Genomic DNA, 57,671 nt, shown 5'->3' with positions numbered 1-57,671 from the left:
ACCGAAAGGTGAAAAAGACCTTTCTGCCGAAGAACGTCTCCTTCACGCTATCTTTGGGGATAAATCTCGTGAAGTGCGTGATACATCACTCCGTGTACCTCACGGTGGAGATGGAGTCGTTCGCGATGTTAAGATCTTTACCCGTGCAAACGGTGATGAATTACAATCTGGTGTCAACATGTTGGTTCGTGTTTACATTGCACAAAAACGTAAGATCCGCGTCGGAGATAAGATGGCCGGTCGTCACGGAAACAAAGGGGTTGTGTCTCGTATTGTTCCAGTTGAAGATATGCCTTACCTTCCAGACGGTACACCGGTTGATATCATGTTGAACCCTCTTGGGGTGCCATCACGTATGAATATCGGTCAGGTTATGGAACTTCACCTTGGTATGGCAGCTCGTAACTTGGGTATTCACATCGCGACACCAGTCTTTGATGGAGCAAGCTCAGAAGACCTCTGGGATACTGTGAAAGAAGCTGGTATGGATAGCGATGCTAAGACGATTCTTTACGATGGACGTACAGGTGAGCCGTTTGACAACCGTGTCTCTGTCGGTGTCATGTACATGATCAAGCTTCACCACATGGTTGATGATAAACTCCATGCCCGTTCAGTCGGACCATACTCAATGGTTACCCAACAACCACTCGGAGGGAAAGCTCAGTTTGGTGGACAACGTTTCGGGGAAATGGAAGTGTGGGCCCTTGAGGCTTATGGTGCGTCAAATGTCCTTCAAGAAATCTTGACTTACAAGTCAGACGATGTCAACGGACGTCTGAAGGCCTATGAAGCGATTACCAAAGGTAAACCAATTCCAAAACCAGGTGTACCAGAATCCTTCCGCGTTCTTGTCAAAGAATTGCAATCACTTGGTCTTGACATGCGTGTCTTGGACGAAGATGATCAAGAAGTGGAACTTCGTGACCTTGATGAAGGAGAAGACGATGATGTGATTCATGTGGATGACCTTGAAAAAGCACGTGAAAAAGCAGCAAAGGAAGCAAAAGCAGCCTTTGATGCCGAAGAATCAGAAAAATAATCAGTAAAAATGATTGTCCTGTGAGCAACCAATGCTTCTAGCAGGATGATTCGATAACAAGATACAGACACAAGGAGGTGGCAAGAAAGTTTCCTTTCTTCCCCCACCTAAGCTGTATCCAAATGAAACAAGTATGAAAACAAGGAAAGGTAAGAAATAGTGGTTGATGTAAATCGTTTTAAAAGTATGCAAATCACCCTAGCTTCTCCAAGCAAGGTCCGTTCATGGTCTTATGGAGAGGTCAAGAAACCTGAAACAATCAACTACCGTACATTGAAGCCAGAACGTGAAGGTCTCTTTGATGAAGTCATCTTTGGACCTACAAAAGACTGGGAATGTGCGTGTGGGAAATACAAACGAATCCGTTACAAAGGGATTGTTTGTGACCGCTGTGGGGTTGAAGTAACACGTGCGAAAGTTCGTCGTGAACGCATGGGGCACATCGAGTTGAAAGCACCTGTATCACACATCTGGTACTTCAAAGGAATCCCTTCTCGTATGGGATTGACCTTGGATATGAGCCCTCGTGCCCTTGAAGAAGTCATCTACTTCGCAGCTTATGTGGTGATCGATCCAAAAGATACTCCACTTGAGCACAAATCCATCATGACAGAACGTGAATACCGTGAACGCTTGCGTGAATACGGACCAGGTTCCTTTGTAGCTAAGATGGGTGCAGAAGCCATCCAAGACCTCTTGAAACAAGTGGATCTGGAAGCTGAAATTGCTCTCTTGAAAGAAGAATTGAAGACTGCAACTGGTCAAAAACGTGTGAAGGCTGTGCGTCGTTTGGATGTCTTGGACGCCTTCTACAAATCTGGCAACAAGCCAGAATGGATGGTTCTCAACATCCTTCCGGTTATTCCACCAGATCTTCGTCCGATGGTCCAATTGGATGGTGGCCGTTTTGCTGCCTCTGACTTGAACGACCTTTACCGCCGTGTGATTAACCGGAACAACCGTTTGGCACGTTTGCTTGAGTTGAATGCCCCTGGTATCATCGTGCAAAACGAAAAACGGATGCTCCAAGAAGCCGTTGATGCTTTGATCGATAACGGTCGTCGTGGTCGTCCAATCACAGGACCAGGTAGCCGTCCATTAAAATCATTGAGTCACATGCTCAAAGGGAAACAAGGACGCTTCCGTCAAAACTTGCTCGGTAAACGGGTTGACTTCTCAGGACGTTCTGTTATCGCCGTTGGTCCAACTCTTAAGATGTACCAATGTGGTGTGCCACGTGAAATGGCGATCGAGCTCTTCAAACCATTCGTGATGCGTGAAATCGTTGCGCGTGATATCGTGCAAAACGTTAAAGCTGCAAAACGCTTGGTCGAACGTGGAGATGAACGCATCTGGGATATCCTAGAAGAAGTGATCAAAGAACACCCAGTTCTCTTGAACCGCGCACCGACCCTTCACCGTTTGGGGATCCAAGCTTTTGAACCTGTCTTGATTGACGGGAAAGCTCTTCGCTTGCACCCACTTGTCTGTGAAGCCTATAATGCCGACTTTGACGGGGACCAAATGGCCATCCACGTACCGCTTTCAGAAGAAGCTCAAGCAGAAGCTCGTATCTTGATGTTGGCTGCTGAGCACATCTTGAATCCAAAAGACGGTAAACCAGTTGTTACCCCATCTCAGGATATGGTATTGGGGAACTATTACCTCACTATGGAAGAAGCTGGTCGTGAAGGCGAAGGCATGGTCTTCAAAGACCGTGATGAAGCGGTCATGGCCCTTCGCAATGGCTATGTTCACTTGCATACACGTGTCGGAATTGCGACAGATAGCTTGAACAAACCATGGACAGAAGCGCAACAACACAAGATTCTCTTGACAACTGTTGGTAAGATCCTCTTTAACGATATCATGCCTGCAGAGCTTCCATACCTTCAAGAGCCAAATAATGCCAACTTGACAGAAGGCGTTCCAGCTAAGTACTTCTTGGAGCCTGGTCAAGATGTCAAAGCAGCGATTGAGAAATTGGAATTAAACGTTCCATTCAAGAAGAAAAATCTTGGAAATATCATCGCAGAAATCTTCAAACGCTTCCGTACAACTGAAACGTCTGCTTTCTTGGACCGCTTGAAAGACTTGGGTTACCATCACTCAACCCTTGCTGGTTTGACAGTGGGGATTGCCGATATTCCGGTCGTTGAAGATAAGGCAGAAATCATTGAAGAATCTCACAAACGTGTGGAACAAATCACTAAACAATTCCGTCGTGGTTTGATCACAGATGACGAACGCTACAATGCCGTTACAGCTGAATGGCGTGCAGCCCGTGAAAAATTGGAAAAACGCTTGGTGGATAACCAAGATCCGAAGAACCCAATCGTTATGATGATGGACTCTGGAGCCCGTGGTAACATTTCAAACTTCTCGCAACTTGCCGGTATGCGTGGTTTGATGGCCGCTCCAAACGGACGGATCATGGAATTGCCAATCCTGTCAAACTTCCGCGAAGGTTTGTCAGTACTCGAAATGTTCTTCTCAACTCACGGTGCCCGTAAAGGGATGACCGATACGGCCTTGAAGACAGCCGACTCAGGTTACTTGACTCGTCGTTTGGTTGACGTGGCCCAAGACGTCATTATCCGTGAAGATGACTGTGGAACAGACCGTGGACTTGTGATCCGTGCCATTACTGATGGTAAGGAAATGATCGAGCCACTCGAAGAACGCTTGACTGGTCGTTATACCAAGAAATCTGTTAAACATCCTGAAACAGGTGAAGTCATCGTTGGTCCAGATACCTTGATTTCAGAAGACCTAGCACGTGAAATTGTCAAAGCTGGTGTTGAAGAAGTCACTATCCGCTCTGTCTTTACATGTAACACCCGCCATGGTGTCTGCCGTCACTGTTATGGTATCAACTTGGCGACTGGTGATGCGGTTGAAGTGGGTGAAGCAGTCGGAACTATCGCTGCCCAATCTATCGGGGAACCTGGTACACAGTTGACCATGCGTACCTTCCACACGGGTGGGGTTGCCTCAAATACCGATATCACTCAGGGTCTTCCTCGTGTCCAAGAAATCTTTGAAGCCCGCAATCCAAAAGGGGAAGCGGTCATCACTGAGGTCAAAGGGGAAGTCACAGCGATCGAAGAAGATGCTTCTACACGCACCAAGAAAGTCTTTGTTAGCGGAGCAACTGGTGAGGGCGAATACGTTGTCCCTTACACTGCCCGCATGAAAGTCGAAGTGGGAGATCAAGTCTCTCGTGGTGATGCTCTGACAGAAGGGTCTATCCAACCAAAACGTCTCCTTGCCGTTCGTGATGTCTTGTCTGTTGAAACTTACCTTCTTGCGGAAGTACAAAAAGTATACCGTAGCCAAGGGGTAGAAATCGGCGACAAACACATCGAGGTAATGGTGCGTCAAATGATCCGTAAAGTACGTGTCATGGATCCAGGAGATACAGACCTTCTCATGGGTACTCTGATGGACATTACAGACTTTACAGATGCTAATAAGGATGTCCTTATTTCTGGTGGAGTTCCTGCGACTGCTCGTCCAGTCCTTATGGGAATTACCAAAGCCTCACTTGAAACCAACAGTTTCTTGTCTGCGGCTTCCTTCCAGGAAACAACTCGTGTTCTTACAGACGCAGCGATCCGTGGTAAGAAAGACCATCTCCTTGGACTTAAGGAAAATGTTATCATTGGTAAGATTATTCCTGCAGGTACAGGTATGGCTCGTTACCGCAACTTGGAACCACAAGCGATTAATGAAGTTGAAATTATCGAAGAAGTGCCATTAACAGATGGAACAGTCGATGAAGTTCAAACAGCTGAAGTCATAGAAGAATAAGAAAATAAGTCGGAACTACAAGTTCCGGCTTTTTTTGAAAAAATTATAAAAATTTATTATTTGAAAAATAATTGTATAATTATTGAATTATTTTTTTACCAAAAATATTAGCCCGGTAAAAGTCGTGTTGTAAATACTTACAATTAGTGATTATATGGATATGTATTCTAAACACCAAAATAATAAAATGACTAACTATTAGTAATTTCTTTATAAAACCCAAAATCGGTTTGACATTTAAAGTCATTGGCGGTAGAATGAAAAAAGATGTACACAAATTAAAAAAATGTTGAATTACATGCATGTCAACGGGAGAAGTTTATGGGAAAATTGAAAATTATGGTTGTGTTTGGAACCCGACCGGAGGCCATCAAAATGGCCCCTTTGGTATTGGAGTTGCAAAAACAAAAGGAGGTTATTGAGACCATCACAGTGGTCACTGCCCAGCACCGTCAAATGCTGGACCAGGTCTTAGAAACCTTTAACATCGTACCTGATTACGATTTGGATATTATGGGAAAAAGCCAGACCTTATTGGACATTACCTCTAAAATTCTGAATCAATTAGATCCAGTTATCAAAAAAGAAAAGCCGGATATGGTGCTCGTCCATGGAGATACGACAACCACCTTTGCGGCGAGTCTGGTTGCCTTTTACAATCAAGTCCGCATTGGTCACGTCGAAGCTGGTTTGAGAACCTTTGATAAATATTCACCGTATCCAGAAGAGATGAACCGTCAAATGACGGATGATTTAGCGGATCTGTATTTTGCGCCGACAGGCGAAAGTAAGGCCAATCTCTTAAAAGAAAATCATCCGGAATCCTCTATTGTAGTGACGGGAAATACTGCCATTGATGCGTTGAAACTCACGGTTCAAGAGGACTATCACCACGAAGTGTTAGATCAATTGGATCCAGATAAAAAAGTCATCCTGGTCACCATGCATCGAAGAGAAAATCAAGGCCAACCCATGCGAGCGGTCTTTGGAGCTCTGAGAGAAATGGTGGATCAAGAACCGACTATTGAAGTGGTTTACCCAGTGCATCTTAGTCCAGCGGTCCAAGAGGCGGCAAACGATCTATTAGGAGAACATGATCGGATCCACCTCATTGAGCCTCTAGATGTGCTGGATTTCCACAATTTAGCTTCTAGAAGTTACTTTATCATGTCGGATTCAGGTGGGGTGCAAGAGGAGGCGCCATCATTAGGAAAACCGGTATTGGTATTGCGCGATACAACGGAACGCCCAGAAGGGGTCAAAGCAGGGACCTTGAAATTAGTTGGAACGGATCCTACCGTCGTCAAATCCACGATGACAGAGCTCTTAAGCAACGAAAGCCTGTATCTTCAAATGGCAAATGCCCGAAATCCTTATGGGGATGGAAAAGCTTCTGAGCGAATCGTACAAGCCATTAAACATTACTTTGGCCAGGGAGAGGCTGCCGAAGAATTTCATGAGGGAGAGAAAGAATAAATGAAAAAAACGGAAAAGTTAAGTAGATGGTTGCTGATTTTGATTGTTTTCGAAGTACTTCTTTTACTTTACTGCTTGTTTTTTGCAAGAGAGATTCTGATTGAAGAAGGATTGTTCTTTGTTTTAGGATTATTTTCTGCTATTGTCTTATCGGATTTATTGTTGACATGGACCATCCTGTTGTCATTTGCCCTTGGGATTGTCTTTTTGGTGGCGGGTGTTGTCTATATCCCATTTCATCAAGCCTTGCTTCTGCTCTTTAGTTTTCCGATCTTGATTGGAATATTGACCCGAATTCGCTATCACCTCTTTAAAGAGATTGCAAAAGTGAAGGATCAAGAGCCAGAAGCTTACGCAGATTACCGCAACCGCATCGCTTCTTATGGCGGACAAACCAATGATACAATTCAGGCCTTACTCATTCACTGGTCGCACGAGGAATTGTTCTTCCAATTGCAACCGAGAGAGTACAATCGGACCTTGAACCAAATCAACTATTTGTTAACGCATCATCTGAAGCCAAATGAAAGCTTGTATTATGTATCAGACGGTAATTTCTTGATCTTATCTTCTGATAGCGAGCGGGATCTGAAGAGCGATTATATGACGGTCTTAAAACCACAGTTGGAAGGACTGGTTTTCCAAGGAGAAGATGGGGTTCAGGGCATCCAATTTCAGTCAGGATTTCTTGTAGTGGATCAATCCAATCGAACCAAATACCATCGCTATAAAGAAATGATTCGTTACTTAAAACGTCAACTTGAAACAGATATTATTGTGGAATATTAGGAGGAAAACATGTCTCTTACAAATATATTTTTTAATATAGCTGTAGGCATCAGTGTATTTTTTGCCTTGTGCTTTATTGTATTATTTGTAGCTTATACGGTGATTTACCACCGTGTCAATAAAAATTTTAAGGCGGTGGACCATGATTAGTCAGATTGTGATGATTATTGCCTTGATTTCGATTTGGTTGTCCTTAGCCTGGGGCTTAGTAATCCTCTTTTCAGCCGTTCATTTTTGGTTTAAACACAGTGATTTTCGTGTTAATACGGATCCGCTTCCTTATTATCCAAAAGTGACGATCGTCGTGCCCGCCCATAATGAGGATGTGGTCATTGCACAAACAGCTAAAGCGATCCTTGATATGAACTACCCACATGATCGTGTTGAATTACTGCTCTTTGCGGATAATTGTTCTGATCGAACCTATGAAGAGTGTTTGGCGGTTAAAGCATTGCCAGAGTATGCAGGACGTGATTTGACCATTATCAATCGAAGCGGGACAGGTGGGAAAGCCGGTGTACTAAATGACGCTTTGGCGATGGCGACTGGAGACTATATCTGCGTCTATGATGCAGATGCCATGCCTGAAAAAAATGCCCTTTATTTCCTTGTGAAGGAAGTCCTCAAAGATCCAGAACGTCATGTGGCTTCTTTCGGCCGCAATAAAACGCGGAATGCCAATCAAAACTTCTTGACCCGCTGTATCAACCAAGAGATTGTTGTCACCCAACGGGTTCATCATGTGGGCATGTGGCATCTCTTTAAGATTGGACGGATTCCAGGAACTAACTTCATTATTCAAACCGAATTTGTCAAGAGTATTGGAGGATGGAAAAACGGTGCCTTGACGGAGGATACGGATATTTCCTTCAAGATTATGCAAAGTGGGAAGTTGATTGCGCTAGCCTATAATTCAGAAGCCTTTCAACAAGAGCCAGAAACTCTGAAGAGTTACTATATGCAACGGAAACGTTGGGCCAAAGGGAATTATGAAGTGGTTCTTTCCAACTTCAAGCATTTATTTGGTAAGGGAAATTGGCGCGTGAAGTTAGAAGTGACCAACTATTCCTGTGTCTTCTTCTGGTTTAACGCAGCCATCGTCTTATCGGACTTGATCTTTTTTGCCAATATTCTGGCCATGTGTATCCATACAGTGGTGCCAGGTGTGCAAATTCCATTTGCCTTTGATTCAGAAAATATCTATATTGCGCAATTGATGTTGTTCAATTGGGTCTTGATGATTGGACTTTATCTGCTTCAGATTAATGTGGCTCTTGCCTCACAATTTGGTCAAGCCACTACCAAGCAAATTTGGTTGGCCTTGGCTGCCTATTTCACCTATTCTCAACTGTTTATCATTGTGTCGATTGATGCCATCTCTTCGATTGTGATGGATAAACTATTGCACCGGAAAGAAACCAAATGGGTTAAAACAAAACGATTCGCAGGATAGGAGAGATTATGAATACGAAAAAGATGAGATATGTATGGTTTCTAGTCATCCTTTGCATTTTCTGTTTGACCTTGTTTTTAGCGAGAACGCGAAGCAAAGTGGAGATGCGAAATCGAATTTATCGTCAGTGGAATGAGCATTTTGTTGTTTCAAAAGGGAAAGAATCCTATGTTCGAACCACCAATGATAGCAATCAAACGGTAGTGTTATCTGAGGCGCAAAGTTATGGAATGCTCATTACTGTTGCGGCTGCTGAAAAAGGACAAGCCCAACAAGCAGACTTTGATCGACTCTATCACTATTATCTAAATCATCGCTTGGAAGGTACCCAATTGATGTCTTGGAAACAAACCATCAGCAATGGAAAAGCAAAGGATGAGGATCATAACGCCACAGATGGAGACCTCTACATCGCCTATGCTCTTCTAAAAGCCGCTCAGCAATGGCCAAAGCAAGCCAAAGACTACCAGGCTCAAGCCAAAGCGATTTTAGAAGATATTCTCGCACACAACTACAATGAAGAAACTGGTGTGTTAACGGTGGGGAATTGGGCCAATCAGGATTCGGAATTTTATCATTTGATGCGGACATCTGATACACTGCCAGCGCAATTCCAGATCTTTTATGAAGTGACAAAAGATTCGAAGTGGTTGGACATCAAAGAAAAGATGTTGCAACAACTCCAAACGATCAGCTCCCAAACAAAAACAGGTTTACTACCTGATTTCATCTGGGTAGATGAGCAAGGAACGCGCGTAGCGGATCCCAAGACGATTGAATCCAAGTATGATGGTGCCTACTCGTATAACGCTTGTCGACTTCCATACAACCTTGTTCAAAGTAAGGACGCAACCAGTCAAAAATTGGTGAAAAAGATGCTTAACTTTTTCAAGAGTCAAAGAAACCTGTATGCAGGTTATGACTTAAAAGGGAAGGCCTTGAATAATCATCAGGCAGCAAGCTTTTTGGCACCGATTGTCTATGCCTCTGAACATGAAAAAGGCTATTTGAAGTTGGTGCAACAGAACAAGTATATCTTTACACAAGATCTACCTCTGAACAACTATTACGATGCAACCATGACAACCATGATTGCACTTGAATTGTTCTAAATACTTGAGAAGAGAGAGTTCCCAGGATGGCTCGTCATTTTGTTGGGACTCTCTTTTTTGATTCTCGAAAAAAGGACCCAATAGCAATTAGGCAGTCTATTTTCGAAAAATAATGGTGAAAATTGCCTGGAAACTACCTGAAAAATCATGCTCTGAGCAGAAAACTTTTATTCTCAAAGGATTTTCTATATAATAGAGGATACAAAGGATGGAAGAGTTTATGTATCGAGTGATTGAAATGTACGGGGACTGTGAACCCTGGTGGTTTTTAGAAGGTTGGGAAGAAGATATCGTGAGTAGTCGGAAGTTTGAAGACTATTACCAGGCTTTGAAATACTACAAGCAGAAATGGTTGGAGTTAAATGAGCATTTTCCAAGTTATAAGAGTCGGAGTGACCTCATGACGATCTTTTGGGATACCAAGGAGAAAGAGTGGTGTGAGGACTGCAGTGAAGATGTGCAGTTTTTCCATTCGATTGTCCTCTTAGAAGACGAGCACAAGATCCCTAAAAGCAAGCTCCGCCCAGGCTACGAAAAGGAAAGAGGCAGTCGCAAACACCGTTCTTGTCAATATACACTCGATTCAAAAAAGGGGACAACCCTGTCATAAGAGACATTCGGAAGATTTTCTAGAGCGATCTAGAAAGTCTTCTTTTTTTGTCTTCTTTTTCGAATAGTATAAGTGAGAGGAGGAACTATGGTTCAAGAAATTGCAAAAAAACTGATCCGTATGGGGAAAAAGGAAGAAGCTCAGGATCTTTACTTCATTCCTCGGAAGGAGGAGTACCAAGTTTCTATGAGGGTGGGAGACGAGAGGCGCTTTGTGCAGTCCTTCCCTTTTGAGGAGATGACAGCTATGATTAGCCACTTTAAGTTCGTAGCAGGGATGAATGTGGGAGAAAAAAGGCGCAGCCAGCTAGGATCGTGTGATTACCCTTTGGAGAATGGAGTGGTCTCGATTCGCTTGTCGACGGTGGGGGATTATCGTGGTTATGAAAGCTTGGTCATTCGGCTCTTGCATGATGAGGAACGTGAATTGCGGTTTTGGTTTGATCAGTTGCCGGACTTGAAGAAGAAATTGGCTGGTCGTGGGCTTTATCTTTTTGCGGGCCCCGTTGGCTCGGGAAAGACCACTCTCATGCATGCTTTAGCGCAAGAGCGCTTTGCGGACCAGCAAGTCATGTCTATTGAAGACCCTGTCGAGATCAAGCAGGATAATATGCTTCAGCTTCAGCTGAATGACCAGATTGGCATGACCTATGACAACCTGATCAAACTCTCCTTACGCCATCGGCCGGACCTTCTCATCATTGGAGAGATCCGAGATAAGGAAACAGCTCGTGCAGTCGTACGAGCTAGTTTAACAGGAGTCACCGTCTTCTCTACGATTCATGCCAAGAGCGTTCGAGGTGTTTATGAGAGGCTCTTAGAACTTGGAGTGAGTGAGGAAGAGCTCAAGATTGTTTTACAAGGTATTTGCTACCAACGATTAATTGCAGGAGGAGGTGTGGTCGATTTTGCGACGGAAAACTACCAAGAGCACTCAGCCAGCCGCTGGAACCAACAAATGGATCTCTTGGCTCAATCGGGATATATCCAGCTGGCTCAGGCCCAAGCCGAAAAAATTATCTACCGCTAAACAAAAGCAAATTATTGAATTGTTTTTGAATCTTTATTCGAGTGGTTTTCATCTGTCTGAGATCGTCGATTTTCTGGATCGCTCCCACCTAGTGGAGAGTCGTTTGGTTTCCCAGATGCGAGATGATCTCTCGCGGGGCCGTAGTTTTTCAGAGATGATGGCGGGGATCGGTTTTTCAGATGCAGTGACGACACAGCTGTCTCTCGCTGAGCGCCATGGCAATCTTATATTGAGCTTGGAGAAAATCAGTGCTTACCTAGAAAACATGCGCAAGGTCAAGAAAAAGCTGATTGAGGTGAGCACTTATCCTCTTATCTTGCTTGGCTTTTTAGTTCTGATTATGCTAGGCTTGCGCAATTACTTGCTTCCTCAAATGGATGCTCAAAATATTGGGACGCAATTGATCAGTTCCTTCCCCCAACTCTTTTTGGTCTTAGGAGCGGGACTGGTGACCTTCTTCTTACTCGGCTTTCTCTATTATCGAAAGTCAGGCAAGATCAACGTTTTTAGAACCTTGTCTCATCTGCCTTTCGGAAAAGGCATGATTCAAGCTTATTTGACAGCCTATTATGCCAGAGAATGGGGCAATCTGATTGGGCAAGGATTGGAGTTGTCTCAGATTTTTTCCATGATGCAGGACCAAAAATCCCAGCTTTTTCAAGAAATTGGAAGGGACTTAGCTCTTTCTTTAGACCGTGGCCAGTCCTTTTCAGAGACGGTCAGGGGGTATCCTTTTTTCAAAAAAGAATTGCCCCTTATGATTGAATATGGTGAAGTCAAATCAAAGCTCGGAAGTGAACTAGAGATCTATGCTGAAAAAACATGGGAAGATTTCTTTCGTCGGGTTCACAAGGCCATGAATGTGATACAACCCTTGGTGTTTGTCTTTGTAGCTCTTGTGATTGTCTTACTCTATGCAGCCATGTTACTGCCGATTTATCAAAATATGGAGGTTCATTTATGAAAAAATTAAAAACCTATAAGGTTAAAGCCTTTACACTTATTGAAATGTTGGTGGTCTTATTGATCATCAGTGTGCTCTTATTGCTCTTTGTGCCGAATTTGACCAAGCAAAAAGACTCCGTGAAAGAGACAGGAAATGCAGCGGTTGTGAAGGTGGTCGAAAGCCAGGCTGAATTGTACGAGCTCAATCATACCAATGACCAAGCCACTCTAGCAAAGCTGATTGCGGATGGAAATATTACCAACAAACAAGCAGAATCTTATCGTGCCTATTATGCGAAAAATAGTGGAGAAACTCGTGCGGTTGCAGATTAAGGCCTTCACCTTGGTGGAGACCCTTCTGACCTTGATGATCGTCAGTTTTATCTATCTGGGCTTATCGGGATCGATCAAGACGAGCTTTCAGCAGGTGGAAGAAAAAGTATTTTTTGCAGAGTTTGAACACCTCTATCAAGAAAGCCAAAAGATAGCATTGGCAAGGCAAACGGAATTGGATGTTGAAGTGACTGCAAGGAAGATTCAAACGCCCTATCAGGCGGTGGAGATTCCTGATTCTGTTATTTTGCAAGATCCTAAAACTATTCGTTTAGACCGAGCAGGTGGCAATTCATCCCTGGCCAATGTTCACTTTCAGACACAGAGAGGAGTGGTGACCTATCAACTGTCGCTTGGAAATGGAAAAATTAAAAAAAGCATCCGTTCCCGCTAGTATTCTCATAGAATCCTTAGTAGCCTTGGGTTTATTTGCCATGATTACGACCTTATTGTTAGGGGAGATCCGGCGTTCGCGCAAGGAGCGACTAGCGGATTTCAAAGAGGTAGAGGTCTTATCTGTCGCTCAAATGGCGCTTCAGACAGGGCAAAATCATCTAGAGGCCAATGGTATTCAGGTTCAAGTCGAAAAAGATGCCGATCAACTCACGGTCTATCATCAAGGGAAGGTGGTACTGCATGTGGAATAAAGGAAAGGTCAAGGCCTTTACCCTGCTCGAAGCCTTGGTCGCTCTCTTAGTGCTTAGTGGGGGAGTGTTGGTCTTTCAAGGCTTGACCAAGCTTCTGCATGCTGAATTGGACTACCAGGCGCATCAAAAGCAGGAAGAATGGATACTTTTTCAGCAACAATTGCAGGTGGAATTGGACCGGAGTCATTTTGAAAAAGTAGCGGACAATCATATCTACTTGGTTCAGGATCAAAAACCAATTGCTATTGGCCAATCTAAAGGAGATGATATCCGAAAAACAGATGATAAGGGCAGGGGCTATCAGCCTATGATTTCAGGTGTTCACTCTAGTCAGATTTGGCAGGAGGGAGAGTTGCTTCATCTGCGTTTGAATTTTGAAGAAGGTCTAGAAAGGGAGTATGTCTACCATGTGGTACCAGCGATACAAAATGAAAAAAGTTAAGGCTGGTGTCTTGCTCTACGCCCTCTTGATGGCAGTGATTTTCAGTCTCTTGCTTCAGTTTTACCTGCACCGTCAGGTCGCGGAAAGACGGATCTTAAAGACGAGTCAAGATCGTCTACGGGCCTATGCTTTGGTGCAATTGGCTCTTGAAAAGAGAAAGAGTGATGAGAAGACATCAGAGATTCATTTAAAGTCTGGAGTTGTTCAGCTACAGCAGGACACTGGTTTTCTTCATGCTCAGGCTAAGATGAATGGCGAAAGCTATGAGTTTGTCCTTCCTGTAAGGGAAGAAAAAGGAAGCAAGAAGAGTCAAAAAGAAAAGAAGAAGACGAGGAAAGATAAAGAGAAGGCAGAGACCGAAACGCCTTCTGAAGAGACGCCAAACGAGACTAAGGAACCATCAGAAAATAGCGAAAAAGACTAATTTTTGGTATGATAGGGTGCGGAGGAAATCATGAATTTCGAAAAAATTGAACAAGCTTATACCTATCTATTAGAAAACACTCAAAGTATTCAAAATGAATTGTCGACCAACTTTTATGACGCCTTGATTGAACAAAATGCCATGTATTTGGAGGGCAAGACGGATCTAGACATTGTTAATAACAATAGCAAAAAATTAAAAGAACTAGGTTTAAGTAAGGAAGAATGGCGCAGAGCCTACCAATTCCTTTTTATGAAAGCTGCTCAGACAGAACCTTTACAAGCAAATCACCAGTTCACACCAGATGCGATTGGTTTTATCATTACATTTTTGATCGATCAGTTGGCCAAAAGCGACCAACTGGATGTCCTAGAAGTGGGAAGTGGAACCGGAAATCTCGCTGAGACTATTGTCAACAATAGTCGCCTCACGATTGATTACTTAGGATTGGAAGTAGATGATCTTTTGATTGATCTATCTGCTAGTATCGCAGACGTGATGGAGTCTAGTGTTGTCTTTGCACAAGGCGACGCGGTGCGTCCGCAAGTGTTGAAAGAAAGTGACTTGATCGTTAGTGATCTTCCTATTGGATACTATCCAGATGATGCAATTGCCCAGCGCTATCAGGTAGCGAGCTCCGAAGGCCATACCTATGCCCATCACCTCATGATGGAACAGGCTCTGAAATACCTGAAACCTCAAGGAGTAGCCATCTTTTTAGCTCCAAACAACCTCTTGACGAGCCCTCAGAGTGATCTGTTAAAAGCTTGGCTAACAGACAAGGCTCAAATCCTTGCCATGCTGACCTTGCCAGAATCTCTCTTTTCAAATCCAGCCTATGCTAAGACGATTTTCGTCCTACGAAAACAAGAAGAAGAGTCTGTTCAGCCCTTTGTCTATCCGTTTACCGATCTCCAGGATCACGACCAGGTGGTTCACTTTATGGAAAGTTTCCAAAACTGGTTAAAGGATAGTGAAATTTGATCAAAGATCTGATATAATAGAGGAAGTGAAAACGCTTAATGAGGTGAATATATGTCGAAAACAATTTCTATTAATGCAGGAAGCTCTAGTTTGAAATGGCAATTGTACCAAATGCCAGAGGAAACTGTTCTTGCAAAAGGGTTGATTGAACGGATCGGTTTGAAAGATTCTATTTCAACTGTTAAATTTGATGGACGCTCTGAAAAACAAGTATTAGATATCCAGGACCATACACAAGCTGTAAAAATTTTGTTGGATGATTTGATTCGTTTTGATATTATCAAATCCTACGATGAGATTACAGGTGTGGGCCACCGCGTCGTTGCTGGTGGAGAATACTTCAAGGATTCTGCCTTGGTAGATGACGAAGTCCTTCGAAAAGTAGAAGAATTGTCTTTGTTAGCACCTCTTCATAATCCTGCAAATGCAGCTGGAATTCGTGCCTTTAGAGAGATTTGTCCAAATATTACCAGTGTTGTGGTATTTGATACTTCTTTCCATACAACCATGCCGGAAAAAGCTTATCGTTACCCACTTCCAACTAAATATTACACAGAAAATAAGGTTCGTAAATATGGCGCTCATGGAACCAGTCATCAGTATGTGGCTGGTGAAGCTGCTAAACTTCTTGGAAAACCATTAGAAGAATTGAAATTGATCACCTGCCACGTTGGAAATGGTGTATCTGTTACAGCGGTTGACAAGGGAATCTCTGTCGATACCTCAATGGGCTTCACACCTCTAGGTGGTGTCATGATGGGAACCCGTACAGGGGATCTCGATCCAGCGATTATTCCATACTTGATGGAACATACAGAGGATTTCAATAAGCCTGAAGATATTAGCCGCATCCTCAATCGTGAATCCGGTCTTCTGGGTGTTTCTGGATCTTCTAGTGACATGCGGGATATTCATACAGCGATGCATAATGGAGACGAAAAAGCCAAATTGGCTTACGATATCTTTATCGATCGTTTGCAAAAATACATCGGTCAATACTTGGCTGTTTTGAATGGTGCAGATGCCATCATCTTTACAGCAGGAATCGGTGAAAATGCAGTAAATGTTCGTTCTTCTATTATCAATGGCATCAGCTGGTTTGGCTGCAAGGTCGACCCTGAAAAGAACGTCTTTGGAGTTGTCGGAGACATTTCCACAGATGATTCCCGTGTCAAGGTATTGGTTATTCCAACGGATGAAGAGTTGGTGATTGCGCGTGACGTTGAACGTTTCAAAAATCAGTAAACTGAAATAAAGTGAGAAGGCTGGAGGCGAAAGCCCCAGTCTTCTTATTTTATACAAGAAAGAGGTTGTCCATTGAAAAATATACAGTCTTTTATTCGAGAGCACCCATTATGTCAGAATGCCCTCTGGCTCCTTCTTTTTGTGCCCTTATTCTTTCTCTCACAATTCCCCCTCATCACTATGGTTTATTCCCTTCAAGAAGGAATGGATGAAAGGTGGATCACTATCCTCACTCTCTTGGTGACAGTGGCGGTGTTCTTTGTTTTTTATAAGGTCATCAAGATGAGCCCTCTGGAGAACTTAGATGTTCGGGTCATAACCTGGCCGGCTCTAGGGAGAAATTTTCTTTTTCTTCTCTTGTTGATGGCTAATAACCTGCTAGCCTATCCCTTGTTGAAAGAAGAGGCAGGTGGTACAACAGCAAACCAAGCGGCTCTGAATGAACTGCAATCTCATGCTCCTTTTCTTGCTATGGGCATGGTCGTGATCCTTGTCGCTCCGATTCTAGAAGAGCTGCTCTGTCGGGCCATCATCCCTCGTTTGATCTTTCGAGGGGCAGAACCGATCGGTTATCTAGCCGGTGCTCTCTTTTTTACTTACTTACATGGACCGAGTACCCTAGGGGAATGGGTAGCTTACGGAGGCATGTCCTTGATCTTAACTTGGGTGGCTTATCGCTACAAGCGGATCGAGTATAGCATTTGCCTTCATATGACCTTGAATGCGCTGGCTTATTACTATCCAGTGGTCATACTCCTTTGTTTATTGCCAGTATGGAGAGTTTTCTTCCATGATAAATTATGATAAAATGGTAGGTACCAATGAGTTTTGATGCAGAACCATCCTACAGAAGGTCAGAAATCCGTATGGAGAGTAGACTCAGAGGTTTAGAACACTTGTTCTAGCCTCTTTTGTTCGCAATCATGCTGTAGGAAGGGAATCAAAGGAGAACGAAAATGATTGATAATAAATGGCTGAGTGGCCAAGGGACCCTTCTTTGTGGGATCTTAAATGTCACTCCGGATTCATTTTCTGATGGCGGTAAGTATACGAGTGTGGATGCAGCCTTGCAGCAGGCGAGAAAACTGATCCAAGAAGGAGCTCAGATCCTCGATATCGGAGGAGAATCAACCAGACCAGGAAGTCATTATGTGGAGATCCAAGAAGAGATTGACCGCGTGGTTCCAGTGATTAAAGCCATTCGGAAAGAAAGTGATGTCTTGATCTCAGTGGATACCTGGAAGTCCCAAGTGGCGGCAACAGCGCTCGAAGCTGGAGCTGATATTGTCAACGATATTACTGGTTTTCTTGGAGATCCTAAGATGGCTGCTGTCGTCGCGGAGCATGAAGCGGGCGCAGTTCTCATGTTTAATCCAGTGATGGCAAGACCGCATCATCCAAGTTCCACTATCTTTCCAAGTTTTGGGCTTGAACCAGTTTTTTCAGAGCAAGAACTTCAACAGATGACTCAAGAACCGATTCAAGACTTGATGTGGACTTTCTTTGACCGCTCGCTTGCGGTAGCGAAGGCAGCCGGTGTCCAGATGGATCGTATTATGTTGGATCCTGGGATCGGATTTGGGTTGACCAAGCGAGAGAACTTACTCTTATTACAAGAACTTGGGACGATTCACCAAAAGGGGTATCCGATCTTTCTAGGGGTCTCCCGCAAACGCTTTGTGGTCAACATTATTGAGGAAGCTGGATTTGAGACAGATCCTGCAACGGAGACTGGTTTTTTGAATCGGGACCTGGCTTCGAGCCATTTGACGAGTATTGCAGCCAGTCAAGGAGTCGAAGTGGTGCGGGTGCATGATATTCCCCTTCACAAGATGGCAGCCAGTCTGGGGCAAGCCATTTTCCAAGCCCAAGAGGCAGCAGATACCAATTTAAAACAATACAAGTAAATGAAGACAAAAGAACATCAGTTGGATCTTCGTTGGCTAGAAGCCTATCGTTCCCAAGATCCACATTTCGGCTTGGAGCGCATGGAAGCTCTCTTGGCTTTGAGAGGAAATCCTCACCTAGACTGTCGGGTCATTCATGTTGCGGGGACCAATGGCAAAGGATCTACCATTGCTACCTTGTCCCAACTCTTGAGACAGGCAGGTTTACGCGTTGGAGTCTTTACCTCTCCTTATCTGATCCATTACAATGACCAAATCACCATTAATGGCGAAGCCATTGCGGATCAAGACCTGCAAACCTACCTGGATAGTTACCAGCAGCTCCTGCAAGCTGAACAATCAAAGGCCGTCTTTCAAGGGTTGACTGAATTTGAAGTGATGACGGCCATCGCCTATGATTATTTTGCTCACGAGGAGCTGGATTATGTGATCATGGAAGTCGGTATGGGGGGACGACTTGACAGTACTAATGTCTGCCAGCCCGTTCTAACCGCGATCACTTCGATTGGCTTGGATCATGTCGCCCTTTTGGGTCCAGATCTGGCTTCCATTGCCCGTGAAAAGGCAGGCATCATTAAGCCAGGAATTCCTCTGGTTCTAGGGAAATTAGATACAGAAGCTAGCCAAGTCATTGAAGGCATTGCGATTCAGAAGCAGGCACCGATAACAGCCTATGACAGAGATTACCAAGTTGAGCTAGAAGCCTCTTGTCTATCGGGCCAATCCTTTTCTTATCACAGTTCCAAAAGAGAAAAAGTCTCTTATCAAGTAGCGCTCTTAGGCCATCACCAGGCCAGAAATGCAGCTCTCGCGATTAGTATCTGTGATATACTTTTTGAAAGAGCAGGGCGTGAACTCTTGTCAAGAGAGTTAGTGGATGAGGCCTTGCATCAAGTCGTCTGGCCTGGCCGGATGGAAGTGGTCTCACAAAATCCCATGATCTTGCTAGATGGGGCCCATAACCCCCACGCCGTTGCGCCTTTAATCGCAAGTCTTCGGGAACTTTTCCCAAGTCAAAAAAAGACCATTCTTTTTACCTGCATCCGGACCAAAGCTTTAGAAGAGATGCTCATTCAGTGGCAGGAACTGGAAAATAGTCGCTTGATCCTCACAACCTTTGAAGATCCAAGAGCCTATTCTCAAGAAGAGATAAGAGCTGCTGCGAAAAAGCATCAGCTTGAGGAAGTCAACTGGCAAGAGTTTCTACAAAACTGGCAAGCAAAAGGCGATGAGCTCCTCATTGTAACGGGGTCGCTCTACTTCCTTAGCAAGGTACGACCTTATTTATTAAAAACAGAAAAATCCAACTAGGAGATGATATGGATACAAAGAAAATTGAAGAAGCAGTGAAAATGATCATCGAGGCAGTCGGTGAAGATGAGAACCGTGAGGGACTTCAGGAAACGCCGACCCGCATTGCCAAGATGTACCAAGAAATCTTTGCAGGACTAGGGCAGACAGCAGAAGAGCACCTGTCTAAATCATTTGAAATCATTGATAACAATATGGTGGTCGAGAAGGATATCTTCTTCCATTCCATGTGTGAGCATCACTTTTTACCATTTTATGGAAAAGTGCACATTGCCTACATTCCAAATGGCCGTGTGGCTGGGCTTTCCAAACTGGCTCGTACGGTTGAAGTTTATGCTAAAAAGCCACAGATTCAGGAACGTTTGACGGTAGAAATCGCAGATGCCTTGATGGAATATCTTGGAGCACAAGGAGCACTTGTCTGGGTAGAAGCAGAGCATATGTGTATGAACATGCGTGGTGTCCGTAAACCTGGGACCGCTACAGTGACAACTGCTGCGCGTGGACTGCTTGCGACAGATAAAGACTTAAAAAATGAAGCCTATAAACTCATGGGCCACTAATGGCTGGCTATAAGAGGTGAACAGAGTGGATCAATTACGGATCAAGGACTTAGAGGTATACGCCTATCACGGTGTTTTTCCAGCAGAAAAAGAATTAGGACAACGCTTTGTCCTAGACCTATGGATAGATTATGAGATGACTCGCGCTGCCCGCACAGGTGATTTGGAAGCTTCGATCCATTACGGGATCTTGGCGGAACAGTTGACCGAGTGGATGCAGGTAGAAAAGATCGATCTGATTGAAACGGTGGCCTTTCAGTTGGTGCAAAAGATTTTTGAAAGCTATGCCTTTGTAGAAAAAGTTCGTCTGGAGTTGAAAAAGCCCTGGGCTCCTGTTCCCTTGCCATTAGAGACTTGTTCGGTGACAATCGAACGGGAGAAAAAACGGGCCTTTATTGGGCTTGGCACCAATATGGGAGATAAACAACTGCAACTAGAGACGGCGCTAGAAAAAATCAAGGATCGAGGCATTCGTCTTCTTCAGACATCCACAAGGATTGAAACAGAACCTTGGGGAGGGGTGGAGCAGGACACCTTTTTGAATCAGGTGGCAGAGGTTGAAACCTGGATGACCCCAGAGGATTTACTAGAGACCTTACTTGCCATTGAGCAGGAAATGGGGCGTGTCCGTGAGATCAAGTGGGGGCCACGTGTGATCGATCTAGATCTGCTCTATATGGAGGACACCATTTGTTACAGTCCAAACTTGATCTTGCCGCATCCTTATGTGGCAGAACGTGCCTTTGTCCTAGAGTCTTTGAATGAAATTGCTCCTCATTTTGTGGACCCTGTTCAAAGAAAGCCCATTCGCCAATTATGGGAGGCTGTCAAATAGTCTCTCTTCTTTGCATCATAATAAAAAACAATCCCTGTTCGAGGGATTGTTGAGAGCGTAGAGAAACGAATCTTTAATAAAATTTAATCAATTCTTTAAAAATTATACTCGTTATAGTTATTCAATCATATTCTGAAACTTTCAGCCGTGAGAAAAGTGCCTGAAACGACTCAGTTTCAGGCACTCGGAATTATTGAGACCTTAGGCTCAATAATTAGTCATGGAACTTCATAGAAGTTCGCTGACGTCCGTACTCACCTAAGGAAAGTTTTTTAAGAAGACTTTGTCTTCAATCTGAACAATTCCTAGAGCAGGGATTGTTTTTGTTTGTCTGAGTTTATTTACGATATAAGCGATCGTATTGGTAGACAGGATCCATGGTGACGTTGATACCGAGCTTGCGAAGGACGTTCTTGTCTTCGTCTGTCAGCATCACGGTTGAATGGGCTTCGCTGCCTTTCAACTTGCCTAATTCTTGCATAGCAAGCTTAGCGTCTTCATTGGTCATAGCTGTAATGGCTAGGGCAATGAGGATCTCGTTTGAGTGAAGACGAGGGTTACGGCTACCCAAATGATTGATCTTCAAGCCTTGGATAGGTTGGACGTATTCTGGCTCGATTAATTTGGTTTCTTTATCAATATGCGCCAATTTCTTGATCGCATTGATCAAGAGGGCTGCGGTTGGGCCAAAGAGATCAGAGGTTTTTCCGGTTACCATCTCGCCGTTTGGCAATTCAAGGGCCAAGGCTGGCTCACCTGTTTCTTCTTCTTTTTGACGAGCAAGAACAGTCACTTTCCGGTCATTTGGAGTAATGCCCAAATCATTCATCAAGAGCTCAATCTTCTTGACAGCTCCTTCACCGACACGCTCTGCTTTAACATCCAAGATAGTTTGGTAATAGCGACGGATGATTTCTTGTTGGGAAGCTTCAATCGCAGCGTCATTGTCCACAATGGCAAAGCCAACCATGTTGACGCCCATGTCTGTTGGAGACGCGTAAGGAGAGGTTCCTAAGATGCGTTCCAACATGCGCTTCAAGACAGGGAAGATTTCGATATCGCGGTTGTAATTGACCGTTGTTTCCCCGTAGGTTTGGAGGTGGAAAGGATCGATCATATTGACATCGTCTAGATCTGCAGTCGCTGCTTCATAAGCCAAGTTAACTGGGTGGTGCAAAGGAAGATTCCATACTGGGAAGGTTTCAAACTTAGCATAACCTGATTTGATCCCATTTAATTGGTCATGGTACATATTGGACATACAAGTTGCCAGCTTACCAGAACCAGGTCCAGGAGCCGTTACAACGACCAAATTGCGGCTAGTCTTGATGTAGTCATTTTTCCCCATCCCTTCAGGAGAGATGATGTGGTCCATATCGGTCGGATAGCCCTTGATCGGATAGTGGAGATAAGAGGCGATGCCGCTCTTGTCCAGTTGTTTGCGAAAGGCGTCTGCTGCAGCTTGTCCAGCATATTGGGTGATGACAACAGAGCCTACAAAGATCCCCAATTCATTGAATTTGTCGATCAAACGTAGCACTTCTTGATCATAAGAAATTCCTAGATCCCCACGGGCTTTTGAGTGCTCAATATTGTTGGCATTGATGGCAATGACAATTTCCACTTGGTCGCGCAATTCTTGGAGCAACTTGATCTTATTGTCTGGTTCGTATCCAGGGAGGACACGAGCAGCGTGGAAGTCTTCTAACATCTTACCACCAAATTCAAGGTAGAGCTTGCCATCGAATTGGTTGATCCGCTCAATAATGTGGTCACGTTGCAAGTTCAAATACTTTTCAGAACTAAAAGCTTGTTTTTTCATGTAAAACTCCTGTATATAAGGGAAGGGCCTGCCACACAAATCCAAGGATGAGTGTTCCGTCCCTACCATTTCATTCTTTCATATTATATCAGAAAACAGATGGAAGATAAAATATTCTAAGATACTTTCCTAAGATGAGGTTAGACATCATAGAATTTGATTGTTCAGGCATATTTTTTACATAAAATAACCTAAGTGATGCTAAACAAATAAAATGAGGTAGTCTATTAAGGTCATTGCAGGGTGTACTTAAACTTTCCGCTGTGAGAAAAGTGCCTGAAACGACTCAGTTTCAGGCACTCGGAATTATTGAGACCTCAGGCTCAATAATTAGTCTTGGAACTTCGGAGAAGTTCGCAGACGTCCGTACTCACCTAAGGAAAGTTTTTAAGAGGATTTTATCCTCGATCTGAAAGCCCCTTACGGGGCTTCGTGATAGATGTTGTTTAATAGTGTTTGATCAAATCAACTGTAGAGCGATCCAATTTCTTAACCAATGCTTGTAAGAAGGCTTGCGCTTGCAAGAAATCATCCATGGCATAGAGGGTTTGGTGAGAGTGGATGTAACGTGCACAGACACCAATAGTGGTTGATGGGACTCCGCCGTTCTTCAAGTGCGCTGCACCTGCATCGGTACCACCTTTGGCACAATAGTATTGGAATTTGATACCTGCTTCTTCAGCAGTAGTGAGCAAGAAATCTTTCATATTTGGTAGCATGATGTGACCTGGATCATAGAAGCGAAGCAGTGTTCCTTCCCCAATCGCGCCTTGGTCTCCAAAGACATCGGCTGCTGGCGAACAGTCTACAGCAAGGAAGATTTCAGGATCAAATTTAGTGGTTGAAGTGTGGGCTCCACGAAGTCCCACTTCTTCTTGAACGTTGGCTCCTACATAGAGTTCGTTGTTTAAGGCTTGTCCAGAAAGACTCTTGGCCAATTCGCTGACCATCAAGACGCCGTAGCGGTTATCCCATGCTTTGGAGATGACGTTTTTACCATTAGCAGTGAGAATCGCAGAGCTATCTGGGACCAAGGTATCTCCAGGACGGACCCCATAGCTTTCAGCTTCGGCTTTAGAGCTAAAGCCTGCATCAAAGACGATGTCGCTAATGGCAGGTACGGTTGGTCCACCTGTTCCACGTGTCAAATGAGGAGGAACAGATCCTGAAATCGCAGGGTATTCACGTCCGTCACGTGTAAAGAGTTTGAAGCGTTGGCTGCTAACGACCATCGGATTCCAACCTCCGATTGGGACAACACGGAAAGTTCCGTCAGCTTTGATTTCGCTGATCATAAAACCAACTTCGTCCATGTGGGCAGCTACTAAGATACGAGGAGCATCGGCTGCTGTTGAGTGTTTCACCCCAAAGATCCCACCGAGACCATCTGTCACGATTTCGTCCACATGAGGGGTCAATTGTTGGCGCAAATAATCCCGTACAGGAGCTTCATGACCTGAGATAGCAGGGATTTCAGTTACTTCTTTGATTTTAGAAAATAAATCAGTCATAGGTTACCTTCTTTCTGATGCTATTTTATCACTTTTTATACAAGGATGGTAGCGTTATTATGGAAATCAGTCCCAAAAAGCAGAGGGAGAGATCCAGCTTAGACCGTTGTCCCTCTGCTTATTTTGTGTTACAATAGGCACTATGAAAGCTAAAAAAATTATTTTGTCTAGTCTGGCTCTAGCAAGTGCAGGAGCTCTTGCGGCCGGTGTTTATAAAATTGCCAAAGATCAAAAGCGTCTTCGTACCCAAGAAGAATTGGTAGCAGAAGTACGGGAGCAAATGGAAGCCATGGGGACGATTGCGACTCTGTATGTGGAACTCTACGAGTCTAGTGAAGAGCGCTTAGTAGGTGGTGTCATTTTTGAAGATGAGCGCCATTACCGCTTTGTCTACGAGGACGGTCTCTTGCATTACGAAGAGGAAAAACTATGATTATACCGAGTTCTATAGAAGAAATTGCTTCATATGTAGAGCAAGATGGCAAGAAAGTGTTTGTCTTTTCAGCAGATTGGTGTGGGGATTGTCGTTACCTCAAGCCTTTTTTGCCGGAGATTGAGACTGAAAATCCTGAATTTACCTTTATCTTGATTGACCGAGATGCCTATATGGATCTGGCGAAAGTCTGGGATGTTTATGGGATCCCTAGTTTGGTTGTTCTGGAAAAGGATAAGGAAATCGGTCGGTTTGTCAATCGGGATCGGAAAACCAAAGCGCAGATTACAGCATTCTTAGCAGGATTAAAATAGGAGAAAATCATGATTGTAACATACAACAAAGAACAAGTCGGCGATGTCTTGATGCTGACCTTGAAAAATAGTGGAGATGCAAAGCTCGCGGTGGAGAGAAAAGGGAAAGTGGCACGCGTTTACCGTGAGGACAAGCAAGAAACCGTTGCCTGGAATATCTTTGATGCCTCATCTTTCTTCGCCATCGAAGGCAAGGGACAAGTCTTTTTGACAGATGAGCAAGTGGATCGTTTGAACCAAGAATTGGAAAAAGAAGGCTTCGCAGAACGTTTGGTCAATGATCGGGAACCAAAATTTGTGGTGGGAGAAATCCTTGAAATGGTAGCCCATCCAGATAGTGACCACTTGAATATCTGCCAAGTAGCAGTTGGACCAGATAAGACGGTTCAGATCGTAGCAGGAGCTCCAAATGCGCGAGTGGGTCTCAAGACCATTGTCGCTCTTCCAGGTGCCATGATGCCGGATGGTAGCTTGATTTTCCCAGGGGCCCTTCGTGGAGAAAAAAGTTATGGCATGATGTGCAGTCCGCGTGAATTGCACTTGCCAAATGCTCCTCAAAAACGAGGCATTATTGAATTGGATGATGCAGAAGTAGCAGGGACACCTTTTGATCCTGCTCGTCACTGGCATGAATAAAGAGAAGAATCTAGGATGTTTTGGATCCTAGATTTTTTTGATTTTGGTTTGTCACCTCCATTTTTTAAAATTTTTTCGAATAAATAGATAGGAGGTAAATGATGTATAATAAAGTTATTTTAATCGGTCGCCTGGTGGCGGCTCCAGAATTGCATAAGACCAGCACAGACAAATCCGTTGCCCGAGTGACCGTTGCGGTCAATCGTCGCTACAAGGACCAAAACGGGGAGCGAGAGACTGATTTTGTCAATGTCGTTGTCTGGGGGAAATTGGCTGAAACCATGGCTAGTTATGCCAGTAAAGGGAGCTTGATCTCTTTGGATGGAGAGATTCGGACACGCCGCTACGAGAAAAATGGGGTCATGCAGTATGTGACAGAGGTCCTCTGCCAAAGTTTTCAGTTGCTAGAGAGCCGCGCTCAGCGAGCGATGCGTGAAAATGGTGGAACGGGAGATTTAGCCGATATCATCTTAGAAGAGGAAGATCTTCCTTTTTAGAAACAAAAAAGAAAGCTGGTTCGTTTATAGACCAGCTTTTTTGATATTTGGTAGGGATTTCATTCGGGAACGACTCATTTAAAAATAAATCAAAAATATGCATCTGTACAATAAAAGCCAGCACTTTTCTTGAAAAAGTAGTAAAATAAAGTAATATATATTCAAAATTTTCAGAAAAGGAACGGAGTTTGAAGGGGAAAGAAGAAAGAAAAGAACGGTTGAAATGGCTGATAAAACGGGTTTTACTGGTGATTCCAGTGGCCTGCATCCTCTTGTGGATCTATGCCGTTTGTCAAACCAGTAGCATCAAGGATCAGACCAAGATCGGTGTCACCTATATGACCATGAACAATGAGTTCTATAAAAGTATTCATTCGGAAATTAGTCGGATTGCCGATGAGAAAGGGGCTCTTGTATCTGTCCGAGATCCAGAATTGGACGAAAAAAGGCAGAGCCAGCAGATCGATGATTTTTGCGCTCAAAAGGTAAATGTGATTGTGATTAATCCGGTCAAAGGGGATAGTCAGCCCATTTTAAGAGCTCTTAAAAAAGCTAGAAAACAAGGAATTAAGATTATTGCAGTTGATACCCAGCTCAAGCATTTTAAGCCGGATGCCAGCATTGTCTCTGATAACTACCAAGCAGGAGTCTTGATTGCGAAAGAGTTGATGAAACGCTCTTCAAATGCTCGTATTTTGCTCTTGGAGCATAAGGGGACTGTTTCGGCAGATACGCGGATACAGGGATTTAAGGATACCATCAAAGGACATGGCTCTTATCAGATCATCTCGGAACTAGAAACCAAGGGGCAGACGGAGATCGCCATGCCTGCTGTCCGTAAGTTCTTGCAGTCAGGGGGGAATGTCGATACACTAGTTGCCCTAAATGACCGCTCGGCTATAGGAGCTTTAGCGGCCATCAAGGAACAAGGAATCACCCATCCCATTGCGATCTATGGGATTGATGGCTCACCAGATATGAAAGCCTTGCTGCACTCGACCGATGATGTTGTAGGAACCGTTGCCCAGTCTCCGTTGAAGATGGGAGACCGCGTGATGGAGGTCATCCAAGATATGACGGCTGGGAAAAGCTACCAAAAAGAGATAACCATTCCGGTTCAAATGATGACAAAGGAAAACATCGATCACTTTGATGTGAATGGGTGGCAGTAATGAGAAAATTTAGAGGTGTGAGATACAGTTTGGCCATTCTGATGGTCGTGAATTTTATCGCTGTGATGCTCAACAGTATCATCTATCTTCAAGCAACCAACTATATCATTGCCCAACGGCAAGCTTCCCTATTAGTAGAACGCTTAGAGCGTATTCCTTTTGCGCCTTCTACAACTTTTTGGTTGTCTGCACTCTTATTTGCTGGGATTGCCTTGATCTCCATGAGTCGTTACCGGTCTCAAACGAGTCGATGGTCCATTTTTGATCAGTGGAACATTCTGGAGATCCTCCTGATGTTGCTCTTGATGTGGGTCCAAAATGTAGCTTATAACGGGCTCATTCTCTTGGTTTTTGCGGATATCTTCTATGGTTCTAAAGAGTTGAATACCAAGCGAGACCGCAGGTATTGGTTTGCGTTTATCCTAGTAAGTTTCTTGATGCTTCTTGTGACCAATTCAGACGTCTTTTCGCTTTTCTTTCCGATACCTTCTCTGGATGTCTATATTCATTTTTACCCCGCCTCTATTCGGATTCTGGCCTTTTTCTTAAAGAATTCCCTCTATGCCTTGAATATGGTGCTCTTCATTATTTCGCTTTTGTTCTATATTATGAATGTTCTTGCGGAAAACCACGAAGTAGAAGAAGAGTTGGCTATGGTTTCGAAGGTCAATACGGAGTTGAACAACTATATGGCCTTGTCTGAGAAGATTGCAGAGGATCGAGAGCGCAAGCGGATTGCTCGGGAGATTCACGATACCTTGGGACACGCGCTAACAGGGATCTCGGCCGGCTTAGATGCTGTTGGGGTCTTGATTGATATCGATCCCAATCGGGCAAAAGAGCAGGTAAAAAGTGTATCAGAAGTGGTTCGTGAAGGGATCCAGGATGTGAGAGGCTCTCTCAACCGCCTCCGTCCAGGTGCCCTTGAGGGACGAACCCTCAAAGATGCATTAGAAAAGATGATCCGCGAGTACCAGACGCTTTCCAACTTGCAGGTTGATTTACACTATGAATGGGTCGATGTCGATATGGACGTCATGATTGAAGATACGATCTTTCGTGTGATCCAAGAGTCTATGACCAATGCGGTTCGCCACGGTCATGCCAGTCAGATGAGCCTTCATTTTTTTGAGGATGAAGAAGATTACCTGATCGAGTTGCAGGACAATGGGGTTGGGTTTGAAACCTTGACCTATGGTTATGGGCTCAAGCAGATGATGGAACGCATTTCCATCCTAGGAGGACAGCTTCAATTTGAAAGCCGCGATGGATTTTTCACGCGCGTCAGTTTACCGAAATATAAAGAAGGGAGATAGAGATGGTGATAAAAGTAATGGTGGCAGATGACCAGGCCTTGATTCGAGAATCTCTGAAAATTATTTTGTCAGCCCACCCCGATATCGAAGTGGTGGCCACAGTGGAAGATGGGAATCACGTCTTATCTAGCATTCCACAGACACATCCTGACCTGATCTTAATGGATATTCGGATGCCAGGCATGGATGGGGTTTTGGCGACAAAAGAAGTCAAAGAGCACTATCCGGATATCAAAATTATTATTTTAACGACCTTTGACGATGATGAATTTATCTATAGTGCACTCAAGTATGGTGCTTCAGGTTATCTTTTAAAGGGAGCTTCGACAGAGGAACTCTATGAAGCGATTAAGGTGGTGTATCAAGGCGGAGCCATGATCAACCCGAATATCGCTAGTAAAGTCTTTCAAATTTTCTCACAAATGGCCAAAACCAACTTCTCTATTGCTGTGGATGAGGACAATGTCAAGGATTTGAGCACGACGGAATGGCGCATTATCCAAGAAGTCGGCTATGGGGAGTCCAATAAAGAAATTGCGGCCAAACTTTTCTTATCAGAAGGAACCGTGCGCAATTACTTATCAACGATTTTGGCGAAATTAAACCTACGAGATCGAACGCAATTAGCGATCTGGTCAGTCCAAACAGGAGTGACGAGACGTGATTTTTCTAAAGGAAATACAGAATGAAATTGAAGCGAAAGCATCTTTGTTGGGGGATCGGTCTCCTTGTTGTGCTCTGTACGAGCGCGGGTTTCTATTGGTGGAAACAGCAACCGACCGTACTCCATATCGGCGTTTATGCAGGTTCTAGCTGGGATGTGCCGACCAGTCAACGTTCCCATGCCTTGGATCGTGCGATTGAAAAATTTGAAAAGTCCCATCCCCACGTCCGTGTAGAGTATGAAAACGGGATTCCGCAGTCAGATTATTCAGACTGGCTCTCTGAAAAGATTGTCTCAGGAAAGACACCGGATGTCTTTATGGTCTCTGAGCAAGATCTTTCCTTATTAGCAGCGCGGGGCGTATTAGAAAAGTTAAACGGCTATATGGATCGAAAAGATCAAGCTGCCTTTTATCCCGTTGCCTTTGAATCCGGTGTCTATCTGGGGCAAACCTATGCCTTACCTTATGAAAGCAATCCGATTTTGATGTGTGTCAATAAAGATCTCTTGGATAAAGAAGGTATCGCGGTTCCCAAAGAAGGCTGGACCCTTGAAGAGTTCTATACGATTTGCAAGAAACTAACCAAAGATACCAATGGAGATGGGCAATTGGACCAATTTGGAAGCACAGAATACACCTGGAAAGAAGCCTTGGCGGCAAATGGAGGTCATCTCTTCCAAGGTGGCATGCTCAAGCTGACAGCTCCAGAAGTGAAAGAGTCTTTGACTTTTCTGCAAAAATTGGAAGATCTAAATAAAAATTACAAGGTGAGCTCTAAAGATTTTGACCAGGGGAAAGTCGCCTTCTATCCCATGACCTTGGCCCAATATCGGACCTATAAACCTTATCCCTACCACGTTTCAAAATATTCAAACTTCACCTGGACCTGTATCCCGATGCCTGCTAAGTCAAAAACGACCAAGGCAACCTTAGTCACGACGACTTCTTTTGCTATGTCAGCTCGGAGTTCTCATTCCAAGTTGGCTTGGGAATTGATGCAACTCTTAACAGAGGATCCAGAAATTCAACAAACCCTCTTTGCTCAATCCCAAGGGATCTCTGTCATGCCACAGGTCGTCAAGAGTCGCTCTAGTAAAGACCTTCTGCAGGTGGATGATTTTGGAACAGATTCCTTGACCAATCAGACCTTGAACCGCATCATGGAACAAGCTGTTGAAAGTAGTCCGAAAAATGTCTCAAAAGAGGTGTTAGAAAAGCTAGACTACTTGATTGGTAATGCCTTGCGCGATCAGGATGTCGAGAACCGCTTGCCTCAAATTCAGAGGGAGATTGAGAGTAGTCTACAGGTAGGAGTTTAGAGTAAAATAAGATGGCATTTTGTCAAGTGACAGATGTCATTTTTTTATTGCTAAATGTCATATTAGGAATGTGACATTTGACAATGTAAAAACGCTTTCAAATAATCTACAATAGAGTCAAATAAAGGAGGCGTAGAAAAATGAAATACCTCGTTTTGGTCAGTCATGGCGGACTGGCAGAAGGTCTAAAAACATCACTAGCCATGTTTGCTGGTGACAAGTTGGATCAGGTCATCGCAGTTGGACTCAAAGAAGGAAAATCGGTCGATGACTTCGCAGTTGATTTCAGAGAGAGCATTTCAGGATTGACAGCTGATGATTCTGTTTTGGTCTTGGCAGATATCGTAGGTGGTAGTCCATTAACCACTGCAGCCACGGTTCTAGAAGAAGCTGGAAAGCTCGATGGAGCCTTGATCCTTGGTGGGATGAACCTTACCATGGCCTTGACGGCAGTTGTGATGAAGGATGTGTTGGATGGAGACGATTTGTCAGCCACCATCTTATCAGAAGCACGATCTGCACTACAGCCTTTTGAAGTTTCAGCCACTGGTGCTGAAGAAGATGATGACGATATTTAATAGGGAGGTACCTTATGGTAGTAACATTTGTACGGATTGATGACCGCATGATTCACGGTCAGACAGTCACACGCTGGGCAAAGGAAAAACCATGTGATGGTTTGATTGCCGTAAACGATGCAGCAGCATCAAACAAGGTTTTGATTCAAGCTTACAAAGGCGCATCCGACAAGAAAACCTTTGTATGGACAAAGGAAGCCTTTAAAGAAAAATCAGCAAAAGTAACAGAATCAGATAGTCGTTACTTCTTGATCACCAAAAATCCAATCGATATGAAGGAAATTTTGGTCGACCAAGGGTTTGTCCCAGGTGATGTCAAAGAAATCATTGTTGGCCCTGCAAATGATCGTCCTGGAGCTGTGAAATTGGGGAATAACCAATCCATCACTCAGGAAGAAGCAGAAGCCTTCCAAGCCATTCAAGCAGCAGGCTACAAGGTGAAATTCCAATTGTTGCCAGATGTTTCCATCGGTTATTGGGATGATTTCAAATCAAAATTTGGTTTTTAAAACTAACAGTCTTATCTGTTAGGTAAATAAATTTACAAACAAAAGGAGCGTTTGTTATGACAATTTCATGGATTCAAGCAATCTTGCTTGGTATTTTCGCCAGCTTGTCTTCAATGCCTGGTATGGGAGGTTCCAGTATCGGGAACTATACACTCGGTCGTCCTTTGATCGGTGGGTTGATTTCAGGTTTAATTCTTGGAGATGTGACAACCGGTATTATGGTCGGGGTTGCCCTTCAAGTCGTTTATATCGCCTTGGTAACACCTGGTGGTACCGTATCTGCCGATGTGCGTGCCATCTCTTACATCGGTGTTCCTCTTGCTATCTTGTTTGTGCATGCTAATAACATCACAGATGAAGCTGGAATCGCCGCAGCTGCAGCTCCAATCGGTGCAGCCGTTGGGACAATCGGTACAGTTCTTTTCTACGGTACCGCTACTATGAACTTGGTTTGGCAACACATTGGTTGGAAAGCCGTTGAAGAAGGAAACTTCAAAAAACTCTACGCAGTTGACTGGGTTTACCCTTGGATCTCTCACTTCCTCTTCTCTTTCCTTCCAACAATGATTATCACCAAATACGGTGAAAACATGGTTGATTTGATGAAACAATACCTTCCTATGGATGGTTACTGGATGAAAGCCCTCTTTACAGTCGGTGCTCTTCTCCCATGTGTCGGTATTGCCATCTTGTTGAAACAAATTGTTACAGAAGCAACTGACTTCATTCCATTCTTTGTTGGATTTACCTTGGCAAAATCTCTCGGATTGAACTTGGTATCCAGTGCCGTTGTTTCATTAATCTTTGCAGTAATCTACTATGAACTTGAAGTGATCAAATCGATGAAAGCTGCTCCAGCCGGAGTGGTGGACCTAGACGATGATGAGGAGGATATTTAAAATGGCTGATAGAAAGAAAATTTCAAAGAAAACATTAGCAAAAGCATTCCATCATTGGTATTATGGTCATTTGACTTGTTTCTCTCAAGAACATATGCAAACCTTCGGGTACTTGACTTCTATGCTTCCAATCGTAGAAGAAATGTATGACACCAAAGAAGAACAAAAGGATGCTATGCAAACCTATACGGCCTTCTTCAACACTGAACCACAACTTGGATCTCTTGTTGTAGGGATCACAGCTGGTTTGGAAGAAGCGCGTGCAAACGGAGATGCAGTAGATGGCGAAACCATCAACGGTATGCGTGCCGGTTTGATGGGACCAATCGCTGGTATTGGTGACTCATTGGTCGTTGGTACCTTGATTCCAGTTCTCTTGGGGATTGCCCTTGGACTTTCTAAAGGTGGTAACGTCGCTGGTGCTCTCTTCTACATCGTCGTATGGAACCTCTTAGTCTACTTTGGTATGCGCTTTGCCTTCTTCAAAGGTTACCAATTAGGGGATAAAGCCGTTGAATTCCTTGTAGGACCAAAAGGACAAGCTCTTCGTAAAGCGATCAGCGTTGTCGGTGGTATGGTTATCGGTGCCGTAGCAGCTACTTGGGTATCTGTTACAACAGCCCTTCAATTCAAGAATGCTGAAGGAAAAGTCTTCTTGAACATCCAAGAAAAGATCGATGGTGTTTATCCAGGTCTCTTGACAGCAGCCTTCATCACTCTTTGCTGGTGGTTGATGTCTAAGAAAAAAATTTCACCAAACAAAGTCATGTTACTTCTCGTTGTAGTGGCTTTGATCGGTGTTGCCCTTGGTATCTTTGATCCACATCTTAAATACTAAGGAAAAGAAAAAACAAATTTGCTAGTAGGAGTTTTTGAGAATGAAGTGAATTGACCTCCTTTACTTGCACTTCATTCTCAATTTTTATCAGGAGGAATCCCATGGTTACAAAACAAGAACTTGTCAATGGATATGAAACAGAAATCAACTACCAACGCCACATGCTTGAAAACCTTGGTCGTTGGTTCAGCTTACTCTTTATCATTGCCAGTATTGGTGTGGTATTGATCTATCTCTTTCACAAAAGTTTCCTCCCACTCTTGATCCTCGGGATTTTACTAGCCTTGGTTGGAATTTTAGGCATGATTGTTTTTGGATATGGCATCTACCGCGGGCGGATCAATCTTCAAAAAGTGATCGATGATTTCAATCAAAAATTGACAATTTTAAATTGAAATTTTAGAAACATCTCATCTATTTTTGAGGTGTTTTTTTCTTGACTATTTCTGACCAAGTGATACAATAGAAACATAAGTTAGCACTTACGTATAGAGAGTGCTAAAAAACTCGTATGGAGGAATGAATATGTTAAAACCATTAGGAGACCGTGTGGTCTTAAAAGTAGAAGAAAAAGAACAGACTGTTGGAGGTTTTGTCCTCGCCGGTGCGAGCAAGGCTGATACAAAAACAGCTGAAGTAGTGGCCGTTGGTGAAGGTGTGCGTACCCTAAGTGGCGAACTCATCGCCCCAGCTGTAAAAGCAGGAGACCACGTTTTGGTTGAAAGCCATGCAGGAATTGAAGTGAAAGATGGGGAAGAAACCTACACCATCGTTGGAACATCAAACATTCTTGCAATTGTAGAGTAAGAGAAGAAAGAGGTAAGAGAAATGGCAAAAGATATTAAATTTTCATCTGATGCACGTTCTGCAATGGTCCGTGGTGTCGATGTCTTAGCAGATACAGTGAAAGTTACGTTGGGCCCTAAAGGACGCAATGTTGTTCTTGAAAAATCATTTGGTTCACCCTTGATCACAAATGATGGGGTAACTATCGCAAAAGAAATCGAATTGGAAGATCATTTTGAAAATATGGGTGCCAAATTGGTGTCAGAAGTGGCTTCTAAGACTAATGATATCGCAGGTGACGGTACAACAACCGCAACGGTTTTGACTCAAGCCATCGTCCGTGAAGGAATCAAAAACGTCACTGCAGGAGCTAACCCAATTGGCATCCGCCGTGGGATTGAGACCGCTGTTGCAACAGCAGTAGAAGCTTTGAAAAACAATGCGATCCCAGTATCGAGCAAGGAAGCCATTGCTCAAGTAGCTGCTGTGTCTTCTCGTTCTGAAAAAGTCGGTGAGTACATCTCTGAAGCCATGGAAAAAGTTGGTAAAGATGGGGTCATCACGATTGAAGAGTCTCGTGGAATGGAAACAGAACTGGAAGTCGTTGAAGGCATGCAGTTTGACCGTGGTTACCTCTCACAATACATGGTCACTGATAATGAAAAAATGGTGGCAGACCTTGAAAATCCATACATTTTGATTACTGACAAGAAGATTTCAAATATCCAAGAAATCTTGCCATTGTTGGAAAGCATTCTTCAAAGCAACCGTCCACTCTTGATCATCGCAGATGATGTCGATGGCGAAGCTCTTCCAACACTTGTCTTGAACAAGATCCGCGGTACCTTTAATGTCGTAGCTGTCAAGGCACCAGGATTTGGTGATCGCCGCAAAGCCATGCTAGAAGACATTGCCATCTTGACAGGTGGTACAGTCATTACAGACGATCTTGGTTTGGAATTGAAAGATGCAACCATTGAAGCGCTTGGTCAAGCAGCTAAAGTGTCAGTTGATAAAGACAGTACCGTCATTGTCGAAGGTTCTGGTAACCCAGAAGCGATCGCTAACCGTGTGGCGGTCATCAAGTCACAAATCGAAACCACAACCTCTGAATTTGACCGTGAAAAATTACAAGAACGTTTGGCTAAATTGTCTGGTGGCGTTGCCGTAATCAAGGTTGGTGCTGCAACAGAAACAGAATTGAAAGAAATGAAACTCCGTATCGAAGATGCCCTTAATGCGACTCGCGCAGCCGTTGAAGAAGGGATCGTTGCCGGAGGTGGTACAGCTCTTGTCAATGTCATCTCTGCAGTCGCAGCCCTTGAATTAGAAGGGGATGAAGCAACAGGACGCAATATCGTTCTTCGTGCTTTGGAAGAGCCAGTGCGCCAAATTGCCCACAATGCCGGTTACGAAGGATCTATTGTGATTGATCGCTTGAAAAATGCCGAAGTCGGAACAGGTTTCAATGCTGCAACAGGTGAATGGGTGAATATGATTGATGCAGGAATCATCGACCCAGTTAAAGTGAGCCGTTCAGCCCTTCAAAACGCCGCTTCCGTAGCGAGTCTGATCTTGACGACCGAAGCAGTCGTAGCCAACAAACCAGAACCAGCAGCCCCAGCAGGACCAGGAATGGATCCAAGCATGATGGGTGGGATGATGTAAGACACTTAGCCTAAAGGGTGCTGAAGCACCTCGTTAGGCTACGGCAAGCACCATGGTGCCTTGCCGAAGTGTCTTACTAAGAAAATAAAGAAGGCATTATCGGCCTTCTTTATTTTCTGTCGTAACCGGTACACGATTGAGGCTTTGCCTCTCATCATTTGACGCCAGCCGCTATTGTGCGGTCTGGCTAATCGTCTCACTAGCTCAAAGGGAGTGGAAGATTCTTTCTAATCTTCGCGACCAATCATAGGGTGAGCTGAATGACGCAGTAGCTGATTGTGCTCTCCCTTCGCTTCTTAAGCTCGGAAGAGCTCTAATCAGCCTTGCGGGGGCGAGACAACGAACGAGTTTTTATAAAAACTCATTCTGTCTCGCTCCCTTTTCACGTCGTAACCGGTACACGATTGAGGCTTTGACTCTCATCATTTGACGCCAGCCGCTATTGTGCGGTCTACCTAATCATCTTACTAGCTCAAAGGGAGTGGAAGATTCTTTCTAATCTTCGCGACCAATCATAGGGTGAGCTGAATGACGCAGTAGCTGATTGTGCTCTCCCTTCGCTTCTTAAGCTCGGAAGAGCTCTAATCAGCCTTGCGGGGGCGAGACAACGAACGAGTTTTTATAAAAACTCATTCTGTCTCGCTCCCTTTTCACGTCATAACCTATGTAAAACAAAGAAGGCAATATCGGCCTTCTTTATTTTCTGTCGTAACCGTTGCATGATTGAGATTTCGTTTCTCATCATTGGACGGTAGCCGCTATTGTGTGGCCTACCTAATCGTCTGACTAGCTCAAAGGGAGTGGAAGATTCTTTCTAATCTTCGCGACCAATCATAGGGTGAGCTGAATGACGCAGTAGCTGATTGTGCTCTCCCTTCGCTTCTTAAGCTCGGAAGAGCTCTAATCAGCCTTGCGGGGGCGAGACAACGAACGAGTTTTTATAAAAACTCATTCTGTCTCGCTCCCCTTTTTATCGTACTTTGGGAATTTCATTTGTCATGGAATAATATTTTTATTTTAAATTTTGTAACAGAAATGATAAATACTAGTTAAAGAGGACTTGCGTAGATGCTTGGGAATCAAGTATTTGTGCTGTTTTCAGACGGAGGAATATTTGCCAACAAATTGCAATACAAATTAACTGATTTTGTAATAATTCTAGTGTATACTATTAAGAGTAGATCACAGGTCTACATTGTTGCAAGGGGAGAACTTCCCACATACATGTCTATTGACAATAAAACTTGATCGTAATATCGCTGTTAGTAAAATGAGAGTTTGAATATAGCATAGATTTTATCGACCTTTTTCATATTAAAAAATATTTTTCAAATTCCCCTTGCGCAAGCTCTTCCGGATTCCTCCGGGAGAGTTTTTTTGTTAAGGAGAAAAGGTAGAAGGGCTATTAAGTCTCTTTTGAAAGAGTGGCTCAGCAGGCATCATTTATGGTAAAATAGAACATATTCGTAGAGGGGAAGGAGTGAGGACTTTGTTGAAGATTTTTGTGTTAGAAGATGAATGGATCCAACAATCGCGTATCGAAGCGGTCTTGCAGGATCTCATCCGTCAAAAATTCTTGCAATGCAAAGCGCCAGAAGTGTTTGGGAAGTCAAGCCAGTTGCTGGATGCTATCACAGAGAGAGGCGCCCATCACCTATTCTTTTTAGATATCGAGATTAAAGGTGAGGAGAAAAAGGGGCTGGAGATCGCAAAAGAGATTCGTAAGAAAGATCCCCATGCGACCATTGTCTTTGTCACCACTCACTCTGAATTTATGCCCATTACCTTTCAGTACAAAGTGGCTGCCTTGGATTTTATCGATAAAACGCTGGGTGAGGAAGAGTTCAAAGAGAGAATCAGCTCAGCCATCGATTATACCTTGGAGCAAGCTGGGACCACGATTGCGCAAGATGCCTTTACGTTTGAGAGTGCGATGGCGCGTGTACAAGTTCCTTTTAATAAGATTTTGTATGTTGAAACGTCTCCAACCATTCACAAGGTCATTTTACACACCCAGGAAGAGCGCTTGGAATTTTACGCTAGTATTGCCGATATCGAAAAAGCAGATCCCCGCTTGTATCGGTGCCACCGCTCCTTTGTGGTGAATCCGCAAAATATTACGAAGATTGATAAAGAAGCCAAGAAAGCTTTTTTTGAAAATGGGGACAATTGCTTGATCTCACGGACCAAGTATAGAGGCTTACTGGAAGCTTTGAAAAAATAGAGGGAGAAAGAATTGCTGTTAACTATTCTAATGTCTTACCTAAAGTTCTTCGTCAGCATGCTGATCTATCGTCATATCAGTAGACAAGAGTTCACCTTGCGCTGGCTCTTTTTGTGCCCCTTCCTCTTCGCAATTATCTTTACCCTTGTACCACCGGTAGGCTTTTTTGGCTATTTCTTAGTATTTATTGCCTATAGTTTCTACCGAAATCGTAACATACGACACCTTTTGAATATTTTTTATGGGCTCTATCCGGTTGTCATGGAGAGTCTCATTGGGCGTCTCTTAGCCTTTTATGTCTTTCCAATGTTAGGGATCGTACTTGTTCATGAGGCATCTGTCAGCTGGTATGATGCTCTACTTGAATTGCTGGTCTTTCCTGTTTATATAGGAATCACTAAATTGTTAAAACTAGATTTTACAGATTTAAAAGTAGGGTTTCAACGGCAGTATTTTAATCGTTTCCTACTCCCAATGGATCTTTCCATGTTTGTGTATTTGCTCAGTGTTGTAGGTCTGGTGGTTTTTGAGGATGCTATTCCTCATGCAGATGCTTTACGGGAACAGTTAAATAGTATTTATCTGATTTTGTTTTTTGTGATGCTCTTGTATTTCAATGCAGTGTCCAAAGAACGATTGAAACAAGAGATTCTAGAGCAAAAAGATAGGCAACTGCAGGAATTAGCCACCTATAGCCAACACGTCGAAATGCTCTATGGGGAGATTCGTGCCTTTCGTCATGATTACCTGAATATTTTAACCAGTCTCAAATTAAGTATTGAGCACGAAGACCTCAATGCGATCAGGGAAGTCTATGAGAATGTTCTTCGAGAGAGTGGCCAGCAATTTTACAATAGTAAGTTTGATATTGCCAAACTCAGTCACATAGAAAATCCAGCTGTAAAAAGTGTTCTGTCCGCAAAATTATTGGAAGCTCAAAATAAAGGGATTGGGATCTCTGTCGAGATCGATGAACCTGTTCGTGATTTATTCATCGAGGTTTTAGATTTCATCACCTTCTTATCCATTCTTTGTGACAATGCTATTGAAGCGAGTCTCGAATCAGACGACCCCCAGCTGACCCTTGCCATGCTTCAGGAAACGAACTCCCTCATCTTAATAGTTGAAAATAGTACAAAAGCTGAAAAAATAGATCTGGCGAGAATTTTTGAAAAGGACTACTCGAGTAAAGGAGAGGGCCGCGGTCTTGGCTTGTACAAGATCCAACAATTACTGGAAAAGTATCCCAAAACGACAGTGTCTACCAAGAGTTCAAACTACCGATTTACTCAGAGCCTGACCTTTTGGAAGGAATAATAGAAGAGAGAGTGGGACAGAAATCGGTCATTCGTTAGAATTCGCTTTCGTCGTCCCACCTCCGCACAGTTGAGTAGGGCTGTAAAAGCTGATGAAATCAGCGTAGTAGAGCCCACTCAACCACTGCGTCTTGCTCGACAATCAAAAATAATTGAGAGGCTAGGACTTTTGTCCCAGCCTCTTTTTTGACCATTCGCGACGATTTTTTGACCGATTCTGACAGAGAGCCACAAAGCCTGTCCCTTTGAAGTATACTGTACACAAGATCAATAAGAAAAGAGGGATCGTATGTTTCAGGTAGCATCTATTACAAAATCATTTAAGGAGAAAGCTGTATTAAAGGGAGTGTCTTTTTCGATAGAAGAAGGAGACAAAATTGCCTTGCTGGGAAATAATGGAGCAGGAAAAAGCACCCTGTTCAACATTATCGCTGGGCAGCTCCAGGCTGATTCGGGGACGATAAAGACTTCGCTTGATTTTCAAAGGGAAATTGGGATGATGCCTCAGGGGGATCTGCTCATTGAGGATCTAACTGTTGCCGAACTCGTCGAATTAAAATGCCGGATGAATCAGCTGAAGCAGGCTGATATCAATGGACTCTTAGAAATGGTCGAATTAAGAGAATCAAGAGAGCAGATGGTGGGAAGTCTTTCCGGTGGTCAAAAGAGACGCTTGTCCTTGTTGTTAACCATTTTGAATCATCCAAAGTTGATTTTTTTAGATGAACCAACGACTGGCATGGACTTGGAAGCAGTGGATAATTTTTGGAAATTGCTGGAGCAGCAAGAGTTTACATCTGTTGTGGTGACCCATGATTTCAACCAAATTGATGCCTTTTTTACAAAAGTCCTGATTTTAAAAGAGGGTCGAATTGCTGCCGCAAAGGCTGTTGAGGACATTCACCAGGCTGGTCAAACCATAGAGCAGTATTTCCGAGAAGAGATGAGTAAAGGAGGGGAACAAGCATGAAAAAGATTCAATTAAAGCAAGTTTTACGAAATAAGCGCTTTGTATTATTCACCATTATTTTACCCATAGGCTGGTATATCTTCTTTGATCAGCTTCAAAAAGGGGTTTCGCCAAGTATTTTATTAGGCATTGCCGTATTTATCGGGGTCATTGGCAATAGCCTTGCAACCTTTAGTAAGCGAATCGCCTCAGATATTGGGTTTTATTCTTTTGAATCCCACTTTACAAGCTATAGTGTCAAGAACTATTTATGGGATCAATCGATCGTACAACTGATTTTGAACAGCTTGATCTTTTTAGCAGTACTAGTAGTTGCTGTTCTAGGTTTTCACTTTCCAGTGACGACTAGCCTGTTGGTGCAATTTTTCCTCTTATCCTTGATGGGGATCTACTTTAGCGTGATTGGCTTTGTTCTTGGGGTAAGAGTAGATGCCAAGACGATTGATACCATTGGCTTTCCTGTCATTATTTTGGCCGCTATGACCATTATTCCCTTTGATACGCTTGGCGCAAGTGGAGGATTTATGGACTTGGTTGGCAAGCTACAACGGGTATTCCCAGGCTATTATTATACAAAGCTGATCCAAGATTTGACTGAGAAACAAACGATTGATGCCACCCAATTAGCGCTCTTTGTTGCAGTATTTGGATTGAATTTGCTATTTTTCTATCTGCTCGTACCCAAAGGAAAAATGGGGAACTAAGAGCAGATAAAAAAGAGAGTGGGACAAAAGTCCTAGCCTCTCAATTGTTTTTGGATTGTCGAGCAAGACGCAGTGGTTGAGTGGGCTCTACTACGCTGATTTCATCAGCTTTTACAGCCCTACTCAACTGTGCGGAGGTGGGACGACGAAATCGAATTCTAACGAATTACCGATTTCTGTCCCACTCTCTTTTCTTTGCTATAAAACGGTTATTCGGTATTCGTTCGTCAAGTGCTTGGAAAGATCTTGCTATTCTAAAGTTCTAATGGAGAGCTTTTTTATTACATGCTAATAGAAAAAATCAATGCCGTAGTTTTCTTTTAGATAGGTCGCTAACTCGGCTTTTTCTTCCTCTCTAAATCGACAGAGGCTAAGGGCGAGACGCAATTTCAAGGTGCTTGTATTGATGATGATGTTTGACTTAGAAATATCTTCTAGCTGGGTGACTTCTCTGAGGTTAAAATCTAAATAGCAAGCCTTGCTGTTGACATGATCAGGGTCGCTGACGTCCACTTCAACATACGATGCTCGCAACAATTCTTCTTTGGGAATGAAGATTTCTTTTGAGAAGAAGAGTCCGGGATAGACCTCAATACCTTCAAAGGTGAATTCAAAGGAGACTCTGTGGCTAGTCAGTCTTTTGATGCCTGCAATTGTTGCGTAGATAGCAGCGAAAAAGAGGACGGTTGGAATCACAGTGAGAAGATTTAGTTGAGAAAAGTCGATCAATCCATGTAAGAGAAGAAAGAAAATTTGAATGAATATAGCCGATGCAAAGAGTAGATAGCCACCACCGACATATTTTGAATAATAGATTTTCATTTTGGACTCCTTACATTTTAAATGCTATGAAAACTCGGAATTTCAAGTACCCTTATCATAGCGGATTCAGGCAAGAACTGTCAATTGTTTGGTAGGGTTCAAAGCTGGTTTTTATTTTAAATGGAATAACAATGGTGTAGAATGATTTAACTTCGTAAGCTACATTATAGTATATAAAAATATGAGCCAATGCTTTTGAAATAAGCAAAAAGCCTTGGTTTTCAAGGCTTTTTGTGCATAAAAAATGCCCCCTACATGAATTTGTAAGAACTTTTCATATTGAAAATAAACAAAAATGTTGAAATATAAGTGATTTTAGGGAAGTACTTTTAGGTATTTTCAATGTCAGGATTTAAAAATGGGGCAAAAGTGGGGCAAAAACAAATTAACGAAAAAAATATCGAGTTCGTGCATCAAGTAAATGATAAATTGCAAGAATAAGTGCAACATTTACTCGAACTCATCCTCTAGAGCTTCACTAGCAGTTCTGTAAGTTAAACATTTTCGTGTTCGGTGATTGATATCAAATAAAGCCTTGGAAACCAAGGCTTTTTTAATGCTATAAACTCATTAAAACAACTCCCAGTAAGGTGTGGAATGTTTTTTAGTCTGTGTCATATAAAAATAAATAGAATGAATAGCTATAGCTAGAGCTAAAATGGTTGTAATACTTACTACTATTATAGGATTAGAAGCAAAGATTAAAGAGAGAATCAAGGCAGCCAGATAGAGTGTAGCTTGGACACAGTAGTAACTTTTCGAATAGCGAAGATAGTGTTTGTTATAGGGCCCATTTGCTAGGACAGCAGCTTGGAAGAGGCCAATTCCGATATAAAAGAAGCTGGTTGCAAAGAGACGATTAGCTTCAGGATTCTGAAGAAATCCCATCGATACAGTCATCATCATAAGTCCAATGAAAATAGGATAGTGACTGTAAATTAGAAATAGCCCCTTTTGATTAGATTTTTCATCAATAGCATGGTCGAATTGACCAAAATAAAACAAGAACAGAGAAATCATAATAATGAAATAAAGAACCGAATAAATCGAGAAATTCTCGATTGTAAAGAAGTTAGCTAGATTCGTAATCATCTCTCCAAACATAATAATGACAAGAAGGGAGATGCGCTCGATTAAATGGGGGAGATTTACCTGGAAATGATCATCTTTACTAATCGAGGTAATTGGCGTAATAAATGTTAGCAGAATACTAGCATAAAGGATATAGACTCCAATGTAAATAGGAAGAAGAGCTGCTAGATAGATTTCTAAACTTCGTAGACCTGTTATCCATAGAAAACCTTTGATACTTTCCCTATGAACATTATCGGTTGATTTTTTAAAAAACTCAACCAAATATTGAAAAAATAAGGTAAGGGTTAATGTACCAATAGCCCAACAGACATAATGAAAATATTGTTGCCAATCAGGTCCAATCATATTGGCTATAAAGAGTAAAATTCCCATTTTGATAAACATGATTACTATGTTAAATAAAGAGTTCTTTCCATAGCGATTGGTATAATCGGTTTGAATCATCCAGGAATCGATGAGAAGCAAGACAGACATGAAAAAATCAAGCAAAGAATTCCAAGTCAAAATACCGTTATGAAGATGGTGAATTAAAGCAGTTACTTTTGAAATCGCAAAAACAAAAACTAGATCATAAAAAAGTTCTGAAAATTCTACACGTTTGTGTTTGATAAGGTTTGTCATAGTAAGTTCCTTTTAGTTAAGATGTACAATTTATTATAACAGAAAATGGCAATGAAAGAGAAGGGTATGAAGTGATCTTTAAAAAGTCTGACTTGGAGAAGCCTTTCCTCACAGCCAATAATGTCATGTTAGACTACCTCGAACCACAGCTCAAGGAACGCTTAGCAGAAGCAATGACCAGTGAAAGTTTCACAGGGATTGTCTAGCAAAAACTCTATCAGGCTATTCCAATTTTCAATCATTTCTTATTTTGGTTCCCATAAGCTTTAATTCATAATCTAATTATATGGTATTTCATTCTTTTTTTGTTCTTTTCAAAGCGTTATGAGGACTTGAAATTTTTTTATGATTTTTAATTAGTAAAGAGTTGAACTATAGTGAATATTGTGTAACAATAGGTAATATATAAACCATTAATAGAATAGAAATAATACTTTCTTACCTTTACAAGTAGTATTGGTTATACATTTTTTCGTCGCAATTGTGTCTATCTCTCGAGTTTAGCTAGTTTTTATAAGCTCTGGTTTCTAATCAATATAACAAATTTTAGAAGTGCATAAGACAAGATGGTGACATTACTACAGTCATTTCTAGTCACCATATGTTGCTGGCACAGGCTGTTTGTAGTGTTGGCTATTTACTAGTCAGTTTAATCGGAGTGTTTAATTTTTATTGTTGAAAGGTTTTTATATGGCGAAAATTCTATCTTTAGGTCTGACAGGTAAGAAATTACTTGCTCAGGGGTTCTTGTTTGTTCTGCTAGGTCTCATCTTGATGGTCACGGGGACTTGGTTGCCAGTAAAGGTTATTCGACTGGTTCTGTTTTTAGCTTGGATAGCAACGGTCTTAGATTTAGTATTACGTATTTTCAAAAAAAGTCAGTCAACGGACACCTTGGGAGTTGCACTGGTTAAATTGTTAGTGCTGGGATATTTGCTTGGCTCCAATCTTGCGACTGATATACCGATTTATGTTCTGGCTCTTGTGATTGGAGTTTATCAGATTTTTAGGGCCACGATTAATCTTGTCACCTATGTTCTCTACCGTAAAAATAATATTCGACCTCGTTTTCGTCTCTTACTAGATGGTATTCTACTAGTTTTTCTTGGTGGAGCTAGTCTTTTGTCCTCTACGGGAAATTCTGTCTTTCAACTCTTTGTTTTAGGGGCTTATTTTTTCCTTTATGGTCTGTCCAATATCCGTGACGGTTTCTTATTTGAAGGGGAAATTGGGAAAAACCATCTCAAACGTCGCATTAGAATTAGCTTACCTATTGTCCTAGCCGCTCTCATCCCTGCAAGAACTTTAGCAAAAATTAACAAATTTATGCTGGAAAATGCTGATGAGGAAGAAGATATCCATCTTGGAATAGTGAAGTCTGGTAAGACAGCAGAGCTAGAAATTTTTGTTCATACAGCTGAGACCTCCCTGTTTTCAGCTATTGGTCATGTGGATATCTGCTATCAGGGCCGTGTTATTTCTTATGGCAACTATGATCCGTCATCTGAGACCTTATTTGGTATGGTAGGAGATGGTGTCTTATATTTCTGTGACCGCGATAAGTACATTGATCTATGTAAACGTGAGAGTCAAAAAATGGTTACGGAATAGATTTGACACCGGAAATGGAAGAAGCGGTTCAGGAAAAATTAGCTGAATTAAAACAACTAACGATTCCTTGGGAGCCAAGCGCAGATAAAATTAAAACGGAAGATGGTAAGGAAGACTACACCTACGCTTATAAAATCAGACATGAGACGGATGGGGAACTTTATAAATTTATCAAATCTAAGTTTAAATCCTACTTTGTCTTGTCCACAAACTGTGTGCTCTTGGCTGATACCATAGTCGGTCAAGCTGGAACAGATATCCTCTCACCAAAAGGATTTATCGCTCCAGGAACTTACCAAGCCTACCTTGATCGAGAGTTTGAAAAACCAAATAGTATAGTCGTATCTAAACATGTTTATTAAGGAGAATTTATGAACTTAGTTAAAAAATATACCCCGTTAATCCTTTTTATAGGGCTGGTTGCTCTTGTAATTCTGAATGCATCGAGCTTTATATCAGGAGCAATCTCTCTCTTTGATGTAACATCAACCTTGATTTATGGTGCTGTTATTGCTTTTGTGCTTAATGTTCCTATGAAAAAAATTGAACAGTACTTAGTTAAATTGAAGGTAAAGGCAGAGTTGCGTCGTCCGATTGCCATGGTACTTGTTTTCCTAGCTCTTATCTTAATCGTGATTGCTCTTTTGGTTTTGGTGCTGCCAACCCTAGCTCAGACTATTAGTCAGCTGGGAACAGTCCTTTCAACAGTCCTTACTCAACTTGGGAAATTGCTAGGCAGCTCGGAATTTGTAACCAAAGACATGTTGTCAACTATCGTATCAGGCATACAGGGACAATCTAGTTCTATTAGCCAAGCTTTGATAGGTTTTTTATCAGGTCTGACTAGTAATATCGGCAATATTTTTTCAAGTTTGATGAATGCCTTTTTGATTATAGTCTTCACCTTTTTATTTTTATCCAGTAAGGAACATTTGGCAGCGATGACGAGTCGACTTCTAAAAGTTTTTCTTCCAGAGAAGGTGGTGATAAAGTTGACTTACATTGGACAAGTAGCACTAGAGACTTATGACCAATTTTTGATGAGTCAGCTGATTGAAGCAGTTATCATAGGAGTTATGATAGCGGTTGGTTACAGCCTGTTTGGGATACCCTATGGAGTAATGACAGGTATATTTGCAGGAGTGCTATCGTTCATTCCTTATGTAGGGCCTATGATTGCTTGTGTTGTGGGAGCGATTTTTATCTTCACAGTGAGTCCTACTCAAGCCTTACTTTCTCTTCTTCTATATCAAGTTATACAGCTGATTGAAGGAAACCTTATTTATCCAAAAGTTGTAGGTCAGTCTATTGGTTTACCAGCTATTTTCACGCTTGCGGCTGCTAGTATTGGAGGCAATCTCTTTGGCTTACTTGGGATGATATTCTTTACCCCCGTATTTGCTGTTATCTATCGATTGGTTAAGGAATTTGTCGTTGCAAAGGAAAATCAGCTAGATTAAGAAAAACTAAATTTAATAAGATATACTGAGAAGAGAGTGAAAGATTCTCTTCTCTTTTATTTTTAAATACTTTGCTACAAAAAGCTATTGGACGTCAAAAAAAGCTGAGAATGTAACTTCCCAGCTATTTTAATATGCCCAAAATGGCAGCTAGATTATTTACGAAAGGCATCAATAATGTAGGTGAAGCCAGTAACTAAAAATGAAAAGGCAATGACATAAACGACAAAGACACCTGTAGCCACTGGATTGAACAGAATCACTAGACCTAGTAAAAATTCAAGCAAGGCTACCCACGTGATATTGCTACCAATAATAGGGAAAATCAATCCTAGACGATTGCCTTTAAAGAAAGCAATAATGGCTTCTACAATTAACCAAATTCCTACAATGGTCGGAATGACGACCGGCAGGGTCACAAAGCCATAAGCAACGAGGTAAAGAGCTAAGAGAAGACTAACAAATCCTTGGAAAAGATAAAAAGGTGAGCGAAGCTCTTTTGGTGCAGAGAAATAGCCTAAAATAGCTGCTATAGAAGAAACCAGTAAACCAAATGAAATCCACCAGCTGTAAGCAACAAGATTAGCTACTGGGTTTGTAAATAGGAAAAGTCCTAAAAGGACAAAAACAACTCCTGCAAGGAATAGCAGTAAACGATTAGAAAATTTCATTTCAATACCCCCTATATAGTATAGTTTCTAATAAAACTATTGTACTTATTTTTATAGAAAATGTCAATAAAATAAATAAACAATTTGGAAGTTTCAGTCTGACTTACAAAAAGAAAAGGAGTTTTCACTCCTTTTCACAGATTGAAGACAAAGTCCTTATAAAAGTGTCTTCTAAAGATTTTAACTTCAATCTGAAGCGAGGTTATCCTCGCTTTTTCTATTTATCAAACAATTCCTTATTTTCAATTAAGAGTTCTAGTGGAGATTTATCCCTTGCTTCAATAAAACCAGGTTCATATTGGTTATGAAGTGTTCTTTTCTGAGAAGTTGGATCAATATACAACTCATCTCCATCTTCTGTGTATAGTTGGTTGCCTCTTGTTAAGTAAAGTAAATCCTCTAAGTACTGTCCATCAGTTTCTAGAAAATCTTCGATGTATTTGACAGCTTTTAAAATCTCACTTACTTTATCAGAGTATTCATTAGATTCAAGAACACTCTTTTCTAACTCAATCTCTTTACTAGTTCCAAATAGTTGGGTTGGAGTTGCATTAAAATATTCTGCTATCTTATCCAAATTTGCAAAGGTAGGATAGCTTTTTTGTTTTTCGTAATCAGAGATGTCTGGAAAGATTGCTCATAAAAAAATGTGGGGCAAATGATGGGGCAAATCAGTTATAGACAAGCAAAAAAGCCTTATAAATCAAGGCTTTTTCCTGTTGATTTAGATGCCCCCTGCAGGGCTCGAACCTGCGACCCATAGATTAAGAGTCTACTGCTCTACCAACTGAGCTAAGGAGGCAAAAAAAAGCTGTATTGGTGCCGAAACTTCACGGTTTGTATTGAACCCGCGCAATTAAGCAGGTGGGCAACTTGCTCTAACTGAAGCTGCTTCCGCGTGATACGGCCTGCATGCTGTTAGAAGTCCTTTGTTTCCCTAATAATACAAAAAATAGTCGGTCAACACTTAAGTGTGAAGTCGTACACCACAGCGTTTCTATATGTATATGATACCATATTTCAAAAAAATTTCAAGGGAAAATCTCAATTTTTTGGAACCGATATCACCTTTTCTTGAGTTGATCAATCTTCTCTTTTGTCGCCCCTAGGGCTCGCTCGTATTTGCCATTTTCATTGGGAGTGAAATAAGAGGCCCCCTTAAGCTTGTCTGGTAGATAGTCCTGTTGGACCCAATTGCCAGGATAATTGTGGGGATACTTGTAGTCTTGGGCATTTCCCAAGGTCTTGCTTCCGGCATAGTGACCATCCCGTAAATGGCGGGGGATAGGAAGATTACCCGACTTCCGGAGGTCAGATAAGGCTTTGTCCATGGCGACGTAGGCCGAGTTGGACTTAGGCGAAAGAGACAGGTCGATGACGATGTTGGCGATGAGGATGCGGGCTTCGGGGAAGCCGATGCGCTCCGCTGCCTGAAGGGCTGTCACCGTATGGATCTGCGCATCTGGATTGGCCAGGCCGATATCTTCGTAGGCAATGACCGTCAAGCGACGGGCTAAGCTGGGTAGATCGCCCGCTTCGATCAAACGTGCGGCGTAGTGGAGACTAGCATCGACATCGGATCCGCGGATGGACTTTTGCAGAGCAGAGAGGACATCGTAGTGACCGTCTCCGTCCTTGTCCATGGTGATATAGCTGCGCTGGAGGCTGTTTTCCATGATCTCTAGCGTAATATGGCGAATCCCTTCTGCATTTTCAGAAGTTGACAACACCGCCAGATCGAGAGAATTAAAGGCAGAGCGAAGATCTCCATTGGTTGAGGTAGCGATGAAATCCAAAGCGTCCTCATCGAGCACGACTGGAAAGTCAAAGCCACGGTCGGGATCATCCAGCGCCGTTTTTAGAGCTTGCTTGACCTCCTCTGTCGTCAACGGTTCCAGCTCAAAGATTTGTACCCGGCTACGAATAGCGGGTGTGACAGAGAAAAAGGGATTTTCAGTCGTTGCACCGATCATGATGACCAGACCACTTTCGAGCAAAGGCAGGAGAAAATCTTGTTTAGTTTTATCGAGGCGATGGATCTCGTCCAAAAGCAGGACCAAGCCGCCAGAAAATTTGGCTTCCTCTGCGATTTCTTGTAGGCGTTTTTTACTGTCAACCGTTGCATTAAAAGTCCGAAAGGCATACTTGGTCGTTCCTGCGATCGCAGAAGCAATACTGGTCTTTCCGATCCCCGGAGGTCCATAGAGAATCATAGAGGACAGACGATTGGCCTCGACCATGCGACGAATGATTTTGCCTTCTCCAACCAGGTGCTGTTGACCGATGACTTGATCGATCGTCCGTGGTCGCATACGGAGTGCGAGATTGTCGGGCATTTCCTTCTCCTTTCTAGCTTTGTCTCCTTTCAAAGAGGCGGTTTTTATGGTAAGATTGTAGTAACTATTGTATCATATTCCGCTCTAAGAGTGGGAAATTAGAAAGAGGACGCTATGTCTAAATACGGATTTTTGGATGTTTTAGAAGAGGAGATGGACAAGGTTTTTCCTTTTGATTTTGAGATCAATTGGGATAAGAAAAACCATGCGGTAGAAGTGGCTTTTCTCTTGGAAGCGCAGAATACGGGAGGGGTTGCACTGGTTGATGAAGCTGGCGAAGAATCTGACGAGGATATCTTCTTTGAAGAAGCCGTGCTCTTCTACAATCCAGCCAAGTCTCATGTGGAGGAAGATGCCTATTTAACAGCGATTCCTTATGAGCCTAAAAAAGGCTTGTCTCGTGAGTTTCTAGCCTATTTTGCGACTTTCCTCCGAGATACAGCCGAGCTGGCCTTGGATGAGCTCATGGATTTCTTAGCAGACGAAGAAGCAGAGAGCTTTGAGATCGTCTGGAACCAAGAAGTTTTTGAAGAAGGCAAAGTTGGCCTAGATGAAAGCACCTTTTATCCTTATCCGAGATACTAGGAGGGAAAGCTCATGCTTGAGGATTGCTTAGAAGCACGATTCGAATTTACGGGTTGTAAAATTGCCTTGATTTGTGAGGGGCAAATTTTGACCATCTTGCGCGATGATAAAGAAACGATTCCTTACCCCAATATGTGGGACTTGCCAGGTGGTGGTCGGGAAGGAAATGAGACACCTTTTGAGTGTGTGGCGCGTGAGGTTTATGAGGAATTGAACATCCAACTGTCGAAAGATGACGTCATCTGGTCTGGGATCTATCCTGGCATCTTGGATGAGAAGAAACAGTTTGTTTTTCTAGTTGGCAATCTAGCCCAAGAAGAGTTTGATCGCATCGACTTTGGAGATGAGGGACAGGGCTATAAGTTAGTGAGCTTTGAAGAGTTTTTAACTTCAGATCGAGTTGTTCCCCAATTGCAAGAACGAGTACGTGATTATGTGGAGGAAAGTGTATGATAAGACTTGAGAAAGCAGGAGCAGAGGATTTAGAAACCATTATTGCCATTCAAAGAGCCAGTTTTAAGGCAGTTTATGAAAAATACCAGGATGAATATGATCCTTATCTGGAGGACCGTGAACGAATCAAATGGAAACTGGCAGAGCGTCCCAATAGCTATTACTACTTTGTAAAAAAAGATGAAGAAAACATCGGATTTTTACGAGTTCAGACCAATGAAGAGTTAACGGAAGCTTGGTTGGGGACCGCAGCGATTCTGCCTCCGTATCAGGGAAAAGGGTATGGATCTGAAGGATTGCGCTTGCTAGAAGAGGAATTTTCAACCGTTAGACAATGGGATTTGTGTACGGTGTTACAGGATGCAGGCATGGTCGCGTTCTACGAGAAGAATGGCTACCATCAAACCCATATCGAGCCTGAAAAAGAAGGCATGGATATGGTCTACATGAAAAAATTGATAGAGAAATAGAAAGGATGGTTCGGTTAAATTTCTAAACTGAACCCGCCCTAAACACTGTGCCAAAAAGATAAACTTCTCCTAGACACAAGTGTCTTCAGAGAGTTTCCTATTTTGGCTTTGTGTTTTACGGGCTTGGTATCTTAATGATGGAAACATGGCAAGAGTTAAAAGTTACAGTGAAGCGTGAGGGTGAGGAACTAGTCTCCAACCTCTTGATCGAGTTAGGTGCCCAAGGGGTCGCGATCGAAGATAGCATGGACTATGTGGGCAACGTGGACCGCTTCGGTGAGATTTTTCCTGATGTCGAGCAGCAAGAAGAAATCGTGGTGACCGCCTACTACCCGGAAACGGTTGATGTAGCAACAGTTGAAGCGGATTTGCAGGATCGCTTAGCAGAATTGACGGATTTTATGGATCTAGGAGAGGTCAAGATGGGCACGACTGCCTTGGCTGAGGAAGACTGGGCCGACAACTGGAAGAAATACTATGAACCAGCTCGCATCACTCATGACTTGACCATCGTGCCGTCATGGACGGACTATGAGGCGACTGCTGGAGAAAAGATTATCAAGCTGGATCCTGGTATGGCCTTTGGAACAGGAACTCACCCGACCACTAAGATGAGCCTCTTTGCCTTAGAGCAAGTCCTTCGTGGCGGGGAGACAGTGCTAGATGTGGGGACAGGATCAGGCGTCCTTTCTATTGCTAGCTCGCTTCTAGGTGCCAAGGAAATCTTCGCCTATGACTTGGATGATGTAGCAGTTCGCGTCGCTCAGGAAAATATTGAGCTCAATCCTGGTATGGAAAACATCCATGTGGCCCCAGGCGATTTGCTCAAGGGTGTGGAGATTGAGGCAGATGTCATCGTGGCTAACATCTTGGCGGATATCCTTATCCATCTGACAGATGATGCTTATCGATTGGTCAAGGACGAAGGTTACCTCATCATGAGTGGCATTATCAAGGACAAGTGGGACATGGTGCGTGAGTCGGCTGAATCGGCTGGATTTTTCCTTGAAACCCACATGATCCAAGGGGAATGGAATGCCTGTGTCTTCAAGAAGACCAAGGACGTCTCCGGTGTGATTGGAGGCTAGCATGCAGCAGTATTTTGTAAAAGGTTTGGCTAGCTCACCTGTCACCATCGAGGACAAGGAAACCAGCAAGCACATGTTTCAGGTCATGCGCTTAAAAGAAGATGATGGGGTGACTTTGGTCTTTGATGATGGGATCAAGCGCTTGGCGCGCGTGGTAAATGTAGAAGCTCGTCAATTGGAGCTGGTTGAAGAATTGGCTGACAATGTGGAACTACCCATCCAAGTGACCATCGCATCGGGCTTTCCCAAAGGAGACAAACTGGAGTTCATCACTCAGAAAGTGACGGAACTGGGTGCTAGCCAAATATGGGCCTTCCCTGCAGACTGGTCGGTTGCCAAATGGGATGGCAAAAAATTGGGTAAAAAGGTCGAAAAATTAGAAAAAATCGCTCTTGGAGCAGCCGAGCAAAGCAAGCGGAATCTGGTCCCAAGTATCACCCTTTTTGAGAAAAAATCTGACTTTCTAGCTCAACTCGATCAGTTTGACCGCATCGTGGTGGCTTATGAAGAGTCAGCTAAAGAGGGAGAAGCTGCTGCTCTCTTGCAAGCAGTTACTGGACTCGAGAAGGGAGCTAAATTGCTCTTTATCTTTGGACCAGAGGGTGGCCTCTCTCCTGCAGAAATTGAAAGTTTTACAGCTAAAGGAGCAGTCCTTGCAGGACTTGGGCCTCGCATCCTACGAGCAGAAACAGCACCACTCTATGCTCTCAGCGCCGTGAGTGTTGTTACAGAATTAATGAACTAACGAAGTGAAGGAATCGCTTCGTTATTTTTTTACAAAAAACTGTTACGAATGATGAAAGCAAGGTGGATCCCAGAATGATTTTCGAGAAGTATCCGTATATTAAAGTAGCTTCATTGGTTCCCATCTGCTTCTAAAAGTGTTAAAATAGTATCCAAGAAACTGGAGAAAATACATGCCGAAAGAAGAGAATTTAACAGGGGACCAAGTCGTTGCCCTTACAAAAAAATATTTATCACCTGAAGATGTTGCTTTTGTGCAAAAGGCTTTGGTCTATGCGGTTGATTGCCATAATGGACAATTCCGTCAGTCAGGTGAACCTTACATCATTCATCCTATTCAAGTAGCAGGAATCCTTGCTAAGCTAAAACTGGACGCTGTGACGGTCGCCTGTGGCTTTTTGCATGATGTCGTGGAGGATACGGATGCAACCTTAGATGATTTAGAGCGCGAATTTGGTCATGACGTGCGTGTGATCGTCGATGGGGTGACCAAGCTCGGGAAGGTCAAGTACAAGTCCCACGAAGAGCAGTTGGCTGAAAATCATCGCAAGATGCTCATGGCCATGTCTCAAGATATTCGTGTAATATTGGTCAAATTAGCAGACCGTTTGCATAATATGCGTACCCTCAAGCATTTACGCAAAGATAAGCAAGAACGCATTTCGCGTGAGACCATGGAGATCTATGCACCACTGGCCCATCGTCTCGGGATTTCCAGCGTTAAGTGGGAACTTGAGGATTTGTCCTTCCGTTATCTGAACGAAGTTGAATTCTACAAGATCTCCCATATGATGAAGGAAAAACGTCGCGAGCGAGAAGAGTTGGTCGAAGAGGTTGTCCACAAGATCGAGACCTATGCTGGGGAACGCCATCTGCATGGGAAAATTTATGGTCGACCAAAGCATATCTATTCGATCTATCGCAAAATGCAGGATAAGAAGAAACGCTTCGATGAAATCTATGACTTGATTGCCATCCGCTGTATCCTGGATACTCCAAGTGATGTTTATGCTATGCTAGGCTACATCCATGAGCTCTGGAAGCCAATGCCAGGGCGTTTTAAGGACTATATTGCCAACCGGAAGGCCAATGGCTATCAGTCCATCCATACGACTGTATACGGCCCTAAAGGACCGATTGAGTTCCAGATCCGAACCAAGGAAATGCACGAGGTTGCTGAGTATGGGGTTGCGGCTCACTGGGCCTATAAAAAAGGAATCAAGGGTCAAGTCAACAGCAAGGAATCGGCTATTGGGATGAACTGGATCAAGGAGATGATGGAACTCCAAGACCAGTCAGGCGATGCCAAAGAATTTGTTGAAAATGTAAAAGAAGATATCTTGGCAGAAGAAATTTACGTCTTCACACCAGATGGAACCGTGCGCTCGCTTCCGAAAGATTCTGGACCGATCGATTTTGCCTATGAAATCCACACCAAGGTTGGGGAAAAAGCGATTGGTGCTAAGGTCAATGGCCGGATGGTGCCCCTCAATACCAAACTTCGGACGGGAGATCAGGTGGAGATTATCACCAATGCCAACTCCTTTGGTCCGAGTCGTGACTGGCTGACCCTTGTTAAAACTAGCAAGGCGCGCAACAAGATTCGTCAGTTCTTTAAAAATCAAGACAAGGAATTATCTATTAACCGTGGTCGGGACCTCTTGATGGCCCAATTCCACGAGCATGACTTGGTAGCCAATAAGTTCATGGACAAAAAGCACATGGACAAAGTGCTACAAAAATCAAGTTACAAGACAGAAGAAGCCTTGTTTGCGGCGATTGGTTTTGGAGAGATTGGGGCTATTACCATCTTTAACCGCTTGACGGAGGATGAACGCCGGGAAGAAGAACGGGCTAAGGCACGTGCAGAAGCAGAAGAGCTAGTCAAAGGTGGCGAGGTCAAGGTTGAAAATAAAAAAGATACCTTGAAGGTCCGTCACGAAGGTGGCGTGGTTATCCAAGGCGCTTCTGGGCTCTTGATTCGGATTGCTAAGTGCTGTAACCCAGTTCCAGGTGATGAAATCGTCGGCTATATCACCAAAGGACGCGGTGTTGCGATTCACCGTCAGGACTGTATGAATCTCCGAGCTCAAGACAACTACGAGCAACGCTTGATTGATGTAGAATGGGAAGATAACAACACGACCAAAGACTATATCGCCCACATCGATATATACGGACTCAACCGTGCCGGACTTCTGAACGATGTACTACAAGTCCTCTCCAATACAGCTAAGATGGTCTCAACCGTCAATGCCCAACCAACCAAAGATATGAAATTTGCCAATATCCACATTTCCTTTGGAATTCCAAACTTGTCTATGTTGACAACGGTTGTGGATAAGATTAAGAGTGTGCCGGAGGTGTACTCTGTTAAGCGTACCAATGGCTAGTCTTCTGCGAAAATCGACTTCATACTGCGTTAGTTTCGACTGGCCTAACTACAGTTATGCCTGCGTCTCACTGCCTTGTCTGATGTCGATTTTCTTTGAAGAAGCTAGGATGTGCTCAGAACTCTTTTATTGCTTGGTTAGCTCGCCTTGCCGTACTTCAGTACTGTCTTCGTCTCGCTGCCCCGCACTAAAAGTAACTGAACAGCCTTTACTTTTCAGATAATATACCTGCGTCTCACTGCCTTGTCTGATGTCGATTTTCTTTTAAGGTCAGCAGTGAATGCTCAATAGATTTATAAAATAGGATAATAAAATGAAATTAGTAATTCAACGGGTCAAGAGTGCCTCGGTTTCCATTGATGGCCAAGTTTACAATGCGATCCAGCAAGGCTTGCTGCTCTTAGTGGGAGTAGGGCCTGAGGATGACCAGAAGGATTTGGAGTATGCAGTCCGCAAGGTATCGCAGATGCGTATTTTCTCAGATGAGGAAGATAAGATGAATCTTTCGGTCAAAGATATTCAAGGAGAAATCTTGTCGATCTCTCAATTTACCCTCTTTGCGGAGACAAAAAAAGGCAACCGTCCTGCTTTTATAGGGGCTGCCAAGCCAGATATGGCCAGTCAGTTATATGATGCCTTTAATGATCAATTAGAAAAAGAAGTCCCTGTCAAACGAGGGATCTTTGGAGCCGATATGGCGATTGAATTGATCAATGATGGTCCGGTGACGATTTTACTAGATACAAAAAATCCATAAGTAAGAAAACATGCAGTCGGGTTAGACTGCATGTTTTTCGATATAGAGTTGTTGGGCGATCACTTGGTTGATAGAAATTTCTTGTTCATGGATAACTAAGTAATAGAGGCCTGTGTAGTCATCATACCGTTGAAACGCGATGGTATCACCAATTTGGAGATGGATCTGATCTAAGAATTTTAACAATTCATAGGTGTCATAGACTCTTTGCAGAATATACAGACCAGGCTCAGTCGTTTCACTGAGACGGTCTTGGTAGGCTTCGACAAGCCTTTCACCTTTCTTTGGAATTGTCCCACCATGAGGACAGGTCTTAGGATTTCCAAGCATGTGATCCAGCCGGTCGATGAAATGTTCAGAAACGGTATGCTCGAGAACTTCTGCCTCTTCATGGACTTCTTCAGTTGTGTAGCCAAGATTTTTCAGCAGAAATACTTCGATCAAGCGGTGCTTGCGGTAGAGATCAGAGACCAATTGCGAGCCCAGATCTGTTAGTAGATAGCCATGGGTCTTATCTTTCACCAAGAGACCCTCAGAGATCATGCGCTTAATCATCTCGGTCACAGCGGGTGGAGAGACCTGCATGCGACTGGCAATTTCTTTATTACTGATTTTTTCTACTTCTGTGCCAATTTCGTAAATGCACTTGAGGTAATCTTCTTTGTTTGGTGTCATGCTTTCCTCTTTTCTTCGCTCACTTCTAGTATATCAAAAAAATCCTCAAAAACGCTAGTGGAGTAATGAGAATTGTCTCAAGCTCCAAAAGATGGTAGTATAGTAGCATAGAAAGGACAGCATCATGAACAGACGGGAATTAGCGAGACTAGGCTGGAGAGAAAATAGTTTAGCCTATCTAGAGAAGCACTTGCAGGTATACAAAGATCCACAAGCCTACCAAGAACAATACCAGTCTGTCTTTTTCTTTGCCAGTCCTCTGTTTCAAAACATGTGGTTTCAAGAGATCAAGGATCTAACGGAAACTGCTGCCCAAGACTTGCTGAGGGGCGTTATGAAAATTCTCCTAATGCCGAGTGACTTATCTGGAACTTGTGAAGAAACAGCCTTTCTTCTGAGTAGGATGGCTCCAGATTGTCCGCCAGGATCCGACTTTTGGACGGCATTTTCACGCGTCGTGCAGGTCGCCTTTGAAAATGATCCTTTAGCAGATCAGTCGGGAGATCAGCTTTTGAAACGCCAGGTTCACCAGTTGCGCTACCTACTTTCAAGTTACCAGGCACAATGGATTCGGATACATAATGCGAGATCTGGACAGACTGACGAAGAGGCCTTACAAGCTTACCTACAGGAGACTAGAGCTGTCAGGGTGGATGCTTATGCGGCTGCCCGCCTTCATAACAAGGTCTCCCTAAGGCCAGATGGTCACCTTCATTATCCATCAGGGGCCTCCCAACAAGTTAATTTCAAGGT

At 43.1% G+C, this 57,671-nt stretch carries 58 protein-coding genes, 1 tRNA gene, 1 other RNA gene and 2 pseudogenes (2 of these 62 running past the window's edge); 52 read left to right on the top strand and 10 right to left on the bottom strand.

The window, feature by feature from the left end; all coding sequences use genetic code 11:
• The 22 genes from rpoB to folK all read left to right on the top strand — a co-directional run.
• Positions 1-1,042 carry the final stretch of a DNA-directed RNA polymerase subunit beta gene (gene rpoB, locus SM123_RS10020; protein WP_320909538.1) on the top strand. 2,528 nt of this gene lie to the left of the window's left edge, so only the last 1,042 of its 3,570 coding nucleotides appear in the window; its start codon lies beyond the left edge, outside the window; its stop codon occupies positions 1,040-1,042.
• A 159-nt stretch (positions 1,043-1,201) separates the two neighbouring features.
• Positions 1,202-4,855, top strand: coding sequence for a DNA-directed RNA polymerase subunit beta' (gene rpoC, locus SM123_RS10015; RefSeq protein WP_320909537.1), 3,654 nt, complete (start codon positions 1,202-1,204; stop codon positions 4,853-4,855).
• Between the two features lie 321 nt (positions 4,856-5,176).
• On the top strand, positions 5,177-6,331 hold the full coding sequence (wecB, locus tag SM123_RS10010; protein WP_320909536.1) for a non-hydrolyzing UDP-N-acetylglucosamine 2-epimerase: 1,155 nt from the start codon (positions 5,177-5,179) through the stop codon (positions 6,329-6,331).
• Positions 6,332-7,120, top strand: coding sequence for an MMPL family transporter (locus SM123_RS10005; RefSeq protein ID WP_023919656.1), 789 nt, complete (start codon positions 6,332-6,334; stop codon positions 7,118-7,120).
• Positions 7,121-7,129: 9 nt separating this feature from the next.
• Positions 7,130-7,270, top strand: coding sequence for a hypothetical protein (locus SM123_RS10000; RefSeq protein WP_003009749.1), 141 nt, complete (start codon positions 7,130-7,132; stop codon positions 7,268-7,270).
• Positions 7,263-8,573 (top strand): glycosyltransferase family 2 protein, encoded by a 1,311-nt coding sequence (locus tag SM123_RS09995; protein WP_049472878.1) that lies wholly within the window; start codon positions 7,263-7,265, stop codon positions 8,571-8,573. Before SM123_RS10000 ends, SM123_RS09995 begins: the two co-directional genes overlap by 8 nt.
• Before the next feature lie 8 nt (positions 8,574-8,581).
• The gene (locus SM123_RS09990) at positions 8,582-9,685 is read left to right on the top strand and encodes a family 8 glycosyl hydrolase (RefSeq protein ID WP_049475202.1); all 1,104 of its coding nucleotides are present in this window, start codon (positions 8,582-8,584) and stop codon (positions 9,683-9,685) included.
• Positions 9,686-9,905: 220 nt separating this feature from the next.
• A complete protein-coding gene (locus SM123_RS09985) occupies positions 9,906-10,295 on the top strand; it encodes a DUF1033 family protein (protein WP_037608454.1) in 390 nt (129 codons plus the stop codon).
• Positions 10,296-10,382: 87 nt separating this feature from the next.
• The gene (gene comGA / locus SM123_RS09980; RefSeq protein ID WP_320909535.1) at positions 10,383-11,324 is read left to right on the top strand and encodes a competence type IV pilus ATPase ComGA; all 942 of its coding nucleotides are present in this window, start codon (positions 10,383-10,385) and stop codon (positions 11,322-11,324) included.
• Positions 11,257-12,288: a competence type IV pilus assembly protein ComGB gene (comGB, locus tag SM123_RS09975; RefSeq protein ID WP_320910010.1), complete on the top strand. Its 1,032-nt coding sequence runs from the start codon at positions 11,257-11,259 to the stop codon at positions 12,286-12,288. The genes comGA and comGB overlap by 68 nt, the downstream gene beginning before the upstream one ends.
• Entirely contained in the window at positions 12,285-12,602 is a 318-nt protein-coding gene (gene comGC, locus SM123_RS09970; protein ID WP_101770912.1) for a competence type IV pilus major pilin ComGC, read from the top strand. The genes comGB and comGC overlap by 4 nt, the downstream gene beginning before the upstream one ends.
• Positions 12,592-12,996: a competence type IV pilus minor pilin ComGD gene (comGD, locus tag SM123_RS09965; RefSeq protein WP_269796580.1), complete on the top strand. Its 405-nt coding sequence runs from the start codon at positions 12,592-12,594 to the stop codon at positions 12,994-12,996. Before comGC ends, comGD begins: the two co-directional genes overlap by 11 nt.
• Complete coding sequence (gene comGE, locus SM123_RS09960) at positions 12,962-13,249, top strand: competence type IV pilus minor pilin ComGE (RefSeq protein WP_151190959.1); 288 nt, start codon at positions 12,962-12,964, stop codon at positions 13,247-13,249. The genes comGD and comGE overlap by 35 nt, the downstream gene beginning before the upstream one ends.
• A complete protein-coding gene (comGF, locus tag SM123_RS09955; RefSeq protein WP_151190960.1) occupies positions 13,239-13,691 on the top strand; it encodes a competence type IV pilus minor pilin ComGF in 453 nt (150 codons plus the stop codon). The genes comGE and comGF overlap by 11 nt, the downstream gene beginning before the upstream one ends.
• Positions 13,648-14,115 carry a competence type IV pilus minor pilin ComGG gene (gene comGG / locus SM123_RS09950; protein WP_320909534.1) on the top strand — a complete coding sequence of 156 codons (468 nt, stop codon included), beginning with the start codon at positions 13,648-13,650 and terminating at the stop codon, positions 14,113-14,115. The genes comGF and comGG overlap by 44 nt, the downstream gene beginning before the upstream one ends.
• A 30-nt stretch (positions 14,116-14,145) precedes the next feature.
• Positions 14,146-15,099, top strand: a complete 954-nt coding sequence (locus SM123_RS09945) for a class I SAM-dependent methyltransferase (protein WP_049505971.1) — start codon at positions 14,146-14,148, stop codon at positions 15,097-15,099.
• Between the two features lie 51 nt (positions 15,100-15,150).
• Positions 15,151-16,344: an acetate kinase gene (locus SM123_RS09940; RefSeq protein ID WP_023919646.1), complete on the top strand. Its 1,194-nt coding sequence runs from the start codon at positions 15,151-15,153 to the stop codon at positions 16,342-16,344.
• A gap of 72 nt (positions 16,345-16,416) precedes the next feature.
• The gene (locus SM123_RS09935; protein WP_320909533.1) at positions 16,417-17,148 is read left to right on the top strand and encodes a CPBP family intramembrane glutamic endopeptidase; all 732 of its coding nucleotides are present in this window, start codon (positions 16,417-16,419) and stop codon (positions 17,146-17,148) included.
• Positions 17,149-17,300: 152 nt separating this feature from the next.
• Positions 17,301-18,251: a dihydropteroate synthase gene (gene folP / locus SM123_RS09930; RefSeq protein WP_320909532.1), complete on the top strand. Its 951-nt coding sequence runs from the start codon at positions 17,301-17,303 to the stop codon at positions 18,249-18,251.
• Positions 18,252-19,562, top strand: a complete 1,311-nt coding sequence (locus SM123_RS09925) for a bifunctional folylpolyglutamate synthase/dihydrofolate synthase (protein ID WP_320909531.1) — start codon at positions 18,252-18,254, stop codon at positions 19,560-19,562. It begins immediately after the preceding gene.
• 8 nt (positions 19,563-19,570) lie between these two features.
• Positions 19,571-20,125 (top strand): GTP cyclohydrolase I FolE, encoded by a 555-nt coding sequence (gene folE, locus SM123_RS09920; RefSeq protein WP_003019101.1) that lies wholly within the window; start codon positions 19,571-19,573, stop codon positions 20,123-20,125.
• A gap of 25 nt (positions 20,126-20,150) precedes the next feature.
• Complete coding sequence (gene folK / locus SM123_RS09915; RefSeq protein ID WP_223325253.1) at positions 20,151-20,960, top strand: 2-amino-4-hydroxy-6-hydroxymethyldihydropteridine diphosphokinase; 810 nt, start codon at positions 20,151-20,153, stop codon at positions 20,958-20,960.
• A gap of 337 nt (positions 20,961-21,297) precedes the next feature.
• Here folK and SM123_RS09910 read toward each other — a convergent pair whose 3' ends face one another.
• Together SM123_RS09910 and pepA are read right to left on the bottom strand one after the other, a co-directional pair.
• Positions 21,298-22,782 carry a DUF1846 domain-containing protein gene (locus tag SM123_RS09910; RefSeq protein ID WP_021154294.1) on the bottom strand — a complete coding sequence of 495 codons (1,485 nt, stop codon included), beginning with the start codon at positions 22,780-22,782 and terminating at the stop codon, positions 21,298-21,300.
• 446 nt (positions 22,783-23,228) lie between these two features.
• The gene (pepA, locus tag SM123_RS09905; protein WP_014712788.1) at positions 23,229-24,293 is read right to left on the bottom strand and encodes a glutamyl aminopeptidase; all 1,065 of its coding nucleotides are present in this window, start codon (positions 24,291-24,293) and stop codon (positions 23,229-23,231) included.
• Between the two features lie 142 nt (positions 24,294-24,435).
• Between pepA and SM123_RS09900 the strand changes: the two genes are divergently transcribed.
• The 19 genes from SM123_RS09900 to SM123_RS09810 all read left to right on the top strand — a co-directional run bounded on the left by SM123_RS09900 (position 24,436) and on the right by SM123_RS09810 (position 41,137).
• Entirely contained in the window at positions 24,436-24,726 is a 291-nt protein-coding gene (locus tag SM123_RS09900) for a DUF4651 domain-containing protein (RefSeq protein WP_045759005.1), read from the top strand.
• Entirely contained in the window at positions 24,723-25,040 is a 318-nt protein-coding gene (locus SM123_RS09895) for a thioredoxin family protein (protein ID WP_070661098.1), read from the top strand. Before SM123_RS09900 ends, SM123_RS09895 begins: the two co-directional genes overlap by 4 nt.
• 9 nt (positions 25,041-25,049) lie before the next feature.
• Positions 25,050-25,676: a YtpR family tRNA-binding protein gene (gene ytpR / locus SM123_RS09890; RefSeq protein ID WP_003013664.1), complete on the top strand. Its 627-nt coding sequence runs from the start codon at positions 25,050-25,052 to the stop codon at positions 25,674-25,676.
• Positions 25,677-25,777: 101 nt separating this feature from the next.
• Entirely contained in the window at positions 25,778-26,173 is a 396-nt protein-coding gene (locus SM123_RS09885; protein WP_003004675.1) for a single-stranded DNA-binding protein, read from the top strand.
• A gap of 188 nt (positions 26,174-26,361) precedes the next feature.
• Positions 26,362-27,345 (top strand): substrate-binding domain-containing protein, encoded by a 984-nt coding sequence (locus tag SM123_RS09880; RefSeq protein WP_049492166.1) that lies wholly within the window; start codon positions 26,362-26,364, stop codon positions 27,343-27,345.
• Positions 27,345-28,661 carry a sensor histidine kinase gene (locus SM123_RS09875; RefSeq protein ID WP_247923532.1) on the top strand — a complete coding sequence of 439 codons (1,317 nt, stop codon included), beginning with the start codon at positions 27,345-27,347 and terminating at the stop codon, positions 28,659-28,661. Before SM123_RS09880 ends, SM123_RS09875 begins: the two co-directional genes overlap by 1 nt.
• A gap of 5 nt (positions 28,662-28,666) precedes the next feature.
• Entirely contained in the window at positions 28,667-29,350 is a 684-nt protein-coding gene (locus tag SM123_RS09870; RefSeq protein WP_037585171.1) for a response regulator transcription factor, read from the top strand.
• Positions 29,347-30,645 (top strand): ABC transporter substrate-binding protein, encoded by a 1,299-nt coding sequence (locus SM123_RS09865; RefSeq protein ID WP_320909530.1) that lies wholly within the window; start codon positions 29,347-29,349, stop codon positions 30,643-30,645. The genes SM123_RS09870 and SM123_RS09865 overlap by 4 nt, the downstream gene beginning before the upstream one ends.
• 140 nt (positions 30,646-30,785) lie before the next feature.
• Positions 30,786-31,223, top strand: a complete 438-nt coding sequence (locus tag SM123_RS09860) for a PTS sugar transporter subunit IIA (protein WP_227038491.1) — start codon at positions 30,786-30,788, stop codon at positions 31,221-31,223.
• A gap of 14 nt (positions 31,224-31,237) precedes the next feature.
• Positions 31,238-31,732: a PTS sugar transporter subunit IIB gene (locus SM123_RS09855; RefSeq protein WP_000261775.1), complete on the top strand. Its 495-nt coding sequence runs from the start codon at positions 31,238-31,240 to the stop codon at positions 31,730-31,732.
• Between the two features lie 56 nt (positions 31,733-31,788).
• Positions 31,789-32,631, top strand: a complete 843-nt coding sequence (locus tag SM123_RS09850; RefSeq protein ID WP_014712796.1) for a PTS mannose/fructose/sorbose/N-acetylgalactosamine transporter subunit IIC — start codon at positions 31,789-31,791, stop codon at positions 32,629-32,631.
• The gene (locus SM123_RS09845; RefSeq protein WP_173018936.1) at positions 32,615-33,469 is read left to right on the top strand and encodes a PTS system mannose/fructose/sorbose family transporter subunit IID; all 855 of its coding nucleotides are present in this window, start codon (positions 32,615-32,617) and stop codon (positions 33,467-33,469) included. Before SM123_RS09850 ends, SM123_RS09845 begins: the two co-directional genes overlap by 17 nt.
• A 101-nt stretch (positions 33,470-33,570) precedes the next feature.
• On the top strand, positions 33,571-33,864 hold the full coding sequence (locus tag SM123_RS09840; RefSeq protein WP_003013750.1) for a hypothetical protein: 294 nt from the start codon (positions 33,571-33,573) through the stop codon (positions 33,862-33,864).
• A gap of 130 nt (positions 33,865-33,994) precedes the next feature.
• Positions 33,995-34,276, top strand: a complete 282-nt coding sequence (groES, locus tag SM123_RS09835) for a co-chaperone GroES (protein ID WP_003013619.1) — start codon at positions 33,995-33,997, stop codon at positions 34,274-34,276.
• A 21-nt stretch (positions 34,277-34,297) separates the two neighbouring features.
• Positions 34,298-35,923 carry a chaperonin GroEL gene (groL, locus tag SM123_RS09830; RefSeq protein WP_003004647.1) on the top strand — a complete coding sequence of 542 codons (1,626 nt, stop codon included), beginning with the start codon at positions 34,298-34,300 and terminating at the stop codon, positions 35,921-35,923.
• A gap of 1,489 nt (positions 35,924-37,412) precedes the next feature.
• Positions 37,413-38,147 (top strand): response regulator transcription factor, encoded by a 735-nt coding sequence (locus SM123_RS09825; protein ID WP_037608250.1) that lies wholly within the window; start codon positions 37,413-37,415, stop codon positions 38,145-38,147.
• A 12-nt stretch (positions 38,148-38,159) separates the two neighbouring features.
• Positions 38,160-39,464 carry a sensor histidine kinase gene (locus tag SM123_RS09820; RefSeq protein WP_320909529.1) on the top strand — a complete coding sequence of 435 codons (1,305 nt, stop codon included), beginning with the start codon at positions 38,160-38,162 and terminating at the stop codon, positions 39,462-39,464.
• Positions 39,465-39,752: 288 nt separating this feature from the next.
• Positions 39,753-40,433, top strand: a complete 681-nt coding sequence (locus tag SM123_RS09815; protein WP_320909528.1) for an ABC transporter ATP-binding protein — start codon at positions 39,753-39,755, stop codon at positions 40,431-40,433.
• Positions 40,430-41,137 (top strand): ABC transporter, encoded by a 708-nt coding sequence (locus tag SM123_RS09810; RefSeq protein WP_320909527.1) that lies wholly within the window; start codon positions 40,430-40,432, stop codon positions 41,135-41,137. Before SM123_RS09815 ends, SM123_RS09810 begins: the two co-directional genes overlap by 4 nt.
• A 288-nt stretch (positions 41,138-41,425) precedes the next feature.
• Here the strand turns inward: SM123_RS09810 and SM123_RS09805 are convergent, their stop codons facing one another.
• Together SM123_RS09805 and SM123_RS09800 are read right to left on the bottom strand one after the other, a co-directional pair.
• Positions 41,426-41,959 carry a hypothetical protein gene (locus SM123_RS09805; protein WP_049474411.1) on the bottom strand — a complete coding sequence of 178 codons (534 nt, stop codon included), beginning with the start codon at positions 41,957-41,959 and terminating at the stop codon, positions 41,426-41,428.
• A 570-nt stretch (positions 41,960-42,529) separates the two neighbouring features.
• Complete coding sequence (locus tag SM123_RS09800) at positions 42,530-43,675, bottom strand: low temperature requirement protein A (RefSeq protein WP_320909526.1); 1,146 nt, start codon at positions 43,673-43,675, stop codon at positions 42,530-42,532.
• 59 nt (positions 43,676-43,734) lie between these two features.
• Here SM123_RS09800 and SM123_RS09795 point away from each other — a divergent pair.
• The 3 genes and pseudogenes from SM123_RS09795 to SM123_RS09785 form a co-directional block, all read left to right on the top strand.
• Positions 43,735-43,878, top strand: a pseudogene (locus tag SM123_RS09795) (AraC family transcriptional regulator); the annotation flags it as partial.
• A 487-nt stretch (positions 43,879-44,365) separates the two neighbouring features.
• A pseudogene (locus SM123_RS09790) lies at positions 44,366-45,648 on the top strand (DUF308 domain-containing protein).
• Between the two features lie 9 nt (positions 45,649-45,657).
• Positions 45,658-46,746, top strand: a complete 1,089-nt coding sequence (locus tag SM123_RS09785) for an AI-2E family transporter (RefSeq protein ID WP_185761104.1) — start codon at positions 45,658-45,660, stop codon at positions 46,744-46,746.
• A 155-nt stretch (positions 46,747-46,901) separates the two neighbouring features.
• Here the strand turns inward: SM123_RS09785 and SM123_RS09780 are convergent, their stop codons facing one another.
• The 5 genes from SM123_RS09780 to SM123_RS09765 form a co-directional block, all read right to left on the bottom strand.
• Positions 46,902-47,417, bottom strand: a complete 516-nt coding sequence (locus tag SM123_RS09780) for an HdeD family acid-resistance protein (RefSeq protein WP_320909525.1) — start codon at positions 47,415-47,417, stop codon at positions 46,902-46,904.
• 217 nt (positions 47,418-47,634) lie between these two features.
• Entirely contained in the window at positions 47,635-48,051 is a 417-nt protein-coding gene (locus SM123_RS09775) for a helix-turn-helix domain-containing protein (protein WP_225305933.1), read from the bottom strand.
• A gap of 95 nt (positions 48,052-48,146) precedes the next feature.
• Positions 48,147-48,219, bottom strand: a tRNA-Lys gene (locus SM123_RS09770).
• A gap of 2 nt (positions 48,220-48,221) precedes the next feature.
• Positions 48,222-48,415: non-coding RNA, 6S RNA (gene ssrS, locus SM123_RS10315), on the bottom strand.
• Positions 48,416-48,481: 66 nt separating this feature from the next.
• Positions 48,482-49,753, bottom strand: a complete 1,272-nt coding sequence (locus SM123_RS09765; protein WP_320909524.1) for a replication-associated recombination protein A — start codon at positions 49,751-49,753, stop codon at positions 48,482-48,484.
• 114 nt (positions 49,754-49,867) lie between these two features.
• On the opposite strand from SM123_RS09765, the gene SM123_RS09760 reads away from it, so the two are divergent.
• The 7 genes from SM123_RS09760 to dtd all read left to right on the top strand — a co-directional run bounded on the left by SM123_RS09760 (position 49,868) and on the right by dtd (position 56,243).
• Entirely contained in the window at positions 49,868-50,338 is a 471-nt protein-coding gene (locus SM123_RS09760; RefSeq protein WP_155125043.1) for a DUF3013 family protein, read from the top strand.
• 12 nt (positions 50,339-50,350) lie between these two features.
• Complete coding sequence (locus SM123_RS09755) at positions 50,351-50,791, top strand: NUDIX hydrolase (protein WP_320909523.1); 441 nt, start codon at positions 50,351-50,353, stop codon at positions 50,789-50,791.
• Positions 50,788-51,261 (top strand): GNAT family N-acetyltransferase, encoded by a 474-nt coding sequence (locus SM123_RS09750; protein WP_320909522.1) that lies wholly within the window; start codon positions 50,788-50,790, stop codon positions 51,259-51,261. Before SM123_RS09755 ends, SM123_RS09750 begins: the two co-directional genes overlap by 4 nt.
• 137 nt (positions 51,262-51,398) lie before the next feature.
• A complete protein-coding gene (gene prmA, locus SM123_RS09745; protein ID WP_320910009.1) occupies positions 51,399-52,349 on the top strand; it encodes a 50S ribosomal protein L11 methyltransferase in 951 nt (316 codons plus the stop codon).
• A 1-nt stretch (position 52,350) separates the two neighbouring features.
• Complete coding sequence (locus SM123_RS09740) at positions 52,351-53,094, top strand: 16S rRNA (uracil(1498)-N(3))-methyltransferase (protein ID WP_320909521.1); 744 nt, start codon at positions 52,351-52,353, stop codon at positions 53,092-53,094.
• A gap of 172 nt (positions 53,095-53,266) precedes the next feature.
• On the top strand, positions 53,267-55,486 hold the full coding sequence (locus SM123_RS09735) for a RelA/SpoT family protein (protein ID WP_003013723.1): 2,220 nt from the start codon (positions 53,267-53,269) through the stop codon (positions 55,484-55,486).
• Between the two features lie 313 nt (positions 55,487-55,799).
• Positions 55,800-56,243, top strand: a complete 444-nt coding sequence (gene dtd / locus SM123_RS09730) for a D-aminoacyl-tRNA deacylase (RefSeq protein ID WP_049473116.1) — start codon at positions 55,800-55,802, stop codon at positions 56,241-56,243.
• A gap of 21 nt (positions 56,244-56,264) precedes the next feature.
• On the opposite strand, the gene SM123_RS09725 is transcribed toward dtd, so the two are convergent.
• Complete coding sequence (locus SM123_RS09725) at positions 56,265-56,918, bottom strand: metal-dependent transcriptional regulator (RefSeq protein ID WP_320909520.1); 654 nt, start codon at positions 56,916-56,918, stop codon at positions 56,265-56,267.
• Between the two features lie 124 nt (positions 56,919-57,042).
• On the opposite strand from SM123_RS09725, the gene SM123_RS09720 reads away from it, so the two are divergent.
• On the top strand, positions 57,043-57,671 hold the 5' portion of the coding sequence (locus SM123_RS09720; RefSeq protein ID WP_320909519.1) for a DUF3114 domain-containing protein. Its footprint extends 397 nt past the window's final position; the window shows 629 of its 1,026 coding nt (coding positions 1-629); its start codon is at positions 57,043-57,045; its stop codon lies off the right edge, out of view.

Source organism: Streptococcus sp. S5 (assembly GCF_034134805.1).
In the GTDB taxonomy this organism is placed as follows: domain Bacteria; phylum Bacillota; class Bacilli; order Lactobacillales; family Streptococcaceae; genus Streptococcus; species Streptococcus lingualis.
The sequence above is the reverse complement of the archived record's forward strand: the minus strand, read 5'-3'. Positions and strand labels throughout refer to the sequence as shown.

Bases quoted from the DNA above. Each gene is read 5' to 3' on its own strand.
- wecB (WP_320909536.1), top strand. From the start codon at position 5,177: ATGGGAAAATTGAAAATTATGGTTGTGTTTGGAACCCGACCGGAGGCC.
- SM123_RS10005 (WP_023919656.1), top strand. From the start codon at position 6,332: ATGAAAAAAACGGAAAAGTTAAGTAGATGGTTGCTGATTTTGATTGTT.
- SM123_RS10000 (WP_003009749.1), top strand. From the start codon at position 7,130: ATGTCTCTTACAAATATATTTTTTAATATAGCTGTAGGCATCAGTGTA.
- SM123_RS09995 (WP_049472878.1), top strand. From the start codon at position 7,263: ATGATTAGTCAGATTGTGATGATTATTGCCTTGATTTCGATTTGGTTG.
- SM123_RS09990 (WP_049475202.1), top strand. From the start codon at position 8,582: ATGAATACGAAAAAGATGAGATATGTATGGTTTCTAGTCATCCTTTGC.
- SM123_RS09985 (WP_037608454.1), top strand. From the start codon at position 9,906: ATGTATCGAGTGATTGAAATGTACGGGGACTGTGAACCCTGGTGGTTT.
- comGA (WP_320909535.1), top strand. From the start codon at position 10,383: ATGGTTCAAGAAATTGCAAAAAAACTGATCCGTATGGGGAAAAAGGAA.
- comGC (WP_101770912.1), top strand. From the start codon at position 12,285: ATGAAAAAATTAAAAACCTATAAGGTTAAAGCCTTTACACTTATTGAA.
- comGE (WP_151190959.1), top strand. From the start codon at position 12,962: ATGGAAAAATTAAAAAAAGCATCCGTTCCCGCTAGTATTCTCATAGAA.
- comGF (WP_151190960.1), top strand. From the start codon at position 13,239: ATGTGGAATAAAGGAAAGGTCAAGGCCTTTACCCTGCTCGAAGCCTTG.
- comGG (WP_320909534.1), top strand. From the start codon at position 13,648: ATGTCTACCATGTGGTACCAGCGATACAAAATGAAAAAAGTTAAGGCT.
- SM123_RS09945 (WP_049505971.1), top strand. From the start codon at position 14,146: ATGAATTTCGAAAAAATTGAACAAGCTTATACCTATCTATTAGAAAAC.
- SM123_RS09940 (WP_023919646.1), top strand. From the start codon at position 15,151: ATGTCGAAAACAATTTCTATTAATGCAGGAAGCTCTAGTTTGAAATGG.
- folP (WP_320909532.1), top strand. From the start codon at position 17,301: ATGATTGATAATAAATGGCTGAGTGGCCAAGGGACCCTTCTTTGTGGG.
- SM123_RS09925 (WP_320909531.1), top strand. From the start codon at position 18,252: ATGAAGACAAAAGAACATCAGTTGGATCTTCGTTGGCTAGAAGCCTAT.
- folE (WP_003019101.1), top strand. From the start codon at position 19,571: ATGGATACAAAGAAAATTGAAGAAGCAGTGAAAATGATCATCGAGGCA.
- SM123_RS09910 (WP_021154294.1), bottom strand. From the start codon at position 22,782: ATGAAAAAACAAGCTTTTAGTTCTGAAAAGTATTTGAACTTGCAACGT.
- pepA (WP_014712788.1), bottom strand. From the start codon at position 24,293: ATGACTGATTTATTTTCTAAAATCAAAGAAGTAACTGAAATCCCTGCT.
- SM123_RS09900 (WP_045759005.1), top strand. From the start codon at position 24,436: ATGAAAGCTAAAAAAATTATTTTGTCTAGTCTGGCTCTAGCAAGTGCA.
- SM123_RS09895 (WP_070661098.1), top strand. From the start codon at position 24,723: ATGATTATACCGAGTTCTATAGAAGAAATTGCTTCATATGTAGAGCAA.
- ytpR (WP_003013664.1), top strand. From the start codon at position 25,050: ATGATTGTAACATACAACAAAGAACAAGTCGGCGATGTCTTGATGCTG.
- SM123_RS09885 (WP_003004675.1), top strand. From the start codon at position 25,778: ATGTATAATAAAGTTATTTTAATCGGTCGCCTGGTGGCGGCTCCAGAA.
- SM123_RS09875 (WP_247923532.1), top strand. From the start codon at position 27,345: ATGAGAAAATTTAGAGGTGTGAGATACAGTTTGGCCATTCTGATGGTC.
- SM123_RS09865 (WP_320909530.1), top strand. From the start codon at position 29,347: ATGAAATTGAAGCGAAAGCATCTTTGTTGGGGGATCGGTCTCCTTGTT.
- SM123_RS09860 (WP_227038491.1), top strand. From the start codon at position 30,786: ATGAAATACCTCGTTTTGGTCAGTCATGGCGGACTGGCAGAAGGTCTA.
- SM123_RS09855 (WP_000261775.1), top strand. From the start codon at position 31,238: ATGGTAGTAACATTTGTACGGATTGATGACCGCATGATTCACGGTCAG.
- SM123_RS09850 (WP_014712796.1), top strand. From the start codon at position 31,789: ATGACAATTTCATGGATTCAAGCAATCTTGCTTGGTATTTTCGCCAGC.
- SM123_RS09845 (WP_173018936.1), top strand. From the start codon at position 32,615: ATGAGGAGGATATTTAAAATGGCTGATAGAAAGAAAATTTCAAAGAAA.
- SM123_RS09840 (WP_003013750.1), top strand. From the start codon at position 33,571: ATGGTTACAAAACAAGAACTTGTCAATGGATATGAAACAGAAATCAAC.
- groES (WP_003013619.1), top strand. From the start codon at position 33,995: ATGTTAAAACCATTAGGAGACCGTGTGGTCTTAAAAGTAGAAGAAAAA.
- groL (WP_003004647.1), top strand. From the start codon at position 34,298: ATGGCAAAAGATATTAAATTTTCATCTGATGCACGTTCTGCAATGGTC.
- SM123_RS09815 (WP_320909528.1), top strand. From the start codon at position 39,753: ATGTTTCAGGTAGCATCTATTACAAAATCATTTAAGGAGAAAGCTGTA.
- SM123_RS09810 (WP_320909527.1), top strand. From the start codon at position 40,430: ATGAAAAAGATTCAATTAAAGCAAGTTTTACGAAATAAGCGCTTTGTA.
- SM123_RS09805 (WP_049474411.1), bottom strand. From the start codon at position 41,959: ATGAAAATCTATTATTCAAAATATGTCGGTGGTGGCTATCTACTCTTT.
- SM123_RS09800 (WP_320909526.1), bottom strand. From the start codon at position 43,675: ATGACAAACCTTATCAAACACAAACGTGTAGAATTTTCAGAACTTTTT.
- SM123_RS09785 (WP_185761104.1), top strand. From the start codon at position 45,658: ATGAACTTAGTTAAAAAATATACCCCGTTAATCCTTTTTATAGGGCTG.
- SM123_RS09780 (WP_320909525.1), bottom strand. From the start codon at position 47,417: ATGAAATTTTCTAATCGTTTACTGCTATTCCTTGCAGGAGTTGTTTTT.
- SM123_RS09765 (WP_320909524.1), bottom strand. From the start codon at position 49,753: ATGCCCGACAATCTCGCACTCCGTATGCGACCACGGACGATCGATCAA.
- SM123_RS09760 (WP_155125043.1), top strand. From the start codon at position 49,868: ATGTCTAAATACGGATTTTTGGATGTTTTAGAAGAGGAGATGGACAAG.
- SM123_RS09755 (WP_320909523.1), top strand. From the start codon at position 50,351: ATGCTTGAGGATTGCTTAGAAGCACGATTCGAATTTACGGGTTGTAAA.
- SM123_RS09750 (WP_320909522.1), top strand. From the start codon at position 50,788: ATGATAAGACTTGAGAAAGCAGGAGCAGAGGATTTAGAAACCATTATT.
- prmA (WP_320910009.1), top strand. From the start codon at position 51,399: ATGGAAACATGGCAAGAGTTAAAAGTTACAGTGAAGCGTGAGGGTGAG.
- SM123_RS09740 (WP_320909521.1), top strand. From the start codon at position 52,351: ATGCAGCAGTATTTTGTAAAAGGTTTGGCTAGCTCACCTGTCACCATC.
- SM123_RS09735 (WP_003013723.1), top strand. From the start codon at position 53,267: ATGCCGAAAGAAGAGAATTTAACAGGGGACCAAGTCGTTGCCCTTACA.
- dtd (WP_049473116.1), top strand. From the start codon at position 55,800: ATGAAATTAGTAATTCAACGGGTCAAGAGTGCCTCGGTTTCCATTGAT.
- SM123_RS09725 (WP_320909520.1), bottom strand. From the start codon at position 56,918: ATGACACCAAACAAAGAAGATTACCTCAAGTGCATTTACGAAATTGGC.